Genomic DNA, 57,671 nt, shown 5'->3' with positions numbered 1-57,671 from the left:
TTTATGAACACCACGGAATCGATTTTAAATCTATTGGCCGAGCATTATACCGAGATATATTGGCTGGGGGAAGTGTTGAAGGAGGAAGTACTTTAACACAGCAGCTGGCTAAAAATGTGTTTTTATCGAATGATAAAACGCTGCTTAGAAAAACAAAAGAAGTAGTGGTGGCTATTAACCTGGAGCAGCGTTACAGTAAGCAAAAACTGCTTGAAATGTATTTGAATCAAATATACTTTGGACACGGAGCCTATGGAATCCAAGCTGCATCCAAGCTTTACTTCAATAAAGATGTCTCCGAATTAACGGTAGAAGAAGGTGCACTTCTCGCTGCACTGCCAAAAGCACCGAATTCCTATTCTCCTATTTTACATCCAGAAAAAAGTATAGAACGTAGAAATGTTGTGTTAAATGCCATGCAAAAAGCAGGTTATTTATCAGCTGAAAAAAATGTCCGTTTGCAAGGAAGAACGCTGGGGTTGAACATAAAGGAGCAGGCTAAAAATCCAGCGTATTTAACCTATATCGATATGGTTATCCAAGAAGCAGAGAAGAAATACAGCATTTCGGGCAATGAGCTTCTGCGCGGAGGTTATACGGTCAAAGTACCGATGAATATAAAAGTACAAGAAGCCGCCTACGAGCTGATGAAAGAAAATCGTTATTTTCCAGGTACAGATAACAGTGCCCAAGGTGCTTTTGTATTAGTCGATAACAAAAGCGGAGGAGTTTTATCTGTTATGGGAGGACGAGATTATGTACAAAAATCGCTCAACCGCGTAAATGTCAAAAGACAGCCAGGTTCTACGATGAAACCTATTGCGGTATATGGCCCTGCGTTAGAAGAAGGTCAATTCAAGCCTTATTCGTTGCTGCAAGACAAGCTTAGAAGCTACGGGGGATACACACCTAAAAACGTAGACGGGCAATATGCTAAAAAGGTAACGATGTACGATGCCCTAAAAGATTCTAAAAACGCAGCTGCCGTCTGGACATTGAATCAGCTAGGAGTTGAAACAAGTAAGCAGTATCTCACAAAGCTAGGAATTCCGTTAGAAGATAAAGGGCTTGCGATTGCTCTTGGAGGATTAAAAGAAGGAATTACACCGCTTCAATTAGCAGGAGCGTACCGGGCATTTGCTGAAAATGGAGAAAACATCCAACCGTACTTTATTCAAGAGATAAAAGATCAAGATGGAAAAGTGATTGCAAAAGCTGTTCCCGACACTCACAAAGCATTTTCAAAACAGACGGCTTGGTATATGACAAAAATGCTTCAAGGAGTTGTTAAAGAAGGAACGGCAAAAAATGGAGAGTTTAAAGGAGAGTTAGCAGGAAAAACAGGGTCTACTTCGTATACGAATGTTAAAGGAGCCACAAGAGATGCTTGGTTTGTTGGATATACCCCAGATGTTGTAGGAAGCGTGTGGATGGGATATGATTCTACAAATGACCAGCATTATTTAACAAAAGGAAGTTCTTATCCGACTCTATTATTTAAAGACATTTTAACAAGAGCTGGTTACGACGAAGCTGCATTTCAAAAGCCAGCAGGCGTTAAAGATCTGCCAAAACCAATACGTTTAGAGCAAGTTAAAGACTTAAAACAAGAATTAACATTCCATCCATTTGGTTTGCTAACGGTAAGTTTATCGTGGACACCTTCACCTGATAAAAGAGCTGTTTATTATGTTTATGAGAAAAAAGGGGATAAAGCCGAATTGATTGGCAAAGTGAAGGGAAAAGGAGCATTTGAAAAAGAGCGTGTGAATCTGCTCGACAGTCCTACTTATTATGTAGTTCCTTACAATTCCCAAACACAACAAAAAGGAAAAAAATCCAACAAAGTAACACCTGCTCTTTTTCAATAAAAAAAGGAAGAGTAGGGCGATTTTTTGACATTTTTAGCAGGTGGCTATACAAGTCGTAAAGAAATGGGTATAGTGACAAGTAGAGAATATAACGTGAAACTTTAATCAGTAGAGGAACCGGTATGTTCCTTTGCTGATTATTGTCTGTCTAATCGAAGAAAATACGGATGGAAGACAATCGAGAAAGGTGGAAATTATGAGTCAAGGAACGTTTAACGATACTTTTTTAAAAGCCTGTAGAGGGGAAAAAACGGATCATGTTCCGGTTTGGTATATGCGCCAAGCAGGGCGTTCACAGCCGGAATACCGAAAGCTAAAAGAGAAGTACTCTCTATTTGAAATCACTCATCAGCCGGAGCTTGGGGCATACGTAACACGCCTGCCCGTTGAACAGTACGGAGTGGATGCAGCTATTTTATATAAAGATATAATGTCACCGCTTCCTTCAATTGGAGTGGATGTTGAAATCAAGTCAGGAATTGGTCCTGTCATTTCTAATCCAATTCAATCTTTAAGCGATGTAGAAAAGCTAGGAGAAATTACCCCGGAAGAAGATGTTCCGTATGTATTAGATACGATTAAGCTGTTAACAACAGAACAGTTAAACGTACCTCTAATTGGTTTTGCCGGTGCTCCTTTCACAGTAGCAAGCTATATGATTGAAGGAGGACCTTCAAAAAACTATAATAAAACAAAAGCATTTATGTACACGGAACCTAAAGCATGGTTTGCGCTAATGGATAAGTTAGCAGATATGACGATTACATATGTAAAAGCGCAAATTGACGCTGGAGCAAAAGCCATTCAAATCTTTGATTCATGGGTGGGGGCTTTAAATGTAGCGGATTATCGTTATTTTATAAAGCCTGTTATGGAGCGGATTTTTACCTCTTTGCGCGAAAAAAATGTACCTCTCATTATGTTTGGAGTAGGAGCAAGTCATTTGGCAAAAGAATGGCATGATCTGCCGCTGGATGTAGTGGGATTAGATTGGCGAACGCAGCTGGATGAAGCACGTGCACTAGGCTTAACAAAAACACTGCAAGGAAACTTAGATCCTGCTATTTTGTTAGCTCCATGGGAAGTTATTGAAGAACGTGTAACAGAAATATTAGATAAAGGGATGGCCAGTCCTGGTTACATCTTCAACTTGGGGCACGGCGTCTTTCCACAGGTTCAGCCGGAAACGTTGAAGCGTTTAACAACCTTTATTCATGAATATTCTGCAAATAGACAATAAATTGTCAAATGATTTGGAGCGCTAAACTTTGAATTTTTCTTTTTATTCATGGCAAAATGAAGACAAGTATTGAATCTAACAAAGAGGTGTCGAACACATGAGTAAAAAAGTAATGGGATTACTTGTAATGGCATATGGAACACCATATAAAGAAGAAGATATTGAACGTTACTATACACATATCCGCCGCGGACGTAAACCTTCACCGGAAGCCTTGGAAGATTTACAAAACCGCTACGAAGCAATTGGGGGCATTTCACCTCTTGCAAAAATTACGCAGCAGCAAATGGAAAGTCTAGAAAAGCGCTTGAATGAAGTACAGGATGAAATTGAATTTAAAGCGTATCTTGGCTTAAAGCATATTGAACCGTTTGTTGAAGATGCAGTAGAAGCCATGCATAAAGACGGAATTAAAGAAGCGGTCAGCATTGTGCTTGCACCTCACTTTTCAACGTTTAGCGTAAAATCCTATAATGGACGCGCCAAAGAAACAGCTGAAAAATTAGGAGGACCAATCATTCATTCCGTAGAAAGCTGGTACAGTGAGCCAAAGTTCATTCAGTACTGGGCTACACGTGTTAAACAAACGTTTGATTTAATAGACGAAGAGAAACGCCAAAAAGCCGTATTGATTGTGTCTGCGCATAGCTTGCCAGAAAAAATTATTGCAGCAGGAGATCCATATCCAAATCAGCTTCAAGAAACAGCGGATTTAATTGCACAAGCAGCTGGTATTGAACATTACGAAATTGGCTGGCAAAGTGCTGGAAATACGCCTGAGCCATGGATAGGTCCTGATGTCCAAGATTTAACAAGAGAACTGCATGAAGAAAAAGGCTATACGTCGTTCGTCTATACCCCGGTTGGATTTATCGCGGATCACTTAGAAGTACTTTATGATAACGACTACGAATGCAAAGTGGTAACAGATGAAATTGGGGCTGATTATTACCGTCCTGAAATGCCGAATGCACAGCCTGAATTTATCGATGGGTTAGCTACAGTTGTGTTAAAACGAATTGCTCGTTAAGTCAATATAGATTCTTTGTACGTTGAACAGGGACGAAAAGTAACTTATAATCAATATAAAGAAAAGTAAGAAGCGAGCTATGGGTTTCCATAATCGCTTCTCTTTATATTGAATTTTACAGAAAAGGCGATGATAACGTGACGGATAGACGAAAAAAGGTTGTCATCATCGGTGGAGGAATAACAGGTCTTTCAGCTGCCTATTATTTGCAAAAAAAAATAAAGGATCATCAGCTGCCTATTGATCTTCAACTAATAGAAGCGACGCATCGGCTTGGCGGGAAAATTCAAACGGTCAAACGAGACGGTTATTTATTTGAAAAAGGTCCTGATTCATTTTTAGCGCGTAAGCTAGCTGCTACAAAACTGGCAAAAGAAGTGGGGCTAGGTCGGGAGCTAGTCGGAAATGAAAAGGGAAAATCCTATATTCTGGTAAAAGATACACCGCATGCGCTACCTGATGGTGCTGTAATGGGGATACCAACCAAGTTATCTCCTTTTATCACAACAGGGCTATTTTCGCCTGTTGGCAAGCTGCGCGCAGCAGCTGATTTTTTTATACCGAAGACAAAAAATCAGGATGACCGTTCGCTAGGCGTATTTTTTAGAAGACGGTTTGGTGATGAAGTTGTTGAAAATTTAATTGAGCCTCTATTATCAGGAATTTACGCAGGAGACGTTGATCGTTTGAGTTTAAGATCAACATTTCCACAGTTTTTGCATGCTGAACATAAGTACAGAAGCTTAATTGTTGGAATGAAAAAGCTAAAAGAAATTCACCCACAGCACGGTGATGATTCGGAGTTTAAAAAAAATAGCGTCTTTTTAACATTAAAAGAAGGTCTTCAATCGCTAGTAGATGGGGTAGAAAAAGCAATAGATCCTGATATTATTACAAAAGGAATAAAGGTAGAGAAAATTTATAAAGAAGATACCACATATGAATTATCCTTAAATAGCGGGAAAGTAATAAAAGCAGACAGCGTTATTGTAACTTCCCCTCATGCAGCTGCTCAGTCTATGCTCTCGGAATATAAAATATTCGAACCGTTAAAGCATATGCCTTCCACTTCAGTAGCTACTGTTGTGATAGCCTTTGCACAAGAAGCGCTGCAAGACAATCTAGATGCAATGAACATCGCCGTTTCCAGAAATAGCGATTACACGATTACGGCATGCACGTGGCTAAATAAAAAGTGGCCGCATGCGGTTCCGGAAGGAAAAGTGCTGCTAAGATGTTTAGTTGGACGAACCGGGGATGAAGCTGTGGTGGATCAGCCTGACGATGAAATTTTTAAAATTGTCCTGGAGGATTTGAAGAAGCTCATTACGATTTCTGCGGAGCCTGAATTTTACGCGGTAACGAGATGGAAGCAGTCAATGCCTCAGTATACGGTCGGACATCACGATATGCTAGATACAATGAATGAACAGCTTGAAAAAGAGCTTGCCGGTCTTTATGTAGCGGGAAGCTCGTACGAGGGTCTAGGTATACCAGAATGTGTAGAGCAAGGAGAAGATGTGGCTAAAAAAGCGGTTAAATATGTGCAGCAACTGTAGAAGTGGAGCGGTGAATCAATGCTCCGCTTTTTTGTCTACTACCCGTAGAGAAAGGTTATACTAAGAGAAGAGATTGTGGTTGAAAAGCAAAAGAAACTTGTGCTATAGTAAAACCGTACTTGTTGACTGAAATATTCATTTGGTCAGAAAGAAGGGGATAACGTGGCGATAGACCGAAAGCAATCAGTTGTTGATGCAGCGTCAAAATCATTTGCGCTGTTTGGATATAAAGCAACGACTATGGAGCAAGTGGCGAAGCTTGCAAATGTCGGAAAAGGAACGATTTATACTTTTTTTAAAAACAAAGAAGAGTTATTCGATGAAATTGTGACACGAATGATTCGAGAAATGACAGATGCAGCTGAAACTGTCATTGACAGCAGCCGTCCTTTTTTTGAAAATGCCCAAGCAGCCATTTTTCGAATCTTAGAATTCCGCACTGAGCATCAGCTCATGCTGAAGCTGGTACAGGAACAGCAGTTAGGCACTACAGCAGTGCAAGAAGTGCTTGTGCGAGTAGAAGAAGAGATTTTGACTTATATAAAAAACAAAATCGAAATTGCGATTTCTAAAAAAGAAATCAAACCGTGCAACCCGGAGCTCACAGCTTTTTTACTATTTAAAATGTACATTGCACTCGTCTATGATTGGGAAAAACGGCATGAGCCGCTTTCAGAAGAAAAAATTGCTGAATTAATTGAACTATACTTTTTACGCGGTCTGTCTCAGTGAGATAGGCTTTTTTCATAGAAAAAACAAAAAAGGTCTCATGACGAGACCTTTTTTATTGTTCATTATCATCTTTTTTTACGCCGTTTAATTCTGTATTTCCTGTTTTTGCATCTTCTTCTTTTTGTTCTACTTCTGTATTTCCTTGCTTTTTAAGTTTGAAGTAGGCATCAATAACATCACCTGTAATAGTTTTACTTTGTCCGCCAGAATTCGCTCCAGCAACATACGCAGAAGGAATAACAACTGCTACAGCTACTTCAGGATTGTCATAAGGTGCATAAGAGACAAAAGTGGAGTTACGTACGCTTACGCCTTGATTATAGGTTTCAGCTGTTCCTGACTTGCCTGCTATATTATATTTTCTGTATTTTGGATTTGTATACAAGGCGTGTCCAGTACCACCTTGAGCAGTAACAACACGACGAAAACCACGTTTTACAATGTCAATTTGCGACTGATTCATTGTAATACGGTTTAATACTTGTGGTTCCACGGAACTTTGTATACTTCCTTTTAGCTCACTGTCAAGTTCAGGCTCACGAATTTCTTTCACAAGGTGAGGTTTCATTCTGTATCCACCATTGGCAATTGTTGAAATGTATTGAACAAGCTGAAGCGGTGTATACGTATCGTATTGACCAATTGCAAAGTCGAGAGCTTTACCAGGTTCGTTTGTCACGGTGTTACGAATACCGGTTGATTCGTTTTCTAAATCAATTCCCGTTGGAATTCCAAGGCCAAACTGACTGTAGTATGAACGCATTTTATTAAAAATAGAAGGCGAGATATGCAATGATCCGCCAGGTCGATAAGTTTCACCAGCCATGTTTAGAATTGTTCTATACATAAAAACGTTAGAAGATTGCTCGAGAGCTTTTTCGATACCTGTAGCTCCCATATTGTGAGAAGATTTCTTCGGTTTAGTACCAGCAAACTTCATTGGTGCGTCATAAAAAACAGTACCAGGCTGAATTGCACCTGAGTCAAGTCCGGCTAGAACGGTCGCTCCTTTAACCGCGGAACCTACTTCATAAGAAGTTGTAAGATTTCCAAGCGCGAAGTCTTGAACTTTGCGTGCTCCTGTTTGTTTGTCAGTAACAAGCTGTTTTCCTCCCATTGCTAAAATGTCTCCCGTATGTGGGTCCATCATAATAGCAAACGCTCGGTCCATTAAGCGGTTCCTCGCAGAGCCTTCAAGTACAGCTTTCGTTAAAACATCTTCGACTTGTTTTTGCAGTTCCATATCAATCGTTAAAATTAAGTCACTGCCGCGCTGACCTTCAGTAACGGTCTCTTGACTCACTAAGTTGCCGGAGCGATCGGTTACGTTTTGTATGCGCGCTTTTTGACCACGAAGAACGTCTTCGTACTGCTTTTCTAAATAACTTTTTCCTACTCGGTCATTTCGGCTGTAGCCGTGGGACAAGTAGTACTGTAAGTTTTCGCTTGGTAACCCTTCGTCTGCCGATGTGATTTTACCAAGCAGCGTGCTAAGTAAGTCATCGTATGTATACATACGGTCCCAGTAAGTTGTCGTATCGACGCCAGGCAAGTCACTCAGCTGCTCACTAATAACGGCAAGCTCTTTATCAGTTAAGCCGCTTTTAATAATTTGAGCAGTTAACGCATACCCGCCTTCCATCTTGCTTTTAATGGCAATCACTTCAAGGTCGTCTTTCACCGATAAAAGTTCATTTTTAGTGATGCGCTTCAGCTGAAGAGGATACAAATCATCTTCAGAAATTTTTTCTTCTTTTACTTTTTGCTTATCTGCTGCGGTAATTTTTTTCGCTGCTGCTTTTGGATGAGTTGCAATCCAATAATCTTTTAAGTCGCGTTCTGTTAGCTTAATCGTATTTTTATCTTTCTTTTTATCCGATTTGCCAAACACGTCTGTTGTAACAGGAACATCAATAAGAGTGGCAAGCTTTTTAGCTACTTTTAGCTTGTCTTCTTGAGTGACGCCCTTCAAACGCGTGTACGTGACAGCGTTCAACGGTTTATTATCCACGATAACGCGGTCATAGCGGTCTAGCATCTTTCCGCGAGGAACCGGTGAATCTACCGTTTCATCTTCTGTTTTTTCAACTTCTCGTTTATAGTTCTCTCCGTACACAATCTGTACGAAGCCTAATCGTAAAATGAGTGCAGAAAAAAGCAGGAAAACCACAATAAACAGCCAGTTAATTCGAAATGAGACATGTGTTTTTTTGCGCTTTTTAGTTTTCATGTAAACCCCTTCACTTTGTTTATACAAGTTAAAAAAATTCATAAATTTTCTTATGAATCTATCACTCTACATATTAACATAATTTTGTCTATAAATGTTATTAGGTGGAATAAAACAGATAAAAATTTTATAGAAATTTTTGCGAAAGAAGAGAGAGCTGTCGAAGGGTGCTGAAGGGGGGTGTTCAATATTTTCCACTCGGTTGTTCAATATTGTTACCTGTTCAAATGTCCTAGAATCGTTAAAATAAAGAGAGATAGATATCAAGGGGGGCAAAACGAATGAAAATGAAAAGGCTTTCAATAATGTCTGGCGTGTTAGCAACATCACTTTTATTTGCGACAGCATGTTCAAACTCAGGTACGGATTCAAAAGCAAGTAAATCAACAGGCTCAGGTGATCAAGTTGTTATTGATATGTTCCAGTTCAAAGTGGAAATTGCAGATCAGCTGAAAGAATTAACGGATGAATATACAAAAGAACATCCAAACGTAAAGTTTAACATCCAAACAGTCGGCGGAGGAGCGGACTATGGTGCAGCATTAAAAGCACAGTTTGCCTCTGGAAATGAACCTGATATCTTTAATAATGGAGGGTTCCAAGAAGCGCAAACGTGGAAGGATAAATTAGAAGATTTGTCTGATCAGCCGTGGGTAGATAATCTGTATGATATTGCTAAAGAACCGATGACAGTGGACGGGAAAATCTATGGTCAGCCGCTAAACTTAGAAGGTTATGGTTTTATTTATAATAAAGATTTATTTGAAAAAGCAGGCATTAAAGAATTGCCTAAGACGCTGTCGGAATTAGAAGCAGCTTCTAAAAAGCTTAAAGCAAAAGGCATTACGCCATTTTCTAACGGATACGGCGAGTGGTGGGTGCTAGGTAACCACTTATTTAATATTCCAATGGCGCAGCAAGATGATCCAGATGCGTTTATTAAAGGTCTAAACGAAGGAAAAGCAAAATTTGAAGGCAATGAAACGTTTAAGCAATTTATGAATCTGTTCGATTTAACGTTAAAGTATGGAAATAAAAATCCATTAACGACAGATTACAATACACAAGTTACTCAATTTGCTTCTGGTGAAACAGCGATGATGCAACAAGGTAACTGGACGGTAAATATGATCACGAAAATCAATCCGGACATGAAAATGGGCTTTATCCCAATGCCGATCAGCAACGATGCGAAGAAAAATGATAAATTAGCAATCGGAGTTCCAAATAACTGGGTAGTGAACAAAAATGCACCAGATGCAGATAAAAAAGCAGCGAAGGAATTCTTAAATTGGATGGTTTCTTCTAAAGAAGGTCAAAAATTCTTAGTTGAAAAGTTCAAGTTCATTCCAGCGTTCAAAAACATCGATGGAAAAGGAATCGATTCTTTATCTGATGATATCTTAAAATACTCTGAAGAAGGCAAAACATTATCTTGGAACTGGTTTAAGTATCCAGAAGGAACGGTTCAAGAAGTAGGCGCAGCAATGCAGTCTTACGCAGGCAAACAAATGACGGAAGAAGAGTTTATGAAGAAATTAGATGCAATTTGGGCAAAAATGAAAAAATAACCAAAAAGTCCGCGTGGAAAACGCGGACTTTTTGGTGTGAAAAAATAGCTGGTTAGATTCATAGTTATGAAAAAATAATAGTTAATTGAAAGCGCTTTTAATGTATAATAATAGTCATAATGTATGACATTAGTCAAAGGAGGTTAGTTGTGAAAGGCTGGAGCATACGCAAGAAATTAATTTTGTTTTTCTTATTCGCAACCGTTATTCCCTTTTTAATTTCAACGATTTTTACGTATCAATACACAAAAGAAACGGTTAAGAATCGATTTATTTCTACCAACTATCAAGTTATTAAAAATGGAAGCAATGATTTGAGTGATTACTTAAATGAAATTGCTAATATTACAAAAAGGCTGTACGGCTACCACCCATTTATTAAAGTGTTAGATGAAGGCGTATCAAGTGACTTAGGAGCCAATCAACTGGAAATATCACGCACTCTTCTTTATTTATATAATACTCGTCCAGAGATTGAACAGCTCCATCTTTATATTGAGAACGGGCATGACTCGTATACAGCTTATAATTCGAAAGTGAGCAGCAGAGGGAAGTACGATGATATTTACACCCAGCCTTACTATTCTTATTTAAATAAACATCATAAATTTCTTGCCATTGAGCCTACCCATGAAATTTATAGCTACAATAATTTATCAACGTTAATTGACTCACTGCCGAATCAAGTTATTAGCTTTCATCAGCGGATTGATGAAATTCCATCAGACAAGTTGTTAGCTTATCTATCTTTAGACATTAACATGACACAAATTCAATCTATATCGCAGCGCTTATATAATGAAGAGTCAGAAGATTTTTATTTAATGAACAATAAAGGGAAGGTTTTGTATTCTTCGGATTCAAAGGTTATTGGAAAAAACGAAAACTACCCGTGGCTAAAGGCGCTTACGTCTCAAGAGGATCACAGCATGGAATGGGAAGATAAAAGCTTCTCAGGCGTATTAATGTATGAAAAGCTTAAACAGCCTTTTGAGGACTTATACATTGTGAAGCGAATTCCTTACAGTGTTTTATATGAAGATGCAAGAAAGACAGCACTTATGAATGTATTAATTGGCCTGCCATTTTTGTGTATGCTCGTTATCGCGACGCTTTTTATATCGGTCCGTTTTACACAGCCGATTAACGTATTAATTCGCAATATGAAAGAAGTGGAAAAAGGATCATTTGAAGTCCGGTTTAAATCGCTTGGAAACGATGAATTTGGTGTTTTAGGAAGGCACTTTACCTCTATGGTGGAAACAATTAATGACTTAATTGAACGTAAATTCCGATTGGAGTTAGAAAATAAATCAACGCAGCTAAAAGTGCTGCAGTCACAAATTAATCCGCATTTTTTATACAACGCATTTCAATCGATTGGAACTCTTGCCCTTAAGCATAAAGCAGTTGAAGTATATTCTTTATTAACCTCACTTTCTCACATTATGCGTTACAGCATGAATATGAAAGAGGATATCGTTAGCTTAAAGCAAGAAGTCGATCACGTAAAAGCTTTCTTGAGTCTGCAGAAGCAGCGGTTTGGTTCAAAGTTTGAGTATGAGTTAAATATCGAAAAAGAGGCAGAGCTTATGCGAATACCGAAAATGGTCTTGCAGCCTCTTGTTGAGAATTCTTTTAAGCATGGATTCGAAACCCGCACAGGAAGCGGAAAGCTGTTGATTTCAGCGAAGTTAAACGGAGAAGAACTGATTCTAACTGTTTCTGATAACGGAAAAGGGATAGGAGAGAAAGAGTTGAATCAATTAAAAGCGAGACTTCAGCAATCGTATAATCAAACAGATGAGCATATTGGGTTGCAAAATATTTATGAACGACTTCGCATCTACTATGGAGATCATGCTTCAATGCAAATTAGCAGTCAAGAAAATCACGATTTTACCGTTGTCATAAAGCTAACAACAATTGAAGAAAAGAGGGATAGTGATGAAAGTATTAATCGTGGATGATGAAGAGCATGTAAGAGAAGGAATAAAGCTGCTTGGACAGTGGGAAGAGCATGAAATTACAGATGTGATAGAAGCTGATAGCGGTGAGCAAGCGATTGCGCTTATTGAGGATCACGGACCTGAAATCATTTTTACTGATATGAAGATGCCTAATATCGATGGAATTGCTTTGTTGGAGTGGATTAAAGAGAATTCACCTTCTAGCAAAACGATTGTGGTAACAGGGTATGATGACTACCACTATATGCGTAAAGCTATTCATTTTGGAAGTACGGATTATATTCTAAAGCCAGTGGATCCTTCGATTTTAAACGATACGCTTGTACGAGCTGTAACCCAATGGAAAAAAGAAGAAGAGTCAAGAAAAGTCCATAATAGCAGCTATCGTTTAATCAATGAAATGAAGCCGATTTATCGAGATCGAAAACTGACGCAGTTAATGAACAATTATTTGCTAAATCAATCAATCTATGAAGAGTTTGGTTTCCATCTGACTAGAGAATATGAAGTGGGGATTGTACGTGTAGATGAATCCATTATTCGTTCTTTTGGCGGTGACCGGGATTTAGCCTATTTTTCAATTTTAAATGTAATCAATGAAATGCTGATGGCAGAAGAAAATGGGGTAGCCTTCCGTTATTTATCAAATAAGTGGGAAATTATCATTATATTTTGGAATGATTTTGAACGCATAACTTCTTTGCTGACGACTTTACATACAGCAATTCGCCGTACGTTAGACGTGAGCTGTCGGATTGCAAGAGGATGCAAAGTCTCTTCTATTGATCAGCTAATGAAATCCTATGAACATGCGAAAAATTCGCTTTTATTAAGCAATGTTCTTGATCAAAATAAAGTGAAGGTCTACGGCGAGCAAGACGTTTTAGCAAGTGCTTTATTAATAAATATGATGGATTATAACAGTAAAATTGAAGAGGCGCTGCAAGTAGGGAAGTTTGAAGCTTTTTTGCCGGTATTCAACGAAATTATCACAGCTTTTGAAGCACAAAATTATCTATCATTAAAGCAAATTCTGCATTTTGAGCAGGAATATCAGCTGTTAAGCCAGCATTGGTTAAAAAGATATCACATTCCTTATACGATAAGTAATGGTCCTGAATATGTTCTTTCTTTTTTCTATAACCAAGATGGGCAGTTTCAGCTAGCAAAGTATGTAGAGAGAAAAAAGCGTGAAGTAAAGCGTTTTTTAAAAGTAATAAAAAGGTATAGCAAGCAAAACAATCGCGACGTTATTTATGAGATCGAACAATTTTTGCAGCAAAATTTTCATCGAGATGTGAAGCTTCAAGAAATATCGGAACGTTTCTATTTAAGCCGTGAATACATTTCGAGAAAGTTTAAGCAAGAATTTCAAGAAAATATTTCAGATTATATGGTGAAAGTCAGAATGAATAAAGCCAAATCACTTTTACTAAATGAAGAACTAAAAATCTATGAAATTGCGAATATGATTGGATATCATGATGATAAATACTTTCGAAAAGTGTTTAAAAAAGTAGAAGGCATTACGCCAAACGAGTATCGCAGTTTGACCGTATAAAAAAAAGCTGAAACTGTTATAAAACAGTTTCAGCTTTTTTTATTTCATGATATCTAGGCAGTGATCGCATTTGTTTCCGTAGCACTCATGCTGTTCCTCGATGTCGTTTCCGCATTCTACGCACTTTTTATTGGGTAATCTTTTGAAAAATTCAGTCATTTTTTCTAACATTTAAATCCCCTCCGTTGTTTTTTGTTACTAACATTGTATTATAACAGATGTTGAAATGTCAATTATGTTTTATAACAATTTAGCCTATTTTGCTATTCTAAGTGGTTATTTGTTATATAACAATGAGTTATTTCGATAAAATAGGCAAAACGAGTATCTTTCAGTTAGTTTTCAAAAAAAAGTAGGGTATACTGAACGTAATAAAAATAGTACGAAAGGGTGATTGAAATGAAAGTAACTGTTATTGGTTTTTGGGGAGGATATCCTGCTGTTTCAGAAGCTACTTCTAGCTATTTAGTTGAGCACGATGGATTTCAGCTGCTTGTTGATTGTGGAAGCGGTGCATTGGCTCAGCTGCAAAAATATGCAAAACCAGAAGAAATAGATGCGATGATTTTATCTCATTACCATCATGACCACGTGGCTGATGTCGGAGTATTTCAATATGCTCGCCTCATTCAGACTCATCTAGGGAACGCTGTTAAGGAACTTTCTATTTACGGACATACATATGATCAGGAAAGCTTCAACAAACTTACTCATAAAGGAATTACCAAAGGAGTAGAGTACGATCCGAGTCAAAAACTTGACGTTGGGCCTTTTACAATTGAATTTATGAAAACGAAACATCCAGTCGTTTGTTATGCCATGAAAATAAGTGCTGGCAATCAAACCGTCGTGTACACAGCGGACTCGAGCTATTTAGAAGAATTTGTTTCTTTCTCAGAAAATGCAGATCTTCTTATTTGTGAATGTAACTTTTATGCTAGCCAAGATGGAAGCGGTGCTGGACACATGACAAGTACAGAAGCCGGTACACTTGCTTCTAAAGCAAGTGTCAAACAACTCATGCTTACTCACCTTCCACACTACGGAGAACACCAACAGCTAGTAGAGGAAGCTGCTGCTCATTATCAAGGTACGCTTACGTTAGCTGAATCAGGATACGTATGGGAATAACAAGGAGGAAAATGAATGTTATTTATTGATAATCAAAAAAATTATGATCCCCGAATTAACTTAGCAATTGAAGAATATGCGCTCAAGCATCTAGATATTAATGAGACATATCTGCTGTTTTATATTAATGAACCTTCTATTATTATTGGAAAAAACCAGAACACCATTGAGGAGATTAATACAAAATATGTTGAAGATCAGCATATTCATGTAGTGAGACGTCTATCTGGAGGCGGTGCCGTTTATCATGATAAAGGAAATTTAAACTTCAGCTTTATTACGAAAGACGATGGAAATAGCTTTCATAATTTTAAAAAGTTTACCGAGCCAGTCGTGGAAGCGTTAAAGAAATTAGGAGTCAATGCTGAGTTAAGCGGACGAAATGATTTAATGGCGGAAGGACGTAAAATTTCTGGAAATGCTCAGTTTTCGACGAAAGGAAGAATGTTCAGCCATGGAACTCTTCTTTTTGATTCAGAGATTGAAAACGTGGTATCAGCGTTAAAAGTAAAAAAAGATAAAATTGAATCCAAAGGCATTAAGTCTATTCGAAATAGAGTAGCGAATATCAGTGAATTTTTAGAACAGAAAGTAACGGTGGAAGAATTTAGAGAAATGCTGCTTCGGTATATCTTTGAGGGAGAAGAAAATATAACAGAATATAAACTAACGGAAAAAGATTGGGAAACGATTCATCAAATTTCTAAAGAGCGCTATCAGTCATGGGATTGGAACTATGGAAAATCACCTAAATTTAACTTACAGCACTCTCACCGCTTTCCTGTGGGACAAATTGACGTTCGTTTGGAAGTGAATAAAGGGAAAATCGATGCTTGCACCATCTATGGAGATTTCTTTGGAGTGGGAGATGTCCAGGAAGTACAGGGAAAATTAACAGGTGTTCGTTATGAAAAAGCTTCTATTGAACAAGCCTTAGAGGACATCGATATTCCACATTATTTTGGTAATATTACAAAAGAAGAGTTTGTTGAATTAATCTATTAAGAAAAAAGTCTGCCACATCAGGCTTTTTTTCTTTTTAAACAGATGAGTCTTGTCAATAGAACAGCAGTAACATTATAATAGAATAGAAGAAGTAAGAATTTTTCCATTATTATGACTTAATAATGAATGGTTGTTCATTCATTCGTTATTAAAAGGAGGAAGTTATGAGATGAATTTGTCAGCACAGCTTCATAAAACAGCTGAGCAATTTCCGCAAAAATCGGCATATGTTTTTATGGATCAGGAAACATCTTATGCAGATTTTGATGCATCGGTATCTAAGTTTGCTAATGGTCTGAAGCAATTAGGTGTAAAAAAAGGAGATCATATCGCTTTAATTGTCGGCAACTCGCCTCATTTTGTTATTGGATTGTACGGTGCTCTTCGAGTAGGAGCTACTGTTATACCCATTAATCCTATTTACACAGCGGATGAAATTAGCTACATGCTTCAGGATGGAGATGTAAAAGCAGTTATTGCGGTTGATTTACTTCTCCCTGTTTTAAAAAAAATCATTGGACACACTCCATTTTTGGAACACGTTATCTTATGTGAAACGACAGATACAGTGGAAAGTATACCTTCTTATTTTCACACGTTTTCGCAAGTTGTAAACAGAGGGGAAGCTACATATGATTTTCTCGAGTTAAAAGAAGAAGATGTGGCCATCATTCTGTATACGTCAGGAACGACTGGAAAACCAAAAGGAGCTATGCTTACGCATAAGAATATTTATTCAAACGCTCAAGACGTAGCAGATTATTTAAGTATAAATGGGAATGACCGAGTCGTAGCTGCTTTGCCGATGTTTCACGTATTTTGTTTAACTGTTTCATTGAATGCGCCTTTAATGAATGGAGGAACGATATTAATTGAACCAAAATTCAGTCCATCTTCTATATTTGAATTAATTCAAAATCGACAAGCGACTATTTTTGCTGGCGTTCCGACAATGTATAATTTTTTACTTCAGCATGACAAAGGGAAAAAAGAGCACTTTCACACGGTAAGGCTTTGTATATCAGGCGGGGCATCAATGCCGGTGGCACTTCTAACCCATTTTGAACGTAAGTTTGGGGTCATGGTAGCAGAAGGCTATGGATTATCTGAGGCTTCTCCTGTGACGTGTTTCAATCCGATTGATCGAGAGAGAAAAGCAGGTTCTATAGGCACATCTATTATGAATGTTGAAAATAAAGTGGTAAATGAACTGGGAAAAGAAGTAGAAGTAGGACAAGTTGGCGAACTTATCGTCAAAGGCCCTAATGTGATGAAAGGGTATTATAAGCTTCCTGAAGATACGGAATATGCTCTCCGAGATGGTTGGCTGTATACAGGTGACTTAGCAAGAATGGATAAGGAAGGTTATTTTTATATCGTTGACCGTAAAAAAGATTTAATTATTGTAGGAGGATATAATGTTTATCCTCGCGAAGTAGAAGAAGTGCTATATGCGCATCGGGATATTGTAGAAGTGGCTGTTATCGGAGTTCCTGATCCTTCTTTAGGTGAATGTGTGAAGTGTTACGTGGTTTGCAATAATCAAGAGATAACGGAAGAGAAGCTTATTGCCTACTGCAAAGAGCACCTTGCTAAATATAAAGTGCCAAGTGAAATTGAATTTTTAAAAGAACTTCCTAAAAATACAACGGGAAAAATTTTAAGGCGTGCACTGAAGCAGCAGGTATCTCAGGAGCGATAAAATGAAAGCGATTCCAATTTGGAGGTGGTAAAAGAATGTCATCTATTTCTTATGAAATAAAGGGACACGTCGCTCATGTGATACTGAACCGTCCGGAAGCGATGAATGCTTTTAATTACGATATGCTTAAAGAATTGGAAGAAGTAATTGAAGGAATTCGTATTCAAAAAGATATTCGAGTTGTGACGTTTAAAGGGGCAGGTGAAAAATCTTTTAGTGTAGGTGCGGATTTAAAAGAACGTAAAACCCTCTCTGATCAAGAGGTAAAGCGCAATATTTACAAAATAGGAGAAGTGTTTTCTAAGATAGAGCAGCTTCCTCAGCCAACGATAGCAATCATCAACGGATATGCATTTGGAGGAGGAATGGAGCTGGCTTTAGCATGTGATTTCCGGATCGCTTCAACAGAAGCGCTTATGGGTTTAACGGAAACAAGCTTAGCGATTATACCAGGCGCAGGAGGAACACAGCGTCTCCCTCGCCTAGTTGGTGAAGCAAAAGCAATGGAACTAATTTTAACAGCTCAGCGCCTCACAGCATCAGAAGCAAAAGAATGTGGTCTAGTAACGAAGGTAGCTCCTGGATATCAAATAGAAGAAACAATAGATATTTTTATCTCGCTTTTATTAAAAAATGGGCCAATTGCACTTCAGCAAGCAAAATTTGCTATCAAAGAAGGAATGAAGGCCGATTTGCAGACTGGTTTGCAAATTGAACGAAAAGCATATGAGTTAACGATTCCGACAGAAGATCGTCTAGAGGCGCTTCAAGCATTTGCTGAGAAGAGAAGACCTAGTTTTAAAGGGAAATAAGCAGGGGCTGTCTAATGGACAGCTCTTTTTTAATTTCTTCGTATAATGAAGAAATTGAAAAAAGTAAAGGGTTCAAGAATAGAGAAGGCAAAGTTTAAACCTAGCTTTTGCCTATAATATGATGATATGATCTAGATAAAACAGCCATCTGAATCAAAAAGTAATGATTTCGAATTTTTTTGTTAAAAACTGTTGACTTTAATAAAGATATATTTTATTATTATAAAGCGTCGTTGAGACATAACAGTAACAACGAAGCTGAAAAAAGAATTTTAAAAAGTTGTTGACATTACGTCGGTAACTTGATAAGATAATAAAGTCGCTTAAGAGCGGCGGTTGAACTTTGAAAACTGAACAAAGCGACAAACGTCAACGTTAATTTTTATTTTTTAAATGAGCAAGTCAAACATTTCTTCGGAGAGTTTGATCCTGGCTCAGGATGAACGCTGGCGGCGTGCCTAATACATGCAAGTCGAGCGAACTGATTAGAAGCTTGCTTCTATGACGTTAGCGGCGGACGGGTGAGTAACACGTGGGCAACCTGCCTGTAAGACTGGGATAACTTCGGGAAACCGAAGCTAATACCGGATAGGATCTTCTCCTTCATGGGAGATGATTGAAAGATGGTTTCGGCTATCACTTACAGATGGGCCCGCGGTGCATTAGCTAGTTGGTGAGGTAACGGCTCACCAAGGCAACGATGCATAGCCGACCTGAGAGGGTGATCGGCCACACTGGGACTGAGACACGGCCCAGACTCCTACGGGAGGCAGCAGTAGGGAATCTTCCGCAATGGACGAAAGTCTGACGGAGCAACGCCGCGTGAGTGATGAAGGCTTTCGGGTCGTAAAACTCTGTTGTTAGGGAAGAACAAGTACGAGAGTAACTGCTCGTACCTTGACGGTACCTAACCAGAAAGCCACGGCTAACTACGTGCCAGCAGCCGCGGTAATACGTAGGTGGCAAGCGTTATCCGGAATTATTGGGCGTAAAGCGCGCGCAGGCGGTTTCTTAAGTCTGATGTGAAAGCCCACGGCTCAACCGTGGAGGGTCATTGGAAACTGGGGAACTTGAGTGCAGAAGAGAAAAGCGGAATTCCACGTGTAGCGGTGAAATGCGTAGAGATGTGGAGGAACACCAGTGGCGAAGGCGGCTTTTTGGTCTGTAACTGACGCTGAGGCGCGAAAGCGTGGGGAGCAAACAGGATTAGATACCCTGGTAGTCCACGCCGTAAACGATGAGTGCTAAGTGTTAGAGGGTTTCCGCCCTTTAGTGCTGCAGCTAACGCATTAAGCACTCCGCCTGGGGAGTACGGTCGCAAGACTGAAACTCAAAGGAATTGACGGGGGCCCGCACAAGCGGTGGAGCATGTGGTTTAATTCGAAGCAACGCGAAGAACCTTACCAGGTCTTGACATCCTCTGACAACTCTAGAGATAGAGCGTTCCCCTTCGGGGGACAGAGTGACAGGTGGTGCATGGTTGTCGTCAGCTCGTGTCGTGAGATGTTGGGTTAAGTCCCGCAACGAGCGCAACCCTTGATCTTAGTTGCCAGCATTTAGTTGGGCACTCTAAGGTGACTGCCGGTGACAAACCGGAGGAAGGTGGGGATGACGTCAAATCATCATGCCCCTTATGACCTGGGCTACACACGTGCTACAATGGATGGTACAAAGGGCTGCAAGACCGTGAGGTCAAGCCAATCCCATAAAACCATTCTCAGTTCGGATTGTAGGCTGCAACTCGCCTACATGAAGCTGGAATCGCTAGTAATCGCGGATCAGCATGCCGCGGTGAATACGTTCCCGGGCCTTGTACACACCGCCCGTCACACCACGAGAGTTTGTAACACCCGAAGTCGGTGGAGTAACCGTAAGGAGCTAGCCGCCTAAGGTGGGACAGATGATTGGGGTGAAGTCGTAACAAGGTAGCCGTATCGGAAGGTGCGGCTGGATCACCTCCTTTCTAAGGATTTTTACATGACGTACGTTTTGACACTTTGTTCAGTTTTGAGAGTTCAATCTCTCATTAATAATTGCGCCTGCGATTACTCGGCGCAAAACTGCACGTAGATATCACAGTGATGTTCATCATGATGTGATTGAAGTCAGTTGTTTTGTTCTTTGAAAACTAGATAACAGTAATTGCTGAGGAAAAGTGAAATTTTTCTTTAATCAAACCAATAAATAACACAACTTTATGTTGTACCATTTATTCGCTAATGGTTAAGTTAGAAAGGGCGCACGGTGAATGCCTTGGCACTAGGAGCCGATGAAGGACGGGACTAACACCGATATGCTTCGGGGAGCTGTAAGTGAGCTTTAATCCGGAGATTTCCGAATGGGGAAACCCACTGTTCGTAATGGAACAGTATCTTTATCTGAATACATAGGATATTGAAGGCAGACCCGGGGAACTGAAACATCTAAGTACCCGGAGGAAGAGAAAGCAAATGCGATTTCCTGAGTAGCGGCGAGCGAAACGGAATTAGCCCAAACCAAGAGGCTTGCCTCTTGGGGTTGTAGGACACTCTATACGGAGTTACAAAGGAACGAAGTAAATGAAGCGACCTGGAAAGGTCCGTCAAAGAAGGTAACAACCCTGTAGTTGAAACTTCGTTCCCTCTTGAGTGGATCCTGAGTACGGCGGAACACGTGAAATTCCGTCGGAAGCTGGGAGGACCATCTCCCAAGGCTAAATACTACCTAGTGACCGATAGTGAACCAGTACCGTGAGGGAAAGGTGAAAAGCACCCCGGAAGGGGAGTGAAAGAGATCCTGAAACCGTGTGCCTACAAGTAGTCAGAGCCCGTTAACGGGTGATGGCGTGCCTTTTGTAGAATGAACCGGCGAGTTACGATCCCATGCAAGGTTAAGCTGATAAGGCGGAGCCGTAGCGAAAGCGAGTCTGAATAGGGCGTTTAGTATGTGGTTGTAGACCCGAAACCAGGTGATCTACCCATGTCCAGGGTGAAGTTCAGGTAACACTGAATGGAGGCCCGAACCCACGCACGTTGAAAAGTGCGGGGATGAGGTGTGGGTAGCGGAGAAATTCCAATCGAACCTGGAGATAGCTGGTTCTCTCCGAAATAGCTTTAGGGCTAGCCTCATGTTGTGAGAGTCTTGGAGGTAGAGCACTGATTGGACTAGGGGCCCCCAACGGGTTACCGAATTCAGTCAAACTCCGAATGCCAAAGACTTATCCATGGGAGTCAGACTGCGAGTGATAAGATCCGTAGTCAAAAGGGAAACAGCCCAGACCACCAGCTAAGGTCCCCAAGTATACGTTAAGTGGAAAAGGATGTGGAGTTGCTTAGACAACCAGGATGTTGGCTTAGAAGCAGCCACCATTTAAAGAGTGCGTAATAGCTCACTGGTCGAGTGACTCTGCGCCGAAAATGTACCGGGGCTAAACGTATCACCGAAGCTGTGGATTGACATCTTTGATGTCAGTGGTAGGAGAGCGTTCTAAGTGCAGCGAAGTCAGACCGTAAGGACTGGTGGAGCGCTTAGAAGTGAGAATGCCGGTATGAGTAGCGAAAGACAAGTGAGAATCTTGTCCACCGAATGCCTAAGGTTTCCTGAGGAAGGCTCGTCCGCTCAGGGTTAGTCGGGACCTAAGCCGAGGCTGAAAAGCGTAGGCGATGGCCAACAGGTTGATATTCCTGTACCACCTCCCCGCCGTTTGAGTAATGGGGGGACGCAGTAGGATAGGGTAAGCGCGCTGCTGGATATGCGCGTTCAAGCAGTTAGGCTGATGAGTAGGCAAATCCGCTCATCATAAAGGCTGAGCTGTGATGACGAGGGAATTATAGTACCGAAGTTCCTGATTCCACACTGCCAAGAAAAGCCTCTAGCGAGGCGGGAGGTGCCCGTACCGCAAACCGACACAGGTAGGCGAGGAGAGAATCCTAAGGTGATCGAGAGAACTCTCGTTAAGGAACTCGGCAAAATGACCCCGTAACTTCGGGAGAAGGGGTGCTCTGGTAGGGTGTATAGCCCGAGAGAGCCGCAGTGAATAGGCCCAGGCGACTGTTTAGCAAAAACACAGGTCTCTGCGAAGCCGCAAGGCGAAGTATAGGGGCTGACGCCTGCCCGGTGCTGGAAGGTTAAGAGGAGGGGTTATCCTTTGGGAGAAGCTCTGAATCGAAGCCCCAGTAAACGGCGGCCGTAACTATAACGGTCCTAAGGTAGCGAAATTCCTTGTCGGGTAAGTTCCGACCCGCACGAAAGGCGTAACGATCTGGGCACTGTCTCAACGAGAGACTCGGTGAAATTATAGTACCTGTGAAGATGCAGGTTACCCGCGACAGGACGGAAAGACCCCGTGGAGCTTTACTGTAGCCTGATATTGAATTTTGGTACAGCTTGTACAGGATAGGTAGGAGCCTGAGAAGCCGGAGCGCTAGCTTCGGTGGAGGCGTCGGTGGGATACTACCCTGGCTGTATTGAAATTCTAACCCGCGGCCCTGATCGGGCCGGGAGACAGTGTCAGGTGGGCAGTTTGACTGGGGCGGTCGCCTCCTAAAATGTAACGGAGGCGCCCAAAGGTTCCCTCAGAATGGTTGGAAATCATTCGTAGAGTGTAAAGGCACAAGGGAGCTTGACTGCGAGACCTACAAGTCGAGCAGGGACGAAAGTCGGGCTTAGTGATCCGGTGGTTCCGCATGGAAGGGCCATCGCTCAACGGATAAAAGCTACCCCGGGGATAACAGGCTTATCTCCCCCAAGAGTCCACATCGACGGGGAGGTTTGGCACCTCGATGTCGGCTCATCGCATCCTGGGGCTGTAGTCGGTCCCAAGGGTTGGGCTGTTCGCCCATTAAAGCGGTACGCGAGCTGGGTTCAGAACGTCGTGAGACAGTTCGGTCCCTATCCGTCGTGGGCGTAGGAAATTTGAGAGGAGCTGTCCTTAGTACGAGAGGACCGGGATGGACACACCGCTGGTGTACCAGTTGTCTTGCCAAAGGCATCGCTGGGTAGCTATGTGTGGACGGGATAAGTGCTGAAAGCATCTAAGCATGAAGCCCCCCTCAAGATGAGATTTCCCATAGCGCAAGCTAGTAAGATCCCTGAAAGATGATCAGGTTGATAGGTCAGAGGTGGAAGCGTGGCGACATGTGTAGCTGACTGATACTAATCGATCGAGGACTTAACCAAACTTTAAAAGCGTAAGCTTTACTCAGCAAACTGTTACCTAGTTTTGAGAGAGCAATCTCTTGTCTGGTGGCGATAGCGAAGAGGTCACACCCGTTCCCATACCGAACACGGAAGTTAAGCTCTTTAGCGCCAATGGTAGTTGGGACTTTGTCCCTGTGAGAGTAGGACGTTGCCAGGCAATGAATAAAACCCCTTATGAGTCTCTTGTAAAGAGCATAGGGGTTTTTTATTTGAAATAGTTTATTATGAGTATTCAAAATAACGCTTATTAACGCGCTTATATAGATTCTCTGGAGGATTAGCTCAGCTGGGAGAGCACCTGCCTTACAAGCAGGGGGTCGGCGGTTCGATCCCGTCATCCTCCACCACCGTGCCGGTGTAGCTCAACTGGTAGAGCAACTGACTTGTAATCAGTAGGTTGGGGGTTCAAGTCCTCTTGCCGGCACCATTTATATCGGAGGGGTAGCGAAGTGGCTAAACGCGGCGGACTGTAAATCCGCTCCTTCGGGTTCGGCAGTTCGAATCTGCCCCCCTCCACCATCTTTATTGGGCTATCGCCAAGCGGTAAGGCAACGGATTTTGATTCCGTCATGCGTTGGTTCGAATCCAGCTAGCCCAGCCATAGAGAGCCATTAGCTCAGTTGGTAGAGCATCTGACTTTTAATCAGAGGGTCGAAGGTTCGAGTCCTTCATGGCTCACCAGTTATATTTACACGCGGGTGTGGCGGAATTGGCAGACGCGCTAGACTTAGGATCTAGTGTCTTATGACGTGGGGGTTCAAGTCCCTTCACCCGCATCTTAATTTAGATAAATGCGCGGAAGTAGTTCAGTGGTAGAACACCACCTTGCCAAGGTGGGGGTCGCGAGTTCGAACCTCGTCTTCCGCTCCATATATATATTGGCGGCATAGCCAAGTGGTAAGGCCAAGGTCTGCAAAACCTTTATCACCGGTTCAAATCCGGTTGCCGCCTCCACGTATAAGTCCTGCCGGGGTGGTGGAATTGGCAGACACACAGGACTTAAAATCCTGCGGTAGGTGACTACCGTGCCGGTTCAAGTCCGGCCCTCGGCACCATTTTAATAAGCGCCCGTAGCTCAATTGGATAGAGCGTTTGACTACGGATCAAAAGGTTAGGGGTTCGACTCCTCTCGGGCGCGCCATAAACGGGAAGTAGCTCAGCTTGGTAGAGCACTTGGTTTGGGACCAAGGGGTCGCAGGTTCGAATCCTGTCTTCCCGACCATTTATGGGGCCTTAGCTCAGCTGGGAGAGCGCCTGCCTTGCACGCAGGAGGTCAGCGGTTCGATCCCGCTAGGCTCCACCATACAGTACACGGAGGAATACCCAAGTCCGGCTGAAGGGATCGGTCTTGAAAACCGACAGGGGTGTTAAAGCCCGCGGGGGTTCGAATCCCTCTTCCTCCGCCATTTTCTATTTTGGTCCCGTGGTGTAGCGGTTAACATGCCTGCCTGTCACGCAGGAGATCGCGGGTTCGATTCCCGTCGGGACCGCCACTTTAAAATATGCGGGTGTAGTTTAGTGGTAAAACCTCAGCCTTCCAAGCTGATGTCGTGAGTTCGATTCTCATCACCCGCTCCAAATCCAAGTAAAGGGCCTATAGCTCAGCTGGTTAGAGCGCACGCCTGATAAGCGTGAGGTCGGTGGTTCGAGTCCACTTAGGCCCATCATGTTTTATAGTAATTGAATTTAACTTATAAATTGATACTGGCCCGTTGGTCAAGCGGTTAAGACACCGCCCTTTCACGGCGGTAACACGGGTTCGAATCCCGTACGGGTCATCACAAAAGCAGTTTGCATATGCAAACTGCTTTTTTTGTTTGTAAACAGAGTTTAGACAAAAGAATAAACTCTATTTTTCGTTTTTCTATGATTTTCTCTTCACAATTTGCATTTCCTATGGCACATCTCTAAACGCTTGTTCTAAATTTCGAAAAAAAACCTACAATAGTAATAACAGAATACTGTTTGTACAAAAGGAGGGGAATGCGTGAAAAAACTTGTTTTGTGGTCCATCGGAGTTTTTCTTGTGTATGCAGCTTGTATATGGGTGTATTTATTTTATATAAGTGACACCTCTATTCCACAATCATTAAAAGGTACCAGCGTGGATCCTGCTACGTTTATGAATGCAAGAGAACTTATGTTAACCGAAAAATATTCAAAGATTAGAGATGCGCTCTTTTTTATCCGAATTCCATATGAGTGGTTAGGGTTTATTTTAATTTTAGTGTTAGGTGTGTCTAAGAAAGTGAATAAGTGGTCTAAAGACGTCAGTCGTTTCAGTCTTCTCCAAACTGCTATTTATGTATTTTGGTTATCTGTTCTGCTGCTGATCTACTCTTTTCCTATGGACTGGATTAGCTATAAGCTTTCAACGGCTTACCATATTACGACGCAACCTTTCCAAGGATGGATGAAAGATCTTTTTACAGATTTTTGGGTGAACTATGCCACGATGTTTTTAGTGATTGCTGTGTTATATGCATTCATTCGTAAGTTTTCAAAAAGATGGTGGCTGTATGCGTGGCTAGTATCTATTCCATTTACGCTATTTTTGACGTTTATTCAACCAGTGGTTATCGATCCGTTATATAACGATTTTTATCCATTAAAGAATAAAGAGCTGGAGACGAAAATTTTGCATTTAGCAGATGAAGCTCATATACCTGCTAAGCATGTATATGAAGTAAACATGTCTGAAAAAACGAACTCTCTCAATGCATATGTAACGGGAATAGGTTCTAATTCAAGAATTGTGTTATGGGATACTACTCTTAATAAATTGACGGAACGTGAAATTTTGTTTATCATGGCGCACGAAATGGGTCACTATGTGAAGAAACATATTTATGTAGGGATTGCTTCAGCCTTAGTTTTATCGATTGTAGGTTTATGGCTAACGAAACATTTAGCTAGCTTTGTGATTAAGAGATGGGGGAAAGCATTAAAAATCACTTCTCTTAGTGATTTAAATTCATTACCGCTTATTCTACTTATTTTTTCTGTGCTCACATTTGCTGTAAGTCCTTTAACAAATATGCAGTCGCGTCATCATGAACTTCAATCTGACACGTACGCCATGGACTTAACAGGAGATAAACAAGCTGCTATTAAAACATTTCAGGATTTAACAAAATCAGGACTGTCCCAGGTGAATCCGCCGTATTTAGTGAAAATTTTTCGATATGGTCATCCAACAATATTGGAAAGAATTTCATTTGTTGAGAAGTATGAAAGAAATGAATAAGTGATATAAGAAAAAGTAAAGGATATATGAAGCCTTTTATACGTAGGTATTAATAGAAAAGCCTCCTTGCGAGTAGGAAAAAAATTCTAAAAGGAGGTTTCATTTTCGAAAGTACTGTTATATAATAACGTATGTAAAATAAAAACTGTTTTATAACAATAGGGAGGAATAGTTATTTGTGATTGAAAAGATAGCAGTCAAACTTATCAGCGTATATTCACCTCAGCAAAGTCTTACTACATGTCCTTCAACTATTTACTTATTTCATCTACGTTCTTACTAAAACTATGGCAAACTGCTAATTTACTTCATCATGAAACAGACATATTCTCACTGCTGCGTTTTATATTTTTATGAATATAGAATTTTAAATTCATTAGGGGGTATAAAGAATGAAAGAGATTCGTGTAAAAAACCTTGAAGAGAACTGGAAAAGCGATGAGCGTTGGAAAGGAATTGAACGTCCATATTCTGCAGAAAAAGTCATTGGACTGAGAGATCCATTGATATTGAACACACGCTTGCTAGAAGAGGGGCCGAAAAGTTCTGGAACTTATTAAAAACAGAGCCATACGTTCATGCATTAGGAGCTTTAACAGGAAATCAAGCAGTACAACAGGTAAAAGCAGGGTTAAAAGCCATTTATCTCAGTGGATGGCAAGTAGCTGCAGATGCAAACCTTTCAGGAAATATGTATCCTGATCAAAGTCTATATCCAGCAAACAGCGTGCCGCATGTTGTGAAACGAATCAATCAAGCGCTGCAGCGTGCCGATCAAATTCAGCATTTAGAAGGAGAAGGAGATATTGATTACTTTGCTCCAATTGTAGCAGATGCAGAAGCAGGGTTCGGAGGACAGTTGAACGTATTTGAATTAATGAAAGGAATGATTGAGTCAGGAGCATCTGCGGTACACTTCGAAGATCAATTGTCATCTGAGAAAAAGTGTGGTCATCTTGGCGGCAAGGTATTGCTTCCAACTCAGACAGCTGTGAAAAACTTGATTGCTGCTCGTTTAGCTGCTGATGTAATGGGTGTTCCAACACTTCTGATTGCTCGTACCGATGCTGATGCCGCTGATTTAATTACAAGTGATGTTGATCCTGTAGATCGCCAGTTTATTACAGGTGAACGCACCGCTGAAGGGTTTTATCGCACGAGAGCCGGAATCGATCAAGCTATCGCTCGTGGCTTAGCATATGCGCCATATGCTGATCTAGTATGGTGTGAGACGTCTGAACCAAACTTGGAACAGGCACAAAAATTTGCAGATGCTATTCATGAAAAATTCCCAGGTAAAATGCTTGCTTATAACTGTTCACCATCTTTCAACTGGAAGAAAAAATTAGATAAGAAAACGATTGAAAAGTTTCAAAGAGAAATCGCAAAAATGGGCTACAAATTCCAATTCGTTACGCTTGCTGGCTTCCACGCTTTAAATCACAGCATGTTTGAACTGGCACGAGGATATAAAACAAGAGGAATGGCAGCTTATTCAGAGTTACAAGAAAGAGAGTTTGCTAGTGAAATAAATGGATATACTGCTACAAGACATCAGCGTGAAGTAGGAACGGGTTATTTTGATGAAGTGGCGCAAGTAGTTTCCGGTGGGACTTCCTCTACAACAGCTTTAAAAGGTTCAACAGAAGAAGAGCAGTTTCAGGCGCATAAATAACAAAAAATCTATGAGTGGAACGGTTGTTTACTTCCACTCATAGAAAAAATTCTAACAAAAAAGATTCTTACATCTGTAAGAATCTTTTTTTATGTAGTAAACACGATTTAACAGACAGCTGTTCTTCCTGAGAAGAAAGGTTCTGCCTGTTAAACGTACATATAAATCATTAACATGAATGAACTTCTTGAAATATTAAGTAGATGTTTGAAGTAAGGATTGGTACTGTGCTGATAGCTCATAAAAAGCAGTTTCATCACGTTGATCTAATGCCGTGTTAATGTTTGTTTCTAACAGTTCTTTTTGACGCTTAAAAAGCGATTCATCAATTACCATTTCGATATAAACATCCAACATACTCACAGTATCAATTACTTTTTTCTTGCGAGCGAGGGACTTCATCATTTCCGTGTACGATTTTTCATTGTTCATACCTCATCACCTCTGCACCCTTTTTATTATTATATAGATTAAAAGAAGAAAAAACAACTAATTTTCTAAATTTTTAGATTTTTATTTTTAGAAATGATAAAGTAAGAGGGAAACGCTACTTTCGTTTTTATCGATTGGCTATTTGGTTTAAAAATGAATCCTTGGGGGCGAAGAAATTGAATCATGTAAAAAAGCGTACGGTAACGGTAGAGGATTTGTATGAATTGAAGTCTGTGTATAACCCTCAGATTTCTCCAGATGGAAAAAGTGTAGTTTATACGGTTCGAGAAACGAAAAAAATAGAAAACGGTTATGAGACGCAGCTGTTTATGTTAGATCTTGAAACAAAAAAAACAAAGCAATTGACGTATTATAAAGGAAATAATCACTCTCCTGCATGGTCTCCTGACGGCAGGTGGATTGCTTTTTTATCAGATCGCAGTCAAACCGTTCAGCTCTATCTATTAGCAGCGACAGGCGGGGAAGCAGAAGCACTCACAGATTGTGAAAAAGGCGTTAGTAATCCCGTATGGTCTCCTTATAGTGACGAAATTATGTTTTCTACAAAAGTGGAAGAAAAAGCTGTAAGAGTTGAACAAAATCATGAGCATCCTCAGCCATACGAAGTGGAACGTTTGTTGTATAAATCCGATGCTAGTGGCTATTTAAAAGGTGAATATACGCAAGTTGCGGTCGTTAAACTTAAAAATAAAGAAGTGACGTTTTTAACGGATGGACCTTATCATCACTCTGTAGGATGCTGGGCCCCTGATGCAAATTCAATTGTATTTTGCAGCAGCCGAGGAGAGAATCCGGATTTATCGTTAACCATGGACGTGTTTATTTTGCATCGTGATACTAAAAAGTTAACATCTATTACAGCAGAAACAGGATATTTTCATCAAGTTTCGTGGTCACCAGATGGGTCATACATAGCTTACATTGGAAATGAACGTACATACGGATCGGCTTCAATGAATGACATATATATTTATCAGGTCTCCAATCAAAAAACAGCTTGTATCACTGCAGGTATAGACTTAGAAATAGGAGATATGGTAGCAGGAGATTTTCACTTTGGAAGAACCGCAGCGGGAATTATGTGGAGCAGTAAGGAAGAATTTTATTTTGTCGTAAGTGAAAAGGGTTCTGTAGGCATATATAAAGGAAATGTAAATGGAAAGTTAGACTCTGTGCTTATGGATAATGCTCACGTATACGGGGTATCTGTTCTTCCCAACGGTGAGGAAGCTATCGTAGCAATCAGTACATTTACACATCCCGGAGATCTTTATTCTTTAAATTTAAAAACAGAGGAACTAGTGAAGCTGACAAACGTTAATGATTCATTTTTAAAGCATGTGCAGTTAACGGAAGCAGAATCTTTTTGCGCGACTGCCACGGACGGTATACATATCCACAGTTGGGTCGTAAAAGCGGCTGCTGCCAACGATGTATCTCCAACCATTTTAGAAATTCACGGAGGTCCGCATCTTATGTATGGTCATACATTTATGTTTGAATTTCAAGTGCTTGCATCAAAAGGGTTCAATATCCTCTTTTCTAATCCAAGAGGCGGAAGAGGATATGGTCAAGCCTTTACAGATGCCGTTCGAGGAGATTACGGAGGCATGGATTATATGGATTTGATGGCAGTAACCGACGAAGCAATTAACCGCTACTCTTATATTAATGAAGATAAACTTGGCGTAACAGGAGGAAGCTACGGAGGATTTATGACAAACTGGATTGTAGGAAGTACAAATCGGTTTAAAGCAGCGGTGACGCAACGGTCTATTTCAAATTGGACGAGTTTTTACGGCGTTAGTGATATTGGCTATTATTTTACCGAATGGGAATTGAAAGCTGATATTTATGAGAATCCGGAAAAACTTTGGAACCACTCGCCGCTTCGTTTAGCGGAGAACGTGAAAACACCGCTGTTAATCTTGCATAGCGAACAGGATTATAGATGTCCAATTGAACAAGCTGAACAGCTTTATGTGGCACTAAAAAGAAAAGATAAAGAAGTAGAATTTATTCGTTTTCCTCAGTCTAACCATGAACTTTCTAGAAGCGGTAAGCCTAATTTACGAACGGCGAGACTAAAATATTTAACCAGCTGGTTTAAACGTTATTTGCAGCAGTCTAAGTAAAAGCACATGTTGTTCTAGAGGTTCTGTTCGTGTAAGTAAGGGCTGGCTATATGGCAAGCGCAACAGGGCAGGAAAGATAAAACGCTGTAAAACTTTTGTTTGGTAAAGGAAAGTAGTACAATAAGTGAAAAGTAGCACAGTTGTTTAAATAAGGAGAACATTCGATGGATTTTGAAACATTAAAGCATTATTTGACATTAGACGGCGTCCTCGAGTTATTAAAACAATATCAATCATTTGGGATCATTCCCGGACTGCTGTTGCCTATTTTAGAAGCGTTTATTCCTATCTTGCCGCTTTTTGCGTTTGTAATGGCTAATGCTGCTGCCTTTGGCTTATGGTTAGGCTTTTTAATTTCATGGATCGGGAGCTGCGTTGGATCACTGCTTGTCTTTTTGATTTTTAGAAAATACGGACAGGCGAGGTTTTTACATTTTATCAGCCGCCATGCGCAAATTCGAAAGATTATGATTTGGGTGGAAAGACACGGTTTTGGACCGCTGTTTATTATGCTTTGTTTCCCTTTTACGCCGTCTTCAGCGATTAATGTAGTAGCTGGACTATCACGTGTCAGTATGGCTCAGTTTATGCTTGCTGTATTAGCGGGTAAAATGGTCATGATATTTATGATGAGCTTTATTGGGGCCGATTTTGTTTCATTTGTGAAACAGCCTTTAAAAGCAGTACTTGTTCTAGTGATCATTTTTGTCCTATGGCTTGTTGGAAAGCAAATTGAACGAAGATTAAATGAAAAATCTAAAGTGAAACAGTATGACAAATAGTTTGTTTATATATAACAAATAGTGATGAAAGACTGCTTTTTAATAGGCAGTCTTTTGTTATACATACAGCAGAAGAGGGTATTGTAAACTATGGAAAAACCTTTTCTTATAGGAATACAGCAGCATTTTTGAAAGGCTTTTTGCCTTTTTCTTAAAGAAGTTATTTGTCTGTTTATTCGGTTGGTAGAACAATGCACATACAGAGTATCTGTCTAGTAATGAACAAGTTTTTTGTTTATCAATTGTGAAAAATATGCTAAAATAAAAGAAAAAACTGGGAATAAATTAGACGTCTATTCCTAGTTGCACCTAAGTAATGAACCCTTTGTTTTCTAGAGATATACATGTTTTTTCTCAACATGTATTATCACCTCATGTATTTCAAAACGTTTTCTTAAAAATTATATGAATGATTTTTGAGCTTGACTACTAAGATGTAAGTAGAGGGATCATTACTAGAAAAGCACCGAATGATCATTAAGACGTGCTTGGCGTCGTTTTGAGGAGGGGAATGCGCTACTAAGATTCAAGCGACTTGCTGATTAATCGTTGTTAGTAAGCGTCTTATAGCGCGGGTGACATGAGATTAAAAGATAAAGTGGCAATTATTACGGGTGCAGCAAATGGGTTAGGGTTCGAAGCTTCTCGAATTTTCGCACAAGAGGGTGCAAAGGTCGCTATGGTTGACTACGATGCAAAAGTAGGAGAAGAACGAGCAGCTCAGCTAAAAGAAGAAGGCGGAGATGTAGCATTCTTTCAAGTAAACGTAGCGGATCGAGACAGTGTAGATGCAATGGTAGAAGAAGTCGTGAAACGCTTCTCTAAAATAGATATTTTAATTAATAATGCAGGTATTACCAGAGATGGAATGCTAACTAAATTATCAGTTGAAAATTTTCAAGCGGTCATTAACGTAAACCTTACAGGCGTTTTTCACTGTACGCAAGCCGTTGTACCGCATATGATTGCTCAAGGTAAAGGGAAAATTATCAGCACATCTTCGGTATCCGGCGTATATGGAAATGTTGGTCAAACAAACTATGCGGCGACAAAAGCCGGCGTAGTGGGAATGACAAAAACATGGGCTAAAGAGCTTGGGCGAAAAGGAATTAATGTAAACGCTGTAGCTCCCGGGTTTATTGAGACGGATATGGTGAAGGCGATGCCGGACAAAATCATTGATCAAATGAAATCCACTATTCCTTTACAAAGGTTAGGTCAGCCTTCTGACATTGGTTATGCTTATCTTTATTTAGCCTCTGATGAGTCCAACTATATTAACGGCACAACACTGCATGTAGATGGTGGAATCATGATGTAAAAGTAGAAAATAACTCGCTTTTCTAAAACTTTTCAGTGGTCATTTGGCTACTGAAAAGTTTTTTTGTTGCATCCAGCATTTCACATATGTGCAAAGTGGAATTTTGTCTGCAAGTTCAGTAAAATAATAAGGAGAGAGATAGAGAGATTTAGCTGATTATCACTATAAAATTTTGACGACTGCGTCACGTGTTTGCGTGGCGTTTATCCATTTTGCACTTAAACAACTAAAAATATAGAGAAGAAAAATGAAGGGGTGAAAACGTGGGGCTACAGTTTTTATTAGGACGTTCAGGAAGCGGGAAAACGGAATATCTTTTAAATAGCATGCGCCAAGAGCTGTTAAATGCTCCGCTTGGGCATCCACTTATTTATATTGTACCTGAACAGATGACATTTCAGTCGGAGTATGCGCTTGTTCAAACACCTGGGTTAGAAGGCATGATGCGTGCTCAAGTTTATAGTTTTACACGTCTTGCGTGGCGTATTCTGCAAGAAGTCGGAGGTATTAGCCGCTATCATGTGGATCAAACAGGTATTCATATGATGCTTAAAAAAATTATCGAGCATCAAAAAAAAGAGCTTCGATTGTTTGCGAATTCTTCAGAACAAGCAGGGTTTATTGAAGAACTAGAAAAAATGGTTAAAGAATTTAAACAGTACACGGTAGATGCACCGTCTCTCGAAGAGATGAAGCAAAAACTTCAAGCAGAAGATGAGAAAGTCCTTGCTGATAAATTACATGATTTACATCTCATTTACGGAGAATTAGAAAAACAGCTGATGACAAAATATGTAGATGGAGAAGATTATTTGAAGCTGTTGAGCGAAAAAGTAGTCTCTTCTGCGTACCTTGCTCAAGCAACGATTTATGTAGATGGATTTCATCACTATACTCCTCAAGAATTAACGGTATTAGTAGAGCTGATGAAAGTTTGTAGAGAAGTGAAAATAGCGGTTACTTCTGATTATTCATATCAAGATTTTATTCCAAATGACCTGCACTTGTTTCGATTAACGAGCGAAACGTATCAAGAAATAATGGGCCTGGCGGCTGAAAACGGGATAGAGATTCAAGAGCCAAACGTATTTAATGAACAAAAAAGGCATCAAAACAGTCCAGAGCTTGCCTATTTAGAACGATATTATGATGAACGGCCAACGCCGGAATTTCAGTCAGAGCCCGAGCACATTCAGCTGCTGCCTGCTGTTAGCCGAAGAGCAGAGGTAGAAGGGATTGCAAGAGAAGTGCTGTCGCTTGTGCGCGATCACGGCTATCGCTATCGTGATATTGCCTTGATTGTTAGAAATGCAGAAGACTATCATGACTTGCTTCAAACCATTTTTCGAGATTATGAAATTCCGTACTTTATTGACCAAAAGCGAGCGATGTTTCACCATCCACTCGTTGAATTTATTCGCTCAGTCTTAGAGGTGGTAAGCGGGTCATGGCGATACGAAACCATCTTTCGGGCAGTGAAAACAGACCTTTTATTTCCTTTGTCATCTGATGTGCACCAGCTTCGCGAAGAGATGGATGAATTAGAAAATTACGTACTTGCTTACGGTATTCAAGGATCTAAGTGGACGAGTAAGGAGCCATTTACCTACAGAAAATATCGTTCGCTTGAAGACATGAACCTTGGGAAAACTGACGAAGAGCTTGCTTTTGAGCAAAAAATAAATGAATTAAAAAATATGATTGTTCCTCCTATTTATTCGCTTCAGCAAAAATTAAAACAAGCGAAAATAGGAAAAGAAAAAGCAGAAGCACTCTATCGTTTTTTAACGAATTTAGATATTCCACAAAAGATAGAAGCGCTGCGCAATCGATGTGAAGAAGAAGGAAAGCTTCAAGAAGCAAGAGAGCACGAGCAGGTATGGAAAGCAATTCTTCACTTATTTGATCAGTTTGTTGAAATGATGGGAGAAGAGAAAGTATCGATTTCTTTGTTCGCGGATCTATTTGAGACAGGGCTTGACAGCATGCAGTTTGCACTTGTTCCGCCTGCACTGGATCAAGTGGTTGTGGCAAGTTTTGAGCGTTCGCGTTTATCCGATATCAAAGCAAGCTTTGTGCTAGGCGTAAATGACGGTGTGATTCCAGCTAAACCAAAAAGCGATGGCCTGTTATCTGAGAAAGAGAGAGAGCAGCTGCTTGAATCAGGCTTATTACTTGCGCCAACTGGAAGGCAAAAGCTGTTTGACGAACAATTTCTCATTTATTTAGCACTTTCCAGCTCTTCTGAAAAACTTTATGTTTCGTATCCTCTTGCCAATGAGGAAGGGAAGACTCTGCTGCCTTCACTCGTTATTAATCGAGTAAAAGAGCTATTTCCGCTCCTGCAGGAAAAGCTGTTAATGACGGAGCCTACGGATTTAGAAGAAGAAAAGCAAGTTGATTATATAACAAATCCCTTAACGAGCATCGCGTATTTAGCCAGCCAGCTGCAAGGGTGGAAACGCCATTATCCGATGAGTTCCGCTTGGTGGGATGTATATAATTTTTATGTAGAAAATTCAGATTGGAACTCATACAGCGAGAAAGTACTAAGCAGTTTATTTTATAAAAACGAAGCAAAAAGGTTAACAAAGAAAACGAGTCAGCGTCTGTATGGAAAGCATATTCAAGCAAGCGTATCGAGAATGGAGAAATTTGAAGCCTGTCCGTACGCTCATTTTGCTTCTCATGGGCTCAAACTTAAAGAACGAAAAGTTTTCAAATTAGCAGCTCCTGACATAGGCGAGTTATTTCACGCGGCGCTGAAGATGATTTCAGACGAGCTTCGCGGCGGTCAAAAAGAATGGAAGAACTTAACGAGAAAAGACTGTCAGCAGCTTTCTATGGCTGCGGTGCACGAACTTGCTCCGCGCTTACAAAACGAGATTTTATTGAGCTCTAATCGTCACCATTATTTAACGCATAAGCTGCAGCAAATTATTGAACGGGCGTCGCTTGTGTTAAGTGAGCACGCTAAGGTGAGTGGGTTTGTTCCTGTTGGATTGGAGCTTGGATTTGGACCTAGCGCGGAGCTGCCTTCTATGCAGTTCACACTGCCAAATGGCCATACGATGGAACTCGTTGGTCGAATTGACAGGGTAGATAAAGCGGAAAGCTCTAAAGGACTTTTACTGCGTATTGTCGACTATAAATCAAGCGATAAAGCATTAAACTTAGTGGAAGTGTACTACGGTTTATCTCTTCAAATTTTAGCTTATTTAGACATAGTCGTGACGTATGCTGAACAGCTTCTTCATGATAATAGAGGAGCATTGCCTGCTGGCGTTCTTTATTTCCACGTTCATAATCCAATGATCAACAGTACTAAAGCATTACAACCTGATCAAATTGAAGCCGAAATCTTCAAGAAGTTTAAAATGAAAGGACTACTTTTAGGGGACGAGGAAGCAGTACGATTAATGGATGAAACGTTAGAATCAGGGCACTCACAAGTTATATCGGCGGGCATTAAAAAGACAGGGGGCTTTTATTCCAATTCTTCGGTTGCGAGCGAAGAAGATTTTACACATCTCCGTCAGTATGTGCGAGGTAAGTTTGTGGAGGCAGGTACAGAGATTACAAATGGAAAAATTGATATTTCGCCTTATAAGCTAAAAGATAAAACACCATGCGCGTTTTGTGAATACCGCTCAATCTGTCAGTTCGACGAATCAATGGAAAACAATGAATATCGTCAGCTTAGTACAGAGAGCCAAAATGTTATTTTAGATAAAATTCGAGAGGAGGCCAAACGAGATGAGTAAAGATATACACGTAAAACCGGCCGACTCCCAGTGGACGGATGATCAGTGGAACGCCATTGTTTCATCAGGTCAAGATATATTAGTAGCCGCGGCTGCTGGTTCAGGAAAAACAGCGGTTTTAGTTGAACGTATTATTAAAAAGATTACGATGGGTGATGAGCCAATCGATGTTGATAGATTACTTGTTGCTACGTTTACAAATGCTTCCGCAGCTGAAATGAGAAATCGAATTGGCGAAGCATTAGAAAAAGAGTTAAAAAAGAATCCATCTTCTTTACACTTGCGCAGACAGCTTAATTTATTAAACCGTGCGTCTATTTCTACGCTTCATTCTTTTTGTTTAGAAGTCATTCGTACGTATTATTATATGATTGATGTAGACCCTGGTTTTCGAATTGCGGATGATACGGAAGCAGAGCTCCTTCGTGAAGAAGTATTGGAAGAACTGTTTGAAGAACAGTACAGTATTGAACAGAACGAGCGATTCTTTGATTTAATTGATCGTTATACAAGTGACCGAAACGATTTAGATATTCAGCTTATGGTAAGAAAGCTATATGACTTTGCAAGATCTAACCCTGACCCAAACGGCTGGCTTGAAATGATCGTGAGTCAATATGATGTCACAGAGGACTCTTCTATTGATTCACTTCCGTTTCTATCTTTTCTTTTACAAGAAGTAACAACGCAGCTGATTGGCATTGAATCGATTTTAAAACAATGCTTAGAGCTAACAAAGCTGCCAGGAGGGCCTGCTCCTCGCGCTGTTAATGCAGAGGAAGACTTGGCTCAAATTCATCGGCTGCTCAGCGCTTCTAAGCATTCTTTTGCTGATTTGCATGAAGAAATGCAGAGTTTGAATTTTACTCGTTTAAAGCCATGTAAAGGAGAAGCATACGACCCTCAGCTTTTAGATGACTTCGGAGAGCTTCGCAAAAAAGCTAAGACAAGCCTTGAAAAGCTTCATGCTGATCTGTTTTCTAGGCCTTTGCAAGGCTACATGGCTGATTTTGAAAAAATGAAGCCGGTTATTGAAACGCTAATCTTTTTAGTTCAGCGCTTCGGTGAACGATATGAACACATTAAAAAAGAGAAAGGGTTAGTGGACTTTTCTGATTTAGAACATTATTGCTTGCAAATCTTGAGTGTAAAAAAAGACGGTGTGCTTAAGCCTTCGTCCATTGCCCAAAAATATCGCACTCAGTTTGCAGAGGTACTTGTTGACGAATATCAAGATACAAATATGGTTCAAGAAACACTAATTAAATTAGTGACGAGAGATAGTGAAGAACAAGGAAATTTATTTATGGTTGGAGATGTAAAACAATCCATTTACCGCTTTCGTTTAGCGGAGCCATTTTTATTCTTAACAAAGTACAAGCGCTTTACACAAGATGGTCGCCAGTTCGGAAAACGTATCGATTTGAATAAAAACTTCCGCAGTCGTTCTCAAGTGCTTGATGCGACAAACTTTATTTTTAACCAGCTGATGGATGAAGAAGTAGGAGAAATTGCATATGACGATGATGCTTCTTTAAAATTAGGAGCATCGTATCCAAAAGTGGAAGGAATGGAAACGGAGCTTCTGCTAATTGCAAAAGAAAATGCAGAAGAAGGAGCGGAAGAAGAATCGGATTCTTCTCTCGTCGCTTTTTCAGAAGCGGAGCTTGAAACGGCTCAGTTAGAGGCAAGAGCAATGGCGCGTAAAATCAAAGAACTCGTTCAAAACCGTTTTCAAATATATGATCGCAAGCTCGATATTATGAGAAACGTGACGTATCGTGACTTTGTTATTTTGCTTCGTTCCATGCCTTGGGCTGCGCAGATTATGGATGAATTTAAACAAGAAGGCGTTCCGATTTATGCCGATTTATCAACAGGTTATTTTGATGCTACTGAAGTGATGATTATGATGTCTTTATTAAAAGTAGTAGATAACCCGCATCAAGACATTCCATTAGCTTCTGTTCTTCGCTCGCCGGTAGTAGGACTTTCAGATGAAGAGTTAGCTACACTGAGAGCAGAGCAAAAGAAAGGAACGTATTACGATGCGTTAAAAACGTACTTAGCGGTTTCAGATGATGAAGAACTTCGCGATAAAGTAAAATATTTCTATGATCAGTTAAAAGCATGGAGAACACAAGCTAGACAAAGCTCTTTGTCAGAACTAGTCTGGCAAATTTACCGCGATACGGGTTTCTTTGAATTTGTTGGCGGACTTCCTGGCGGGAAGCAGCGTCAAGCCAATTTACGTGCTCTTTACGATCGCGCTCGCCAGTATGAGGCAACTTCCTTTAGAGGTCTGTTTCGATTTTTACGCTTTATTGAACGTATGCAGGACCGGGGGAACGATTTAGGAGCTGCTCGAGCACTAGGAGAACAAGAAGATGTTGTGCGTTTGATGACGATCCACAGCAGTAAAGGTCTTGAATTTCCTGTTGTTTTTGTAGCTGGCCTCGCTCGTCAGTTTAACTTGATGGACTTGAATAAAGCATATTTACTCGATAAAGAACTAGGTTTTGGATCTAAATATATTGATCCGAAACTGCGTATTACGTACCCAACGCTTCTTCAGCAGACCATGAAGAAAAAAATGAAAAAAGAAAGCATGGCAGAAGAAATGCGGGTATTATACGTAGCTTTGACGCGTGCGAAAGAAAAGCTTATTTTAGTCGGAACAGTAAAAGATGCACCAGAAAAGCTTAGACAGTGGAGCTCTGTTATGGCACATGAAGATTGGACGCTTCCAGCTCACGTGAGAAGAGATGCAAAATGTTATTTAGACTGGATTGGACCTTCTTTAATTCGTCACCAAAATGTTAGTCACATGGTTGAAGGAGAGGTCCAGCCGGCTGAGATGGTTCATCAGCATGCTTCAAGCTGGAAACTTTCAACGTTATTAGCGGTTGATTTAGCCGAACAGCCTCTTGAAGAGCAGCAACATCATGAAGAGCTCTTGAACGCTCTTCAAAAGCATGAGCCAGTTACAGAATCCAGCGATTATAAAGAGGAAGTGTATAGACGCTTAAATTGGTCTTATGATTATCGTGTAGCTTCCGTTCATCGTTCAAAGCAATCTGTTTCTGAACTAAAAAGGCAGCAGCAGCTGACGGATGCAGGTGGAAGCGACGATCTCGTTCGGGGATCTAAAGCACCTCTTGAAAACCGTCCGCTGTTTCTTCAAGAAAAATCTCTCACAGGAGCTGAAAAAGGAACAGCTACACATGCCGTTATGCAGCAGCTTCCATTAAATAAAGTTTATACCCTCGAAATGGTTCAAGACTTTATTCAATCAATGGTTACCAAAGAATTATTGACGCAAGAACAAGCGGATGCCGTTGATGCAAATGATGTAGCAGACTTTTTAGACAGTGACATTGCACAAGGTATTCGAACGGCTCGCACGGTTTATAGAGAGATGCCTTTTAGTTTAGGTGTCTCCGCTAAAGAAATCTATGATCGTTGGGAGCAGGAAGATGAAACGATTTTAGTACAAGGTATTATTGATTGTTTATATGAAACGGAAGAAGGCCTCGTTTTACTTGATTTTAAAACAGATAATATTTCGGATCGTTTTCAAGGGGATTTTGAACGAGCAAAACCATTTCTAATTGAAAGATACCGCATTCAGTTAGAGCTTTACGCAAAGGCCATTGAGCGGATTGTGAAACAACCTGTTCAGCATCGCTATCTTTACTTTTTAGATGGTGGACATGCTGTTGAAATATAAGAAAAGAAGAAGGCGATAGTCTTCTTCTTTTTCACCAATAAGGAGAGAGTAACATGCGTTTATTACATACAGCGGATTGGCATTTGGGGCGAACGTTAGAAGGTCGAAGCCGTCTAGCTGAGCAAGCACAGTTTTTAGATGAACTGGCAGACATTGTGGAAGAAGAAAAGATAGATGCTATTCTCATGGCGGGAGATGCCTTTGATACGGTTAACCCTCCAGCAGCGGCAGAGCAGCTCTTTTACGAAAGTATGTCTAGGTTGAGCAACAATGGAAAACGTCCAATTATTGTTATTGCAGGTAATCATGATAACCCAGATCGGCTGTCGGCGGCTTCTCCATTAGCTGTTCATCAAAATATTACACTTCTTGGTTTGCCTACTACCGATGTAGAAAGCATTCACATTCCTACATCAGATGAAATATTAAAGGTTGCGGCTCTTCCTTACCCATCTGAATCAAGGTTAAAGGAACTGTTAGCAGAAGAAAATGATGAGCTGGCTCTTCGAAATTCATACGATGCCAGAGTAAAAGGTATTTTCGATAAAATGAGTGAGCAGTTCACAACAGATACCGTTAATATTGCGATGAGTCATATTTACGTAGCAGGCGGAAGTTCAACGGACTCAGAACGTCCAATTGAAGTAGGAGGAGCTTATACGGTGGCGGCAACTAGTTTGCCTGCTAATGCTCAATATGTAGCTCTAGGACATTTGCATCGCCCGCAAATGATCAATCGCGCCAACACCTTTGCAAGATATTCTGGGTCACCTCTTGCCTATAGCTTTTCAGAGTCAGGATATGCAAAGTCTGTTACCATTTTAGATGCTCAGCCAGGAAAAGAGGTTGAAATGACGGAAATTCCATTATCTAGCGGAAAGCCTTTGACGCGTTGGAAAGCAAAAAACGGATTGGCAGAAGTATATACGTGGCTTGATGAACAGAAAGATGCGCAGGCATGGGTTGATTTAGAAGTTCACGTAGAAGATGCACTTTCACTAGAAGAAATCCATCGACTTCGCAAGCTTCATGCAGGCTTTATTCATATTCGTCCGGTATTCAAAGCAGAAGAACTAGCACATGAAACACGTTCACAGCGCGAAGTGCCGATCGAAGAACTGTTTACAAAGTTCTACAGCAGGCAAACCGGCGGAGGGGCACCTGATGATGAGTTAGTCAAACTGTTTTTAACCTTGATTAACGATGAAGAAGTATCGGGAAAGGAGGATGAAAAATGAAACCTATTAACTTGACCGTTTCGGGGCTTCACAGTTTTAGAGAAAAACAAACTGTCGACTTTGAAGCGCTGTGTTCAGGCGGTGTGTTTGGAATATTTGGTCCTACTGGAAGCGGGAAATCCTCCATTTTGGATGCCATTACACTAGCTTTATACGGAAAAGTAGAGCGTGCAGCCAATAATACACAAGGAATTTTAAATCACGGGGAAAATGAACTGAAAGTATCGTTTACGTTCGAGCTGGAAAACGCTAGTCATAAAAAACGCTATACTGTTGAACGAAGCTTTAAACGGACAGATGAGCTGCGTGTGAAATCAGCTTCCAGTCGATTGATTGAAATCGAAGATGAAACGTACGTATTAGCGGATAAAACAAATGATGTAAACCAGCAGGTACAGGAACTTCTTGGTTTAACAATTGATGATTTTACAAGAGCTGTTGTATTACCACAAGGAAAATTTGCAGAGTTTTTATCGTTAAAAGGGACGGAACGTCGTCAAATGCTTCAGCGTCTTTTTAATCTCGAGCAGTACGGAGATCAGCTTAGTAAGAAAATACGCTATCAAGTTCAGCAGCTAAAAACAGACCTAGATAAAATCACGGCAGAACAAACGGGATTAGGTGAAGCTTCAACAGAGAAAGTAACAGAAGCCGAGCAGCTTGTAAGTGATAGCATTGTACTTTTGGAAAAACGAGAAAAAGAAGCGGCTGATTTGCAGGAACGATACGATCAGCAGGCATCTCTTTGGAAAGCGCAGCAGGAAAAAACACTGTTAGAAGAAAAACTAGTGCATGCTTCTAAGCAGGAAGAGGAGATTAAACAAAAGCAAGATTTGCTGACGAAAGCGCAGCAGGCAGAGCGTCTTTTTCCTTATTTAGAAACATTTGAACAAGCTGAAAAACAGCAGAAGCTTTATAAAGATAAAGTAGAAAAATTAAAAGTGCAAATTGTTCAGCAAAGTGAGGAATATAAGCGATCGAATAGCTTATATGAGCAGGCTCGCTTACAAAAAAATGAACAGCAGCCCAAATTAGTTGTTCAAAAAGAACAGCTTCAACAAGCTTCTGATCTTCAAAAACAAATTAAAGATGGGCAGCAAGAAGTAAAAGAAGCGGAAGTTTCTCTTCAGCAAAAGCAGCAGGCACTTCAAGCGAAAAACGATGAATTAATGGAAGCGGATAAGCGGTATCAGCAAGGCTTGGCTCTTCAAAAAGAGTTAAAAGAAGCATTAACAAAGGTGGAGATTCAACCTGATTATCGGCAGGCTGTTCAGCAAGCATTTTACCGTTATCAAGTATGGAATAATGATAAAAAAAATCTAGATGAAGGCCAAAAAACGTATAAAGAAAAAGCGGAACAGCTTCAGCATTTGCATACACAAAAACAGACACACCAAGAGAGATATCAGCAAACAATAGAACAAAGTAAAGCGTTATTTTCAGATATTCAAGGCTTGTATCATACTGTATGTGAGCGGGAAAAAGAGTTTCAGCAGCTTTTTCAACAAGCAGATCGTTTAATGAGCGATCTAAAAAGACGCAAAGAAAAAGAATGGTCACGCCGTCTGGCTCATCAATTAGCTGAGCAGCTGACCCAAGGAGAGCCTTGTCCAGTTTGTGGCTCTGAGCATCATCCTAACCCCGTGTTACACCAACAAGAAGATGACGTCACAACTGAGTCAGCGGATCAGTTCGAAGATCAAGTCAATCAATTGCGTGAACAGCGATTTAGCTATTCGTCGCTCAAAATGCAGCTTGAACAGCTAGCTAAACCTCTTGTTGAAAAAATACCTGAGTTAGCTGAGTTTATGAACGAAGCTGGCGAAGTTTCTGCTTTAGGAGAAATGGGTACAGATGCCTTTGGGCAGTATGCTAAGAAAATAGAAGTTGAAATCAAATCTCTTGAGCAGGATTATTTGCAGGTAAGTGAAAAACAGCAGGCAATTCTAGGGCAGGTACAAAAGGTCCAGCAAAGTCTTGAAAAGATTGAATTAGAGCTTGCTCATTATCAAAAAGAACAAATTGAATTAGAAGGAAAAGTCAATCAGCAAAAACAAACGTTACAAGCAGGAAAAGAAGCTTTTCAACAAGATTATCCTTCCTTTGTATTTGAAGAGATGGAAAAAATTAACGAACAGCTAAATGAGCGAGAAAAAGAAGAGCAGACAATAAAGGCTCGAATTGAAAAAAGCAGCATATTTTTTGAAAATCAGCAAAAGAAAATCGAAGGTCTAAAAGAAGAGAAATATGCGGGCGAAAAAGAATTTACAGAATTAAAAGCAATGCTGTCTCATAAACAATCTCTTGTTCACTCGCAAATTGAACGCTTGCGTACGCTTACAGATCAAGAAGATATTGAACAAGCGCTGCAAAAAACACTGCACTTACTTACGGAGTTAGAGACGAATGAACAGCAGGCGTATCAGCATTGGCAGACTGTTCAAAAAGCGTATCAAACGCTGCAAATGGATGAAAAAGCAGCGAGCGAATCTCTAGAAACAGCTCATATCCAGTATAAAAAAGCAGCTGAAAAATGGGAAGAAGCTATAGGAAATTCTTTATTCAGCGAAGGAAAAGAAGTTCAGCAAGCTTTGTTATCAAATGATGAGATGAAATTGTTGGATGAAACTGTTCAGGCTTATTGGGACAACATAAAACAGATGAAGTCATCAATTGAACAGTTAAATATCCAGCTGAATCACCAGTCCATAGAAGAGCAGCAATTTGAAGAAACTCAGCAGCTGCTTCATGATATAAAAGCAGCTGTAAAAGAAGCCGTTCAGCTTAAGGGAGCGGCTGAGCAAACGTTAAAAAGCGTCAAAGAACGACATGAGCGATTTTTAGTGCTTGAACAGAACCGTGAAGAAAAACAAGCTTTATTTGAACAATATCAGAAGCTTCAAACAGTATTTAAAGGGAATGCTTTCGTGGAATATATTGCTGAAGAGCAGCTGATGTCCGTTAGCCGAGATGCTTCAGAGCGTCTGGGTATATTAACACGTCAGCGCTATGCGATTGAAGTTGATTCACAAGGCGGCTTTATCATGAGAGATGATGCAAATGGAGGGGTGAAACGTCCGGTTTCAACTTTATCCGGAGGAGAGACGTTTTTAACTTCGCTGGCTTTGGCCCTTTCATTGTCTGCACAAATTCAGCTAAGAGGAGAATATCCGCTGCAGTTTTTCTTTTTAGATGAAGGCTTTGGAACGCTTGATGGCGAGCTTCTTGATACCGTGGTTACGGCGCTTGAAAAACTTCAGTCCAATAATTTATCAATTGGAGTCATTAGTCACGTGCAAGAACTTCGGGCTCGGCTGCCAAAACGTTTGATTGTTGAGCCGTCCGAGCCTTCCGGCAAAGGAACTAGTGTAAGAGTAGAAACTTTATAGGGAAGGAAATCTATATGAAGAAAAAAGACAGGCGAATAGGAACATGCGAATTATGCGGAAGGCAGGATGTCTTGACGACCGTACATCATTTAACGCCTAAGGAAATGGGCGGAGCGTTTGAACCGACGGCAAACTTATGTATTCCGTGTCATAAACAAATTCATGCGTTATACACAAATGATGAATTAGCCATTCGTCTTAATACGATTTCTTTATTACAAGCTGATTCTAAAATTAGCTCTTTTATTAAATGGATTCGTAAACAGCCTTCTTCTAAATTACCTAAAACCAAAAAATCAAACAGCCGAAAGTCCAAGTGAATGAAAAACCCCTTATCTGCTTTAGTAGCAAAGATAAGGGGTTTTTTTAAGCATTTGCCGCTATATTTTGATCGAATAAATCTGGATCTAACGTATTTGTTCCTGAAATGCCGTTATTTGTATTAACAAAGTTACCTGTATTTAAAGAGCCGGAGCCTGAGGCTGTTTTAGCAGCGCTTTTTGGAGAAACATAAAACGTATCTCCAAACGTTACGACACCGCCCCCGACGCTCGTGATACTAACGGGTCCGATTATTGCTGGCATGAGGTTCACACCCCTTTTTTTCGTGATATTAGTTTAGTATATGAGCCATTTCTTAAAAGGTTCACTCACTGCCGCTAGGTGCTGAGGCAGCTTTTTTCGATGTTCCGGCTTCAGCTTCCTTTGAAGGTTCATCGTTGATCAGTTCACGAATATGCTTAATGCGGGCTTCTGCATAAACATTGCAGGTCGAGCCAACATGAATAACTGACGAGAATGAGCACCCTTTTATATCAATTCTGTTAACGCGGATTAAAGGTATTTCATTCCACGTTTGAACGGGAATAGGTTCGTAGTCACCATGGGGAATAGGCTCACTAAAGATAGCATAATCATCAAAATTTCCTTCTCTGCCGTAGAAAAACGGATACTGTCTCCGATCAGCTAAAGCTCTATTAAGTAAGTGAATTTCTGTTGAATCTCCAATTTGGCAAAAGGAGCTCGCCGACAAGGAATTGATTTCTATATAATTAACAGAAGATGTGCGTGAAAGCATACATAAGCTCCTTTATGATAACGATAGTGGGACATAAGGGCCGATAATCAAAGATTCAGCTGGCGTATCAAATGTTGAGGATAAAGAGATATAGTTTGCATCACCAATTAAAAAAAGAGAGGAAGAAGATACGCCTGTAATACTAACGTCTCCAACAAGCAATTCGCGGTTTACAACGTTAAAGTTCATGAAGGGGGTCCACCTTTCTTTAAAGATTCAGGTAAATACGTTAAAAATGCGTCAATTCCTTTTTTCATATCTTCATAAAGTTTACCGATAATTTGCGGTTTGATTTGTTCGAAATTTCGTTCCATTTCTTCCGGTTGAACTTGCTGTATATAAAAAGTAATCCGCTGCTGCAGCTGCTTTTTAATATCTTCTAAAATAAACTCGTAGTACGATTCATCAATCATCATCGAGCGCTCATCAAGCACATGTTGAACCATAGAAAATCCATATTGATTAAGCTCATTTAAAATCGTTTCATGAATATCAGAGACCCACTGCTTTTCTAGCTGGCGATCCAATGGTTTTAAGCTGGGATTTTGCGGTCCAGGACCTCCGGGTTGTCCCGGCTGCTCACCTTGAGGCGGCTGCCCTTGTGGCTGAGCTCCTTGCGGAAATGTTACTTCTGGTTTCTCATTAATAATGATATCTTCTAAATTATCGGGTGTAAGAGGGTTTAATCCAATATTAAGTGTTCCATCTAAAGAATCAATTTTTAACTGTTCAAATTTATATTCAATTTTATCAATTTTAATAGGTGGCTGTTCACCTAACTCTTTTATTTTCTGCTGAAGTTCTTGTACGTTTTTTTCAAGCTGAGCAATTCGTCCTTCTTGCTGCTGAATATACGAAGACATTTGCTGAACATACTGATGTACCTGCTGAATATAGTCCATGTTATCCACCTTCAATCACCTCGATTTCCTTACCTTCTGATAAAGAAAATAGTTATATATATACATATGGCGCTGAAGGCTGTAACATGTCAGTCGTTGTCTCGAGCTGGAGGAGTTAGCGACTGTGAAAAAGGGGCTGGGGCGGCTCCTGCGCCGGTTCCTGGAGTAAAGGTAGAAGGAGAGACAGATCCAAGAATTCCTTTTTTTGTTTCGGTAGGTGCAGCGCCTGTAAATCCTCCTGTATTAAAGAGATTTGAGTTCGGTTTAATAACACCTACGCTTCCAATTTGAAGTACCGACGAGTTACTTACAGCACTAATCTTCATACTTTGAATACAGATACTTTGATTCACGTAAAAGTTCATAAGCATCCCCCTGTATGAGCTTCATTTCTATTATAGATTTCCAGCGACATTTTGGTCATTTACGTCATTGTCTGACGTATTGGTTGAGCTCTGCTGATTCACAACATATAATCCGTCACCTGTATTAAACGAACCTGCGCCAGCAAATGTTTTAGCAGTGGAAATAGGGGCTATTGTATAAACATCTCCAATATGAAAGACGCTGGCTGAACCAACACTGTTAAGATTAACAACACCAACAATGGCAGGCATAGGCAAACACCCTTTTAATTTAGTCTAGTAACAGCATATGAAGCCTAGATAAAAAGGTGATTAATGCTTTTTCCTTATCTATATGCAGAGGAGAAGTAAAACATTAAAAAGAGGAATGGAAATAGTAAACATTGAAGAAAAACTTTTGCGTTCGATATAATGTGAAGGCAATAATGAAATCATGTAAGGTGTGAAAGAATGAAACGTTTTAAAATGAATGCAGCTGATAAAGAACAGCGTATTGAAGCGGCGGATGTATTAAAAGGAATTGCCCTTATCGGTATTTTGCTCATAAACATGCCGAATTTTTATTCGCCTGCTTCGTATTACGACAATAATTTGTTGGACGGTTCAAGAATGAATTATGTTGCTAACGGATTAGTTGATCTAGTTGTAGGGCAGACAGGATACGCGCTGCTTGCTATTTTGTTTGGGTTTGGTTTTATGAAAATGTTCGAGCGTACATATGAAAGACAAATAAGTTTTACTCCTTTTTATGTACGAAGAATGGCGGCTTTGCTTATCGTTGGAGCCATTCATGCTTTATTTATTTGGCATGGTGATATGATTGTGATATACAGCTTTTTTGCTTTGATTATGCTGTTTTTTCAAGAAGCAAAGAAAGAAGTGTTATTAGCGTGGGGAACCGGAATATTTAGTATTTACGCTGTAATTATGACTGTTATTTTAACAGTAGCTGCTTTTGCTAATGAAGGAGAGACAGCGGCAGGAATTTACCAGCCAATTATTGATAAAGCTCTTCAAGTATATGGACACGGAAGTTTTGCATCAATCTTTCATCAGCGCCTGCTTGATTGGTACTACGCTTATAATTTAAATACGGTTCCTTTTATGTTTTTATCACTATTTCCGCTGTTTTTATTAGGCGGCTTTATAGCAAAAAGCGAATGGTTTAAAGAAATAGAAGAATATATAGTTGAGACAAAGTGGATTTGTCTTATTTCATTCATCGTATACGGAGCATCATCTGTATTGCCTTATGCTTTAGATCACAATGTAGCCACATCCTATATTCACGATACAATCGGAGGAACGGCAGGAGCAATTTTTATTGTAACGTTGGTTACATTAGCTATGCGAAGCGTATCTATTCAAAAAGTCATGCAGCCATTTGCTTTTTTGGGAAGAATGATTTTAACTAATTATATTGTCCAGTCTATTGTATGTACATTTCTTTTTTACTCATATGGATTAGGATACTATGGGCATATTTCAATTGTAGAAGGTTTGTCTATTGCGGCGATTATCCTTTCTATTCAACTGCTGGGAAGCTGGATATGGATTAGCCTATTTTTAGATGGGCCCCTTGAAAAACTCATTCGGTATGCTACTTATGGACGAAGTCGCTAAAAATCCTTTTCCTTCCTTTTATTATTGGTGAAGGAAAGGTTTTCATGATATGATATTTTCAGAAAGGACGTGAGATGAATGGCTCCACTACATATTCATGTAACGCTTTGGACATTATTGATTATCTCGTTTGTGGTTTCGTTGATTTTACATCGAGCAGGTAAAGCTAAAGGTCAAAAAATCTTACATATGGTAGCGAGACTTCTATACTTATTAGTATTAGTATCAGGTCTGCATATGTTAGCAGCTTGGTACCATTTTCAAGGCGCAGCGCTCATTAAAGGAATTGCCGGAGTGTTAGTGCTTGTGGGAATGGAAATGGTCCTTGTTCGTACTGAAAAAAGAAAACGTACAGGCGTTGCTTGGGCAGTTCTTGTAATTGCGCTTATCTTAGTATTCTATTACGGATATGTCGTACTAGGATAAGAAAAGAGGATAGGGCAAGAGTATTTTAGTTCAAAGAAAAACCGAAGTATTAATCAGAATTCTGATTAATACTTCGGTTTTTTTTCGTTGTCATGGTGAAAGTAAATTTAATGCGTGTAGGTGCTTCTAGCTGTTGATTGGAGGGCAAGGCGAAGACTCCTGCGGGAAAAGTGGCACAGGTGAGACCCCGCAGGAGCGTAAGCGACGAGGAGGCTCATCGGCCGCCCGCGGAAAGCGAAGCCTTGCACGGAAACCAATAGCGGTTTAAAAGCAATCAATACGAACTCATATATCCAATTTTTTCTTTTTAGATTAGGTTGATGAAGTTATGTCTCAAACTCTTTTCTTTTACTTTAATCTAAAAAAAGATTCATTGAACGTTCTCCATCGTTAACGGTATATTCAAATCGGTCTAGGTATTGCGTGCCTCGTTCGAATAAATGCTGAACGGCACAAATTTTTTCCTCATTGTCATAAATGATAAAATTAGCACCTTTTGTATCACCGTCTGTCGGTAAAAAACATAATGTGTTGTGACAGTAAATACAATCATAAAGAGAGAATTTTAATGAATTTAAGTGCTGAGTGAATGATAAAAAGGTCTCTTTCGGTAGTGATTGAAGAAGCTGTTCGTATGCATAAGGTAGCTTTTTAGTCAGTCTTAGCTTATCTCCATTTCGCAATAAATACGTTCCATCGTGAAGCTTTATTTGACGGTCATCAACCATAATGGCTTTTTCCCAGCGTGTATCAATAAGAAGTTCTAATGTCTCATCCATTACTTCATGAAGCATGGAAGCTTCGTCACTTTCATCTTCAAAGAAAATCCACTGTGAATCAACACATTCAACCGTACCAATCACGAAGGAACGCGGCTGATTGTTCATAGCTTGTTGTTTAGAATAATGATTCATAATCAAACCTCCGTGTGAAATTTATCCATATTTTTTTATTGCCTAAAAAAGCTCTCTTTATAACTGAAAAGTAAAAATAAAATATAAGGACAATTCAACTGTAACTACTGCGTGCATACAATGGCATTATTTCATTCATAAACAAGAGCGTGAAAGAAAGGATGATAAACGATGTGTGGTATAACGGGTTGGGTCGATTTAAAGCGATCGCTTTTAAATGAAACAGCAACAATAACAAAAATGGCTGACACTTTATCGAAAAGAGGTCCTGATGACACCAACGTATGGACACAGCAGCATGTTGCTTTTGGGCACAAACGCTTAGTTGTAGTAGATCCTCAAGGCGGAAGACAGCCGATGACGCGAGAAAAAAATGAACAGCTCTACACGCTTTGCTATAATGGAGAGCTTTACAACACGGAAGATATTCGGAAAGAATTACTAAAAAGAGGTTATCAATTTCAGGGACATTCAGATACGGAAGTACTTCTAACATCTTATATAGAATGGAAAGAATCATGCGTAGATCATTTTAACGGTATCTTTGCTTTTTCGATCTGGGATGAAGCCAATGAAAAGTTATTTATAGCACGCGACAGAATGGGAGTGAAGCCCTTATTCTATCGATCTTATGAAGGTGGAATTCAATTTGCATCAGAATTAAAGGCGATATTAGCTCATCCTGAGGTAAAAGCAGAAGTAGGATTAGATGGATTAGCAGAAGTGTTTGGCTTAGGACCTTCTCGTTCTCCCGGCCACGGCGTATTTAAAGAAATAAATGAATTGCGTCCGGCTCACGCGCTCACGCTTACGCGTAACGGGTTGAAGATTTGGCGATACTGGAACGTAAAAAGTGAGCAGCATACAGATAATTTAGCTGAAACAACAGAAAAAGTTAAATTTTTAGTGCAAGACGCGATTGTAAGACAGCTAGTGTCGGATGTCCCGGTTTGTACATTTTTATCAGGTGGAGTGGACTCAAGCGCCATTACAGCAATTGCTGCAAATGCGTTCAAAGAAAGCGGCAAGGGCTCCCTTCATACGTATTCTATCGACTATGAAGACAATGATAAATTTTTTAAAGCAAATGAGTTTCAGCCAAATTCTGATGGAACTTATATCAAGCTCATGTCCGATACGTTTCAAACAAATCATCATCGCTGCATTATTTCAACGGAGGACCTTGTGCAGCATTTAACAGAGGCTGTAGAGGTGAGAGATCTTCCTGGAATGGCTGATGTAGATTCATCGTTGCTTTGGTTTTGCCGTGAAATCAAACAAGATTTTGTCGTGAGCTTATCAGGAGAATGTGCAGATGAAATTTTTGGAGGATATCCGTGGTTTCACCGAAAACACGATTTGTCTTCGGATACTTTCCCGTGGATGCGCTCATTAGATGCTCGAATTGATTTGCTGCAAAGTTCATGGAGAAAGAAATTACAGTTAGAAGATTATGTACGTGCAAGATATGAAGAAACGTTAAAGGAAGTGCCTGAATTAGAAGGTGAATCGTTAGAAGATGCGCAGCGGAGAAAGCTGTTTTATTTAAATCAGGTTTGGTTTATGACAACTTTATTAGATCGTAAAGATCGTATGAGCATGGGAGCGAGCTTAGAAGTACGCGTACCTTTTGCAGATCATCGCCTTGTGGAATATGCATGGAATATTCCATGGGAGATGAAAATGACGGGCAATAAAGAGAAGGGGATTTTACGCAAAGCGCTTGAAGGAATTTTGCCTCATGACGTTCTTTATCGCAAGAAAAGCCCTTACCCTAAAACGCATAACCCAGCTTATACAAAAGCTGTAACTGTATGGCTTCAATCTCTTTTACAAGATAAACAGTCACCTCTTTATGAATTTTTTGATAAGCAGCAGTTAAAGCATATTATTGATACAGGCGGAGAAGGATTTAAAGCGCCGTGGTTTGGTCAATTAATGACAGGGCCTCAGCTGCTAGCTCATCTAGCTCAAATTCACGTCTGGTTTACTCACAATAATATTCAAATTGTTGAATGACAGGACCCTCTCAGTACAGAGGGTTTTTTTATAAAATCAGTCATCCATTTCTCTTTTTTATACGTTTAAGTAGAGAAGAAGACCGCAGTCTATTTTTGTATAACTTTACATAGATATAAAATAAAAGCTTGAAAGCACCGAATAAAGGGAAAGTGTACTGAAACCCTGGAAAAATGGTACAAACGTCATATTTTCATGGTTTAGTTATTGGTAATTTTATGATTCGAATAAAGACAAGCAGTTTATCGTTGTGTTTAATAATAAAGCTTTGTATAATGTTTGTATAACTATTGTATAAGATTAGGAGTGTATGTATGCAAAAAAACGTAATCGTGATTGGAGCAGGTCCAGGAGGACTAGCGGCAGCAATGCTGTTAGCAAGTCATGGCTATAAAGTAGATGTATATGAAAAGCAAGGATACGTGGGCGGGCGAAATTCAGCGATTAAAATGTCAGGTTATACGTTTGATATGGGTCCTACATTTTTGAGCATGCCACAGATTTTTGAAGAATTATTTCAAGCTGCTAATCGCAATGCGCATGACTATATGGACTTAAAACGTCTAAATCTCATGTATGAGCTTATCTTTGATGATGCACAGATTCAGATGACGGATAACCATAAAAAGATGAAAGAAGAAATCGAACGTTTATACCCAGGAAACGGGGAAGGCTATGAGCGCTTTATGAAAGACACCGAAGCAAAGATGGCGGCTTTGCTGCCTTTATTGCAAGGGCAGATGGATCGTTTTCATCACTATTTAAAGCCTGAAGCAATTCGAGCACTGCCGCATTTATCCTTAGGTAAAACGCTCTATGATGTACTTGGCAAGTATTTCACTGATGAGAAATTGAAATTAGCTTTTACTTTTCAATCGAAGTACTTGGGAATGTCCCCTTGGGAATGTCCAGGAGCCTTTTCTATTTTATCGTTTATGGAACATGCCTACGGTATCTTCCATCCGATAGGAGGAGTAAATCAGCTATCTCAAGCAATGGCAAAAGTAGTGGAAGAACATCAAGGGCACATCCACTTAAACCAAGGTGTTCAAAAACTATGGATTGAAAATAAGAGAGTAAAAGGAATTATTCTAGAAAATGGAGAGCGAATAGGGGCAGACGACGTCATTATCAATGGAGATTTTGCTCATGCCATGACGAATTTAATAGATGAAGGTACGCTTAAAAAATATGCAGTTAAAAAACTTGAAAAGAAAAAATACTCTTGTTCCACTTTTATGATTTATCTAGGCATAGACAAACAGTACAAAGATCTGCCTCATCACACGATTGTGTTCGCTGAAGATTATAAAAAAAATGTAGAAGAGATCACAAAAACGTTAGCTCTTTCAGAAGACCCTTCCATCTACATTCAAAACCCAAGTGTAACAGACCCAACTTTAGCACCAGAAGGAAAGTCTGCTCTTTATATTTTAGCGCCGGTTCCAAATAATTTCAGCGGTGTAAACTGGGATGAAAAACAAAAAGCTTTTCGAGATGCAGTATTAAAAATTGTAGAAAAGAAAACGGGTTTCAAAGATTTAGAGAGTCATATTGAAGTTGAAAAAATCATTTCACCAAAGCAGTGGGAAGAAGACGTGCTGGTCTATAAAGGAGCGACATTTAACCTTGGACATCAGCTCACTCAAATGATGGTACTGCGTCCGCATAATAAATTTGAAGAATTAGAAAATTGCTGGCTAGTTGGAGGAGGAACTCATCCAGGGAGCGGTCTACCAACTATTCTGGAATCATCCCGCATTACGACAAAGCTCATCTTAAAAAGAGACGGACAATTACTGAATGAGCCGTTTAAAACCATGAAGGAAATGGAGAGTGCATTATGAGAACAGCAATTGTTGGAGGCGGAATAGGCGGTTTAATTACCGCTTTGTTATTAAGCAAACGAGGTTTTTCTGTTGATATTTTCGAAAAAGAAAACAAGCTGGGCGGCCGGCTGGCGTTTGTAGAAAAAGACGGTTATAAAATTGATGAAGGTCCCACGATTGTCTTGCTGCCTTTAATGCTTGAACGTATTTTAGATGAAGCGGGCATTTCTGCTTCTCAATATGAACTAATACGCTGTGATCCACTTTATGATATTCATTTTCCAGACGGTACGACCTATACAAAAAAAGCGACTGAAAAAGATCAGTTAGAGGAGATTAGCCGTTTGTTTCCAGGCGAAGAGCAAAACTACCGGCGTTTTATGACTGAATTAAAAAAGCGATTTGAACTAGGAAGTAATGCATTTTTGGAAAAAACATTTGTAAATAAACGAGATTTTTGGACATGGCAAAACATTAAGGCATTAAAAAAAATGAATGCAAATAAATCAATGAGAAAATTTGTTTCAACGTATTTCCATGATGAACGTCTAGTAGATGCCTACTCGCTGCAATCTCTCTATATTGGAGGGAATCCTTATTCGGCACCAGCTATTTATTCCCTTGTTCCTTACAGTGAGCATGCTCATGGCATCTATTACGTAAAAGGGGGATACGCAAGTCTTGTGCCACTTCTTGAAAAGGCGCTGATAGAGCAAGGTGTAAGCATTCATTTGAATAAGGTGGTTCAAGAGCTTTCTATATCAGGAGACAAGACAGAAGGGGTTATTGTTGACGAAAAACTTCACCCATTTGATCAAGTGATTTTAAATGGCGACTTTCCTAATATGGCGAAAATTGCTCAAAAAAAAGAAAAGAAGTATGTGCCTTCGTCCAGCTGTCTGCTGCTTTATCTTGGTTTGAAGAGAAAATATGATCATCACAATGTGCATCAATACTTTATGGGCAATGATTTGGCTAAACATATGGAAGCAGTGTTTAAGCATAAAACGATTCCTGAAGATCCCGCTATTTATACATTTAATCCCTCTGTTATTGATCCATCCCTAGCTCCCGAAGGAAAAAGTGTGCTATATGCACTTGTACCGGTTCCATCAGGTGGCCACATTGATTGGAGCAATCAGCAAGATTTTGTTGATGGAATCATTCGAACTTTGGAAGAAAAAGGGTTTGGGGAGCTGCGTAAAGAAATAGAATGGGTAAAAGTACGCACGCCAAATGATGCTCAAGCATTTGGACTTTACGAAGGCGGAAGCTTTGGTATTGCTCCTGAGCTGTTTCAGTCAGGCGTATTCAGACCTCAGTACCAGCCGTACGAATATAAAAATGTTTTTGCGGTGGGAGCATCTATACATCCAGGCGGAGGCGTGCCAATTGTTATGCAAGGAGCAAAAATGTTGGCTGATCATCTTATTGAACAATCGTCTATTCAAACGGTTGCAAAGCTCTCTTAAGATCTTGTGAAGCCATAAGGAAATGATGGTTTATCCTTTAATAGAGAAAGGGGTCCTATATGATGAACATTTCGTTAGACAAAGCGTACACTCAGTGTGAAGAAATTATTAAAGAAAACTCAAAAACGTTTTACAAAGCTTTTTCCATGCTGCCGTCAAAACAAAGAAAGGCAGTATGGGCGGTATATGCATTTTGCCGTCAAGTCGATGATATTGTAGATGAAGGAAGTAATCCTGAAATAGAGCTGCAGCAATTCGAAGGAGAATTTGCTCGGTTTAAAAATGGAGAACTATTAAACGAAAGCGCCATGTGGGTAGCTCTGCGCAATGTATTTGAACAATATGAAATGAATGTTCAAGCATTTGACGATATGATTACCGGTCAGCGAATGGATTTAGTAAAAAAAGAATACGATACGCTTGATGAAGTGAAAACATACTCCTATCATGTAGCGAGTACGGTAGGGTTAATGCTTTTACCGATTTTAGCTCCAACTACTCATAAAGAATTAGAAGAAGAAGCAGTTGCGTTAGGCATTGCGATGCAGCTGACCAACATTTTAAGAGACGTGGGGGAAGACTTAGAGCGAGGGCGCATTTATTTACCGAAAGACCTTATGAATTCTTACGGATATACGCGCACGCTATTAGAGAACCGGTGGGTCACTTCTGAATTTATAGAAATGTGGGAGCACCTGGCCAAAGAAGCAGAAATGTATTATATAAAAGGGCTTCAGTCGATTCATAAATATCCCGTGGCTTCTCGTTTACCTCTTACAGGAGCGGCGCATTTATACCGAGCAATTCTTGATAAAATTCGAAAAGAACATTATGAAGTATTTACAGAAAAGCATTTTGTCACAAGTCAAGTGAAAAAGCAAATTATGACATCTATTTCTACGGGGTAACGCAAAGGAGCTACTTTTCCTTTGCGTTACTTTTTTTTGAAAAGATATGAAAGCGTTAACTATTATGTAAATAAGAAAAAAGTCTCATTTTTATCACATATTAACTTGAATATTCAGAAAATTACCTATATGATAATATACATAACATTAAATGTTAATAAAACTAACATGAAAGAGGGGTTACAATGAAAAAAGTGGAAGCTATCATTCGTCCAGAAAAATTTCAAGCACTGCGCGTAAAATTAGAGGAAGTAGGAATAAACGGATTAACAGTCTCAGAAGTGGCAGGCTGCGGTCAGCAAAAAGGAGAGCAGGGACTGTTCAGGGGACAAAGTTTTGAAATCAAACTAGTACCTAAAGTCAAGGTAGAAATGATTTTAGAAGCAGAACAAGTTCATGAAGTCATTAAGATCATTCAATCAATTTGTTCTACGAACCAAATAGGCGACGGAAAGGTTTTTGTCTATCCGGTAGAGGATGCTGTACGAATTAGAACAGGAGAAGCAGGTGTAGAGGCTATTTTATAAAAAGAGAGTGTTATTTTAATAGAGGGGGAGTTAAGCGTTGAAAAAGAAAATTAGTGCGGTTTTGTTTATTAGTTTGTTGGCGGCAACACGCGTTAATGCAGCTGATCCAACTGTCGAATCAGTCAGTGCATCAATTGACATGATGTGGGTAATGTTTGGGGCAGTGCTTGTGTTTTTAATGCACGCAGGGTTTGCGATGGTTGAAACAGGCTTCACTCGTTCGAAAAATTCGCTTAATATCTTAATGAAAAATATGCTAACGGTAGCTGTATCTTCCGTATT

40 protein-coding genes, 17 tRNA genes, 3 rRNA genes and 1 pseudogene (2 of these 61 running past the window's edge) are annotated in these 57,671 nt (G+C 40.0%); 51 read left to right on the top strand and 10 right to left on the bottom strand.

What is annotated here, in order from left to right:
* The 5 genes from ACXAE4_RS24805 to ACXAE4_RS24785 all read left to right on the top strand — a co-directional run.
* Positions 1–1,871 carry the 3' portion of a transglycosylase domain-containing protein gene (locus tag ACXAE4_RS24805; protein WP_154990708.1) on the top strand. 259 nt of this gene lie to the left of the window's left edge, so the window shows 1,871 of its 2,130 coding nt (coding positions 260–2,130); its start codon lies off the left edge, out of view; its stop codon occupies positions 1,869–1,871.
* Positions 1,872–2,067: 196 nt separating this feature from the next.
* Complete coding sequence (gene hemE, locus ACXAE4_RS24800) at positions 2,068–3,111, top strand: uroporphyrinogen decarboxylase (RefSeq protein ID WP_013055329.1); 1,044 nt, start codon at positions 2,068–2,070, stop codon at positions 3,109–3,111.
* A 97-nt stretch (positions 3,112–3,208) separates the two neighbouring features.
* Positions 3,209–4,141, top strand: coding sequence for a ferrochelatase (hemH, locus tag ACXAE4_RS24795; protein WP_028412544.1), 933 nt, complete (start codon positions 3,209–3,211; stop codon positions 4,139–4,141).
* Positions 4,142–4,278: 137 nt separating this feature from the next.
* Complete coding sequence (gene hemY / locus ACXAE4_RS24790; protein ID WP_013055331.1) at positions 4,279–5,700, top strand: protoporphyrinogen oxidase; 1,422 nt, start codon at positions 4,279–4,281, stop codon at positions 5,698–5,700.
* A 162-nt stretch (positions 5,701–5,862) separates the two neighbouring features.
* Positions 5,863–6,432: a TetR/AcrR family transcriptional regulator gene (locus tag ACXAE4_RS24785; protein ID WP_028412542.1), complete on the top strand. Its 570-nt coding sequence runs from the start codon at positions 5,863–5,865 to the stop codon at positions 6,430–6,432.
* 52 nt (positions 6,433–6,484) lie between these two features.
* Here ACXAE4_RS24785 and ACXAE4_RS24780 read toward each other — a convergent pair whose 3' ends face one another.
* Complete coding sequence (locus tag ACXAE4_RS24780) at positions 6,485–8,662, bottom strand: peptidoglycan D,D-transpeptidase FtsI family protein (RefSeq protein WP_033580639.1); 2,178 nt, start codon at positions 8,660–8,662, stop codon at positions 6,485–6,487.
* 281 nt (positions 8,663–8,943) lie between these two features.
* On the opposite strand from ACXAE4_RS24780, the gene ACXAE4_RS24775 reads away from it, so the two are divergent.
* From ACXAE4_RS24775 to ACXAE4_RS24765, 3 genes are all read left to right on the top strand, one after another.
* The gene (locus tag ACXAE4_RS24775) at positions 8,944–10,233 is read left to right on the top strand and encodes an ABC transporter substrate-binding protein (RefSeq protein WP_475237150.1); all 1,290 of its coding nucleotides are present in this window, start codon (positions 8,944–8,946) and stop codon (positions 10,231–10,233) included.
* 149 nt (positions 10,234–10,382) lie between these two features.
* The gene (locus tag ACXAE4_RS24770; RefSeq protein ID WP_154990706.1) at positions 10,383–12,203 is read left to right on the top strand and encodes a cache domain-containing sensor histidine kinase; all 1,821 of its coding nucleotides are present in this window, start codon (positions 10,383–10,385) and stop codon (positions 12,201–12,203) included.
* Positions 12,181–13,764, top strand: a complete 1,584-nt coding sequence (locus ACXAE4_RS24765; RefSeq protein WP_047751673.1) for a response regulator — start codon at positions 12,181–12,183, stop codon at positions 13,762–13,764. The genes ACXAE4_RS24770 and ACXAE4_RS24765 overlap by 23 nt, the downstream gene beginning before the upstream one ends.
* A 39-nt stretch (positions 13,765–13,803) precedes the next feature.
* Here the strand turns inward: ACXAE4_RS24765 and yhfH are convergent, their stop codons facing one another.
* Complete coding sequence (gene yhfH / locus ACXAE4_RS24760) at positions 13,804–13,935, bottom strand: protein YhfH (protein ID WP_013055337.1); 132 nt, start codon at positions 13,933–13,935, stop codon at positions 13,804–13,806.
* A gap of 228 nt (positions 13,936–14,163) precedes the next feature.
* Here yhfH and ACXAE4_RS24755 point away from each other — a divergent pair, with 228 nt between their 5' ends.
* The 26 genes and pseudogenes from ACXAE4_RS24755 to aceA all read left to right on the top strand — a co-directional run bounded on the left by ACXAE4_RS24755 (position 14,164) and on the right by aceA (position 28,514).
* Entirely contained in the window at positions 14,164–14,895 is a 732-nt protein-coding gene (locus tag ACXAE4_RS24755; RefSeq protein WP_034267959.1) for an MBL fold metallo-hydrolase, read from the top strand.
* Positions 14,896–14,910: 15 nt separating this feature from the next.
* Complete coding sequence (locus ACXAE4_RS24750; RefSeq protein ID WP_098626103.1) at positions 14,911–15,900, top strand: lipoate--protein ligase; 990 nt, start codon at positions 14,911–14,913, stop codon at positions 15,898–15,900.
* 169 nt (positions 15,901–16,069) lie between these two features.
* Entirely contained in the window at positions 16,070–17,602 is a 1,533-nt protein-coding gene (locus tag ACXAE4_RS24745; RefSeq protein ID WP_475237146.1) for a fatty acid--CoA ligase family protein, read from the top strand.
* Positions 17,603–17,637: 35 nt separating this feature from the next.
* The gene (locus tag ACXAE4_RS24740; protein ID WP_047751671.1) at positions 17,638–18,414 is read left to right on the top strand and encodes an enoyl-CoA hydratase-related protein; all 777 of its coding nucleotides are present in this window, start codon (positions 17,638–17,640) and stop codon (positions 18,412–18,414) included.
* A gap of 411 nt (positions 18,415–18,825) precedes the next feature.
* Positions 18,826–20,377: ribosomal RNA gene (locus tag ACXAE4_RS24735) — 16S ribosomal RNA — on the top strand.
* Positions 20,378–20,635: 258 nt separating this feature from the next.
* Positions 20,636–23,571 (top strand): 23S ribosomal RNA (locus ACXAE4_RS24730).
* Positions 23,572–23,633: 62 nt separating this feature from the next.
* Positions 23,634–23,749 (top strand): 5S ribosomal RNA (gene rrf, locus ACXAE4_RS24725).
* Together the 16S, 23S and 5S rRNA genes with 17 tRNA genes alongside form the textbook arrangement of a ribosomal RNA operon.
* Positions 23,750–23,863: 114 nt before the next feature.
* A tRNA-Val gene (locus ACXAE4_RS24720) sits at positions 23,864–23,939 on the top strand.
* Positions 23,940–23,943: 4 nt separating this feature from the next.
* Positions 23,944–24,019, top strand: a tRNA-Thr gene (locus ACXAE4_RS24715).
* Between the two features lie 8 nt (positions 24,020–24,027).
* A tRNA-Tyr gene (locus tag ACXAE4_RS24710) sits at positions 24,028–24,111 on the top strand.
* A 7-nt stretch (positions 24,112–24,118) separates the two neighbouring features.
* Positions 24,119–24,193: transfer RNA gene (locus ACXAE4_RS24705), tRNA-Gln, on the top strand.
* Positions 24,194–24,197: 4 nt separating this feature from the next.
* A tRNA-Lys gene (locus tag ACXAE4_RS24700) sits at positions 24,198–24,273 on the top strand.
* 13 nt (positions 24,274–24,286) lie between these two features.
* A tRNA-Leu gene (locus ACXAE4_RS24695) sits at positions 24,287–24,368 on the top strand.
* A gap of 19 nt (positions 24,369–24,387) precedes the next feature.
* Positions 24,388–24,462: transfer RNA gene (locus ACXAE4_RS24690), tRNA-Gly, on the top strand.
* A gap of 10 nt (positions 24,463–24,472) precedes the next feature.
* A tRNA-Cys gene (locus tag ACXAE4_RS24685) sits at positions 24,473–24,546 on the top strand.
* A gap of 12 nt (positions 24,547–24,558) precedes the next feature.
* Positions 24,559–24,647 (top strand) — tRNA-Leu (locus ACXAE4_RS24680).
* Between the two features lie 9 nt (positions 24,648–24,656).
* Positions 24,657–24,733, top strand: a tRNA-Arg gene (locus ACXAE4_RS24675).
* A 4-nt stretch (positions 24,734–24,737) separates the two neighbouring features.
* A tRNA-Pro gene (locus tag ACXAE4_RS24670) sits at positions 24,738–24,814 on the top strand.
* 5 nt (positions 24,815–24,819) lie between these two features.
* Positions 24,820–24,895 (top strand) — tRNA-Ala (locus tag ACXAE4_RS24665).
* Between the two features lie 10 nt (positions 24,896–24,905).
* Positions 24,906–24,998: transfer RNA gene (locus ACXAE4_RS24660), tRNA-Ser, on the top strand.
* Positions 24,999–25,009: 11 nt separating this feature from the next.
* A tRNA-Asp gene (locus tag ACXAE4_RS24655) sits at positions 25,010–25,085 on the top strand.
* 11 nt (positions 25,086–25,096) lie between these two features.
* Positions 25,097–25,170 (top strand) — tRNA-Gly (locus tag ACXAE4_RS24650).
* A gap of 12 nt (positions 25,171–25,182) precedes the next feature.
* Positions 25,183–25,256 (top strand) — tRNA-Ile (locus tag ACXAE4_RS24645).
* A gap of 42 nt (positions 25,257–25,298) precedes the next feature.
* Positions 25,299–25,370, top strand: a tRNA-Glu gene (locus ACXAE4_RS24640).
* Positions 25,371–25,579: 209 nt separating this feature from the next.
* On the top strand, positions 25,580–26,839 hold the full coding sequence (locus ACXAE4_RS24635) for a M48 family metallopeptidase (RefSeq protein ID WP_154973623.1): 1,260 nt from the start codon (positions 25,580–25,582) through the stop codon (positions 26,837–26,839).
* Between the two features lie 392 nt (positions 26,840–27,231).
* A pseudogene (gene aceA, locus ACXAE4_RS24630) lies at positions 27,232–28,514 on the top strand (isocitrate lyase).
* 195 nt (positions 28,515–28,709) lie between these two features.
* Here the strand turns inward: aceA and ACXAE4_RS24625 are convergent.
* On the bottom strand, positions 28,710–28,946 hold the full coding sequence (locus tag ACXAE4_RS24625) for an IDEAL domain-containing protein (RefSeq protein ID WP_028412421.1): 237 nt from the start codon (positions 28,944–28,946) through the stop codon (positions 28,710–28,712).
* Positions 28,947–29,122: 176 nt separating this feature from the next.
* Here ACXAE4_RS24625 and ACXAE4_RS24620 point away from each other — a divergent pair, with 176 nt between their 5' ends.
* From ACXAE4_RS24620 to ACXAE4_RS24585, 8 genes are all read left to right on the top strand, one after another.
* Positions 29,123–31,102, top strand: a complete 1,980-nt coding sequence (locus ACXAE4_RS24620; protein WP_098999233.1) for a S9 family peptidase — start codon at positions 29,123–29,125, stop codon at positions 31,100–31,102.
* Positions 31,103–31,266: 164 nt separating this feature from the next.
* Positions 31,267–31,884 carry a TVP38/TMEM64 family protein gene (locus ACXAE4_RS24615; RefSeq protein WP_028412419.1) on the top strand — a complete coding sequence of 206 codons (618 nt, stop codon included), beginning with the start codon at positions 31,267–31,269 and terminating at the stop codon, positions 31,882–31,884.
* A 580-nt stretch (positions 31,885–32,464) separates the two neighbouring features.
* A complete protein-coding gene (fabG, locus tag ACXAE4_RS24610) occupies positions 32,465–33,205 on the top strand; it encodes a 3-oxoacyl-ACP reductase FabG (RefSeq protein ID WP_014461644.1) in 741 nt (246 codons plus the stop codon).
* 263 nt (positions 33,206–33,468) lie between these two features.
* Entirely contained in the window at positions 33,469–36,969 is a 3,501-nt protein-coding gene (addB, locus tag ACXAE4_RS24605; RefSeq protein WP_475237141.1) for a helicase-exonuclease AddAB subunit AddB, read from the top strand.
* On the top strand, positions 36,962–40,699 hold the full coding sequence (addA, locus tag ACXAE4_RS24600; protein WP_155010438.1) for a helicase-exonuclease AddAB subunit AddA: 3,738 nt from the start codon (positions 36,962–36,964) through the stop codon (positions 40,697–40,699). The genes addB and addA overlap by 8 nt, the downstream gene beginning before the upstream one ends.
* Positions 40,700–40,752: 53 nt before the next feature.
* On the top strand, positions 40,753–41,937 hold the full coding sequence (locus ACXAE4_RS24595; protein WP_098625737.1) for an exonuclease SbcCD subunit D: 1,185 nt from the start codon (positions 40,753–40,755) through the stop codon (positions 41,935–41,937).
* The gene (locus ACXAE4_RS24590) at positions 41,934–45,326 is read left to right on the top strand and encodes an AAA family ATPase (protein WP_098625739.1); all 3,393 of its coding nucleotides are present in this window, start codon (positions 41,934–41,936) and stop codon (positions 45,324–45,326) included. The genes ACXAE4_RS24595 and ACXAE4_RS24590 overlap by 4 nt, the downstream gene beginning before the upstream one ends.
* 14 nt (positions 45,327–45,340) lie before the next feature.
* Positions 45,341–45,646 carry an HNH endonuclease gene (locus tag ACXAE4_RS24585; protein WP_013081707.1) on the top strand — a complete coding sequence of 102 codons (306 nt, stop codon included), beginning with the start codon at positions 45,341–45,343 and terminating at the stop codon, positions 45,644–45,646.
* 46 nt (positions 45,647–45,692) lie between these two features.
* Here ACXAE4_RS24585 and ACXAE4_RS24580 read toward each other — a convergent pair whose 3' ends face one another.
* The 6 genes from ACXAE4_RS24580 to ACXAE4_RS24555 all read right to left on the bottom strand — a co-directional run bounded on the left by ACXAE4_RS24580 (position 45,693) and on the right by ACXAE4_RS24555 (position 47,923).
* Entirely contained in the window at positions 45,693–45,911 is a 219-nt protein-coding gene (locus tag ACXAE4_RS24580) for a spore germination protein (RefSeq protein ID WP_013055353.1), read from the bottom strand.
* A gap of 61 nt (positions 45,912–45,972) precedes the next feature.
* Entirely contained in the window at positions 45,973–46,404 is a 432-nt protein-coding gene (locus ACXAE4_RS24575) for a spore germination protein GerPE (protein WP_014461639.1), read from the bottom strand.
* A 12-nt stretch (positions 46,405–46,416) separates the two neighbouring features.
* Positions 46,417–46,593: a hypothetical protein gene (locus tag ACXAE4_RS24570; protein ID WP_013055355.1), complete on the bottom strand. Its 177-nt coding sequence runs from the start codon at positions 46,591–46,593 to the stop codon at positions 46,417–46,419.
* A complete protein-coding gene (gene gerPC, locus ACXAE4_RS24565) occupies positions 46,590–47,306 on the bottom strand; it encodes a spore germination protein GerPC (RefSeq protein ID WP_098625741.1) in 717 nt (238 codons plus the stop codon). Before gerPC ends, ACXAE4_RS24570 begins: the two co-directional genes overlap by 4 nt.
* A gap of 89 nt (positions 47,307–47,395) precedes the next feature.
* On the bottom strand, positions 47,396–47,671 hold the full coding sequence (locus ACXAE4_RS24560; protein WP_014461637.1) for a spore germination protein GerPB: 276 nt from the start codon (positions 47,669–47,671) through the stop codon (positions 47,396–47,398).
* A gap of 30 nt (positions 47,672–47,701) precedes the next feature.
* The gene (locus tag ACXAE4_RS24555; RefSeq protein WP_013055358.1) at positions 47,702–47,923 is read right to left on the bottom strand and encodes a spore germination protein; all 222 of its coding nucleotides are present in this window, start codon (positions 47,921–47,923) and stop codon (positions 47,702–47,704) included.
* Between the two features lie 198 nt (positions 47,924–48,121).
* On the opposite strand from ACXAE4_RS24555, the gene ACXAE4_RS24550 reads away from it, so the two are divergent.
* The 3 genes from ACXAE4_RS24550 to ACXAE4_RS24540 all read left to right on the top strand — a co-directional run bounded on the left by ACXAE4_RS24550 (position 48,122) and on the right by ACXAE4_RS24540 (position 49,988).
* Positions 48,122–49,294, top strand: a complete 1,173-nt coding sequence (locus ACXAE4_RS24550; protein WP_098625742.1) for a DUF418 domain-containing protein — start codon at positions 48,122–48,124, stop codon at positions 49,292–49,294.
* Between the two features lie 78 nt (positions 49,295–49,372).
* Complete coding sequence (locus ACXAE4_RS24545) at positions 49,373–49,720, top strand: DUF1516 family protein (RefSeq protein ID WP_013055360.1); 348 nt, start codon at positions 49,373–49,375, stop codon at positions 49,718–49,720.
* Positions 49,721–49,853: 133 nt separating this feature from the next.
* Positions 49,854–49,988: a hypothetical protein gene (locus tag ACXAE4_RS24540; protein WP_255293414.1), complete on the top strand. Its 135-nt coding sequence runs from the start codon at positions 49,854–49,856 to the stop codon at positions 49,986–49,988.
* An 85-nt stretch (positions 49,989–50,073) separates the two neighbouring features.
* Here ACXAE4_RS24540 and ACXAE4_RS24535 read toward each other — a convergent pair whose 3' ends face one another.
* On the bottom strand, positions 50,074–50,634 hold the full coding sequence (locus ACXAE4_RS24535) for a DUF2777 domain-containing protein (RefSeq protein WP_028412409.1): 561 nt from the start codon (positions 50,632–50,634) through the stop codon (positions 50,074–50,076).
* A 171-nt stretch (positions 50,635–50,805) separates the two neighbouring features.
* On the opposite strand from ACXAE4_RS24535, the gene asnB reads away from it, so the two are divergent.
* The 6 genes from asnB to ACXAE4_RS24505 all read left to right on the top strand — a co-directional run.
* Positions 50,806–52,653, top strand: coding sequence for an asparagine synthase (glutamine-hydrolyzing) (gene asnB, locus ACXAE4_RS24530; RefSeq protein WP_098113554.1), 1,848 nt, complete (start codon positions 50,806–50,808; stop codon positions 52,651–52,653).
* A 314-nt stretch (positions 52,654–52,967) separates the two neighbouring features.
* Positions 52,968–54,500: a phytoene desaturase family protein gene (locus ACXAE4_RS24525; protein WP_034267744.1), complete on the top strand. Its 1,533-nt coding sequence runs from the start codon at positions 52,968–52,970 to the stop codon at positions 54,498–54,500.
* Complete coding sequence (locus tag ACXAE4_RS24520) at positions 54,497–55,954, top strand: phytoene desaturase family protein (RefSeq protein ID WP_028412406.1); 1,458 nt, start codon at positions 54,497–54,499, stop codon at positions 55,952–55,954. The genes ACXAE4_RS24525 and ACXAE4_RS24520 overlap by 4 nt, the downstream gene beginning before the upstream one ends.
* A 59-nt stretch (positions 55,955–56,013) precedes the next feature.
* Positions 56,014–56,862, top strand: a complete 849-nt coding sequence (locus ACXAE4_RS24515; RefSeq protein ID WP_034267741.1) for a phytoene/squalene synthase family protein — start codon at positions 56,014–56,016, stop codon at positions 56,860–56,862.
* 185 nt (positions 56,863–57,047) lie between these two features.
* The gene (locus tag ACXAE4_RS24510; protein ID WP_098113552.1) at positions 57,048–57,389 is read left to right on the top strand and encodes a P-II family nitrogen regulator; all 342 of its coding nucleotides are present in this window, start codon (positions 57,048–57,050) and stop codon (positions 57,387–57,389) included.
* A gap of 37 nt (positions 57,390–57,426) precedes the next feature.
* Positions 57,427–57,671 carry the 5' portion of an ammonium transporter gene (locus ACXAE4_RS24505; RefSeq protein ID WP_475237131.1) on the top strand. The gene runs 1,156 nt beyond the window's last position, so the window shows 245 of its 1,401 coding nt (coding positions 1–245); it begins with the start codon at positions 57,427–57,429; its stop codon lies beyond the right edge, outside the window.

It is taken from the genome of Priestia sp. ABM2_011 (assembly GCF_056158845.1).
Note: the sequence above shows the minus strand (reverse complement) of the source record. Positions and strands in the feature narration are given on the sequence as shown.

Coding starts and splice junctions, on each gene's coding strand:
- gerPC (WP_098625741.1), bottom strand. CDS start 47,306: ATGGACTATATTCAGCAGGTACATCAGTATGTTCAGCAAATGTCTTCG.
- ACXAE4_RS24745 (WP_475237146.1), top strand. CDS start 16,070: ATGAATTTGTCAGCACAGCTTCATAAAACAGCTGAGCAATTTCCGCAA.
- ACXAE4_RS24625 (WP_028412421.1), bottom strand. CDS start 28,946: ATGAACAATGAAAAATCGTACACGGAAATGATGAAGTCCCTCGCTCGC.
- hemH (WP_028412544.1), top strand. CDS start 3,209: ATGAGTAAAAAAGTAATGGGATTACTTGTAATGGCATATGGAACACCA.
- ACXAE4_RS24520 (WP_028412406.1), top strand. CDS start 54,497: ATGAGAACAGCAATTGTTGGAGGCGGAATAGGCGGTTTAATTACCGCT.
- fabG (WP_014461644.1), top strand. CDS start 32,465: ATGAGATTAAAAGATAAAGTGGCAATTATTACGGGTGCAGCAAATGGG.
- ACXAE4_RS24545 (WP_013055360.1), top strand. CDS start 49,373: ATGGCTCCACTACATATTCATGTAACGCTTTGGACATTATTGATTATC.
- ACXAE4_RS24590 (WP_098625739.1), top strand. CDS start 41,934: ATGAAACCTATTAACTTGACCGTTTCGGGGCTTCACAGTTTTAGAGAA.
- ACXAE4_RS24570 (WP_013055355.1), bottom strand. CDS start 46,593: ATGAACTTTAACGTTGTAAACCGCGAATTGCTTGTTGGAGACGTTAGT.
- ACXAE4_RS24575 (WP_014461639.1), bottom strand. CDS start 46,404: ATGCTTTCACGCACATCTTCTGTTAATTATATAGAAATCAATTCCTTG.
- ACXAE4_RS24525 (WP_034267744.1), top strand. CDS start 52,968: ATGCAAAAAAACGTAATCGTGATTGGAGCAGGTCCAGGAGGACTAGCG.
- ACXAE4_RS24615 (WP_028412419.1), top strand. CDS start 31,267: ATGGATTTTGAAACATTAAAGCATTATTTGACATTAGACGGCGTCCTC.
- ACXAE4_RS24510 (WP_098113552.1), top strand. CDS start 57,048: ATGAAAAAAGTGGAAGCTATCATTCGTCCAGAAAAATTTCAAGCACTG.
- ACXAE4_RS24585 (WP_013081707.1), top strand. CDS start 45,341: ATGAAGAAAAAAGACAGGCGAATAGGAACATGCGAATTATGCGGAAGG.
- ACXAE4_RS24780 (WP_033580639.1), bottom strand. CDS start 8,662: ATGAAAACTAAAAAGCGCAAAAAAACACATGTCTCATTTCGAATTAAC.
- addA (WP_155010438.1), top strand. CDS start 36,962: ATGAGTAAAGATATACACGTAAAACCGGCCGACTCCCAGTGGACGGAT.
- ACXAE4_RS24515 (WP_034267741.1), top strand. CDS start 56,014: ATGATGAACATTTCGTTAGACAAAGCGTACACTCAGTGTGAAGAAATT.
- ACXAE4_RS24580 (WP_013055353.1), bottom strand. CDS start 45,911: ATGCCAGCAATAATCGGACCCGTTAGTATCACGAGCGTCGGGGGCGGT.
- ACXAE4_RS24740 (WP_047751671.1), top strand. CDS start 17,638: ATGTCATCTATTTCTTATGAAATAAAGGGACACGTCGCTCATGTGATA.
- ACXAE4_RS24555 (WP_013055358.1), bottom strand. CDS start 47,923: ATGCCTGCCATTGTTGGTGTTGTTAATCTTAACAGTGTTGGTTCAGCC.
- asnB (WP_098113554.1), top strand. CDS start 50,806: ATGTGTGGTATAACGGGTTGGGTCGATTTAAAGCGATCGCTTTTAAAT.
- ACXAE4_RS24765 (WP_047751673.1), top strand. CDS start 12,181: ATGAAAGTATTAATCGTGGATGATGAAGAGCATGTAAGAGAAGGAATA.
- ACXAE4_RS24560 (WP_014461637.1), bottom strand. CDS start 47,671: ATGAACTTTTACGTGAATCAAAGTATCTGTATTCAAAGTATGAAGATT.
- ACXAE4_RS24755 (WP_034267959.1), top strand. CDS start 14,164: ATGAAAGTAACTGTTATTGGTTTTTGGGGAGGATATCCTGCTGTTTCA.
- yhfH (WP_013055337.1), bottom strand. CDS start 13,935: ATGTTAGAAAAAATGACTGAATTTTTCAAAAGATTACCCAATAAAAAG.
- ACXAE4_RS24750 (WP_098626103.1), top strand. CDS start 14,911: ATGTTATTTATTGATAATCAAAAAAATTATGATCCCCGAATTAACTTA.
- ACXAE4_RS24550 (WP_098625742.1), top strand. CDS start 48,122: ATGAAACGTTTTAAAATGAATGCAGCTGATAAAGAACAGCGTATTGAA.
- ACXAE4_RS24535 (WP_028412409.1), bottom strand. CDS start 50,634: ATGAATCATTATTCTAAACAACAAGCTATGAACAATCAGCCGCGTTCC.
- hemE (WP_013055329.1), top strand. CDS start 2,068: ATGAGTCAAGGAACGTTTAACGATACTTTTTTAAAAGCCTGTAGAGGG.
- ACXAE4_RS24775 (WP_475237150.1), top strand. CDS start 8,944: ATGAAAATGAAAAGGCTTTCAATAATGTCTGGCGTGTTAGCAACATCA.
- ACXAE4_RS24595 (WP_098625737.1), top strand. CDS start 40,753: ATGCGTTTATTACATACAGCGGATTGGCATTTGGGGCGAACGTTAGAA.